The following is a 56775-nucleotide window of genomic DNA, read 5'->3' as shown; positions in this document are numbered from 1 at the left end:
GGCCAACTGCTTCGCCTGACCGGCCGACAGCATGCCCAGCGTCATGCAGGTTTCCATGCCCATCTGGCGAACGCCCTTCACCATCTCGATCAGCTTGGGCATGTCCCGTTCCTTGGGATTGCGCCACGCCGCGCCCATGCAGAACCGGCCCGAACCATGGTCCTTCGCCTGCGCCGCCGCCTGGAGCACGGCCTGCACGTCCATCAGCTTGGTCGCCTTCAGGCCGCTTTCCGCCTCGGTCGACTGGCTGCAATAGCCGCAATCCTCCGGACAACCGCCGGTCTTGATCGACAGCAGGGTCGACAACTGCACTTCATTGCGCGGGAAATTCGCGCGATGGATCGACTGCGCCTCGAACATCAGGTCGTTGAAGGGCAGGTCGAACAGCGCGGCGATCTCTTCGCGAGTCCAGTCGGTGCGCGGCTGCACGGGATTCATATCGCACCTCCGTTCGCTTCGAGCGAAGTCGAGAAGCGGAAAACGAACGGCTGTCTGGCAATGGGGCTAGTCAAGCGGCTTCCTCCAGCCCCGCTGGGGGCATGTTGTGGCCGAGGAGGCGCAGCACATCGGCGGCGCATTCCACGACGTTGGAACCCGGTCCATAAATCCCCTGAACGCCCGCGTCACGGAGGAAGTCGTAATCCTGCGGCGGAATGACCCCGCCTGCGATCACCTTGACGTCGTTCCGCCCCTTCTCCCGAAGCTGCCTGATGAGTTCGGGGATCAGCGTCTTGTGCCCCGCGGCCAGCGACGAAGCGCCCACCACGTCGACGCCGCTGTCCAGCGCCAGCACCACCGTTTCCTCCGGCGTCTGGAACAGCGGCCCCGACACGATGTCGAAACCCATGTCCCCGAACGCCGAAGCGATCACGTTGGCGCCCCGGTCATGGCCGTCCTGCCCCATCTTGGCGATGAGGATCTTCGGCTTGCGACCGAGGCGCCGCTCGACGGCCTGCACCCCGTCAAGTACCTGTTTCCAGCGAGCATCCTGCGCATAAGGCTGGGCATAGACCCCCTTCACCGGCGTCGGCACCGTGCCGTAGCGGTTGAAGCTGTCCTCCATGGCGGAGGAGATTTCGCCCAGCGTGGCTCGCGCCCGCGCCGCCTCGACCGCATGGGCGAGGAGGTTGTTTTCGATGGATTGCCGACCGGCGGCGGCTGCACGCAGCGATTCCAGCGCGGCCTGACAAGCTGCCTCGTCACGCTCCGCCTTCACCTTGTTGATGCGGGCGATCTGCGCTTCCCGGACCTTCGTGTTGTCGACTTCCAGCGTTTCCAGCAGGTCTTCGTTCGCCAGACGATATTTGTTGACGCCGACGATGACGTCCTCGCCCCGATCCACGCGAGCCTGACGGGCGGCGGCGGCGGTCTCGATCATGGCCTTGGGCCAGCCTGCGCCCACGGCCTTCGCCATGCCGCCCTCGGCCTCGACGCGGTCGATGATCTCCTGCGCTGCGTCGACGAGCTGCTGCGTCAAAGCCTCGACATAATAGCTGCCGCCCAGCGGATCGACGACATTGCACATGCCGGTCTCTTCCTGGATGACGATCTGCGTGTTGCGGGCGATGCGGGCCGAAAAATCGGTCGGCAGCGCGATCGCCTCGTCCAGCGCGTTGGTGTGCAGCGACTGCGTGCCGCCCAGCATCGCCGCCATCGCCTCGATGGTGGTGCGCATGACATTGTTATAGGGGTCTTGTTCGGTCAGCGACACGCCCGACGTCTGGCAATGGGTGCGCAGCATCTTGCTGCGCTCGTCCTGCGCGCCCAGCTTCGTCATGGCGCGATGCCACAGCACGCGGGCGGCGCGCAGCTTCGCGATCTCCATGAAGAAATTCATGCCGATCGCGAAGAAGAAGCTCAAACGACCCGCGAACTTGTCGATGTCCAGGCCCGACGCCACGCCATATTTCACATATTCGATGCCGTCCGCGATGGTGAAGGCCAGTTCCTGCACCTGCGTCGCCCCGGCCTCCTGCATATGATAGCCGGAGATGGAGATGCTGTTGAACTTCGGCATCTCCCGGCTGGTATAGCCGAAAATGTCGGAGATGATCCGCATCGAGGGTTCGGGCGGGTAGATATAGGTATTGCGGACCATGAACTCCTTGAGGATGTCGTTCTGGATGGTCCCGTCCAGCAGCTTGCGCTCGACCCCCTGCTCCTCGCCCGCGACGATGAAGAAGGCCAGGATCGGGATGACCGCGCCGTTCATCGTCATGGAAACGGACATCTTGTCGAGCGGAATGCCGTCGAACAGGATCTTCATGTCCTCTATGGTGTCGATGGCGACGCCCGCCTTGCCGACGTCGCCGACGACGCGGGGATGGTCGCTGTCATAGCCGCGATGGGTCGCCAGGTCGAAGGCGACGGAAAGCCCCTTCTGCCCCGCCGCCAGGTTGCGGCGATAGAAGGCGTTGGATTCCTCGGCGGTCGAAAAGCCCGCATATTGCCGGATGGTCCAGGGACGCCCCGCATACATGGAAGCGCGCACGCCCCGCGTGAAAGGCGCGAAACCGGGAAGGCCCGGATCGCCAACTTTATCTGGGGTCACGTCCTCCGCCGTATAGAGCGGCTTGACGGTGATCCCTTCCGGGGTTTCCCAGTTCAGATCCTTGCCCTTCACCTCCTTCGCGGCGGCGGCGGCCCACTGATCCAGCGTCGGCTTCTCGGTCATTGTCTGTAACCTACCTTCAAACCCAAATCCGTTCGCCCTGAGTAGAGGCTGAGCGTGTCGAAGCCTCTTATCGAAGGGCCTTGCGCAACCCATCCTTCGATCTCCCGCTTCGACAGGCTCAGCGGCTACTCAGGACGAACGGCGCTATTCAATGCGCCTCCCTGGGCGTCTCCATGATCTCCGTCAGCACCCCGTTCATATCCTTGGGGTGGACGAAGAAGATCAGCGTCCCATGCGCCCCGATGCGGGGTTCGCCCAGCACCTTCTTGCCCAGACCTTCGAACCAGGCCTTCGCCTCATGAATATCAGGCACTTCATAGCACATATGATGCTGCCCGCCCGCCGGGTTCTTGGCGATGAAGCCATGGATCGGGCTGTTCTCGCCCAAAGGCTCGATCAGTTCGATCTGCGTCCCCGCCGTGCCATTCTCGCCCGGCGTATCGACGAAGCACACCTTCACCCCCTGCGCGGGCAGGTCGAAAGGCTCATGCGCGATCGTCGCGCCCATGACGTCGCGATAATAAGCGATGCTGGCTTCCAGCGAAGGCGTCGCGACGCCGATATGGTTCAAGCGACCGAGTTTCATAGTCCCATTCCCAACTTCGTCACCCCAGCGAAAGCTGGGGTCTCGTGCCTTTACGTTCCACATGGCCGCCTGAGATCCCAGCCTGCGCTGGGATGACGGCCGTTGGGGCATCAAAGCGGAATATTGTCGTGCTTCTTCCAGGGGTTCTCCAGCGCCTTGTTCCGCAGCTTGCGCAAGCCCAGCGCGATCCGCTTGCGCGTCGAGTGCGGCTGGATCACCTCGTCGATGAAGCCCTTGCTCGCCGCCACGAACGGATTGGCGAAGCGGTCCTCATATTCCTTCGTCTTCTGCGCGATCTCTTCGGGCGTCTTGCCGCGGAAGATGATCTCCACCGCGCCCTTCGCGCCCATCACCGCGATCTCCGCCGTCGGCCAGGCATAGTTCAGGTCGCCGCGCAGATGCTTCGACGCCATCACGTCATAGGCGCCGCCATAGGCCTTGCGCGTGATGACGGTGATCTTCGGCACGGTCGCCTCCGCATAGGCGAACAGCAGCTTCGCGCCATGCTTGATGATGCCCGAATGCTCCTGCGCCGTCCCCGGCAGGAAGCCCGGCACGTCCACGAAGGTCACGATGGGAATCTCGAAGGCGTCGCAGAAACGCACGAACCGCCCGGCCTTCTTGGAGGAGTTGATGTCCAGAACCCCCGCCAGCACCATCGGCTGGTTGGCGATGATCCCGACGGTCTTGCCCTCGACCCGCCCGAAACCGCAGATGATGTTCCCCGCATGGGCGGGCTGCACCTCGAAGAAGTCGCCCTCGTCCACCACCTTGCGGATCAGCTCGTGCATGTCATAGGGCTGGTTCGCATTGGCGGGGATCAGCGTGTCCAGGCTCTCCTCGATCCGGTCCCATGGATCGGCGCTCGGCCGCTCCGGCACCGGCTCCTTGTTGGAGGCAGGCAGGAAGTCCACGAAATCGCGCACCGCCAGCAGCGCCTCGATGTCATTCTCGAACGCCACGTCCGCCACGCCCGACTTGGTCGTGTGCGTCACCGCGCCGCCCAGTTCCTCCTGCGTGACCACCTCGTTGGTGACGGTCTTCACCACGTCCGGCCCGGTCACGAACATGAAGCTGCTATCCTTCACCATAAAGATGAAGTCGGTCATGGCGGGCGAGTAAACCGCGCCGCCCGCGCAAGGCCCCATGATCACGCTGATCTGCGGCACCACGCCCGAAGCCAGCACATTGCGCTGGAAAATCTCCGCATAGCCGCCCAGCGACGCCACGCCTTCCTGGATGCGCGCCCCGCCGGAATCGTTGAGGCCGATCACCGGCGCGCCGACCTTCATGGCGATGTCCATGATCTTGCAAATCTTCATCGCATGCCGTTCGGACACAGCGCCGCCATAAACGGTGAAGTCCTGCGAAAACACATAGACCAGACGGCCGTTGATCGTGCCCGATCCGGTGACGACGCCGTCGCCGGGGATATGCTGCTCGTCCATGCCGAAGTCGATGCAATTATGCTCGACATACATGTCCAGCTCCTCGAAGCTGTCCTCGTCCAGCAGCACTTCCAGCCGTTCACGGGCCGTCAACTTGCCCTTGGCATGCTGGGCGTCGATGCGGCGCTGTCCGCCGCCCAGGCGGGCTGCGTCGCGCTTGGCTTCGAGCTGTTCGATGATGGCGAGCTTCGACATATCAGGCATTTCTCCGGCTTGTCGCGGACATCTTTGCCCGCCCTTCCCAATCTTTCCGCATTTTCGCAAATGCGATTTTGCCAATTTGCAAATTGCGACTTTGCAAATTATGGACGAATCATGGCCCGTGGCAATCGAATCTTCGCAGGTCCGCGCCTGCGCCAACTCCGCCTGGATCACCGTATGGACCAGGCGACCATGGCCCATGCGCTGGGCATATCGGTATCCTATCTCAGCCAGCTGGAGAATGACGACCGTCCCCTGACGGCCAAGGTCAAGGCGGCTGTCGCCAGCGCCTTTCCCACCGACTGGGCCAGTTTCGACAGTCGGGAGGAGGAGCAGCTTCTGGGCGCCTTCACCTTCGCCCTCGCCCATCCCGAACTGCCCGGCACGCCGATGGAGCCGGAGCGGATCGAAAAGCTGCACCTGCATTTCCCCGAATTCGCGGCGCGCTATGTCGACCTCTACAACGCCCATATGCGCGCCAACGAACGCATCAACATGATCGAGGAGGCGATCGCCAACGATCATGCGGTGCAGGCCCGCCTGCCCTGGGAAGCGGCGCGGGACTGGTTCCACGAAGCGGGCAATTACGTCCATGTCCTCGACTGCCTGGCGGAGGACATGGCCGCCAGCTTCACCGCCGGCCAGACGCTGGACGAAGGCATGCTGGTGGAGGCGCTGGCCCGCCGCCACGGCATCGAAACGCTGATCGCCGAGACGCCGGATTCCGCGCTCCGCTCCTACACCAGCAGCGAAAAGCGCCTGTTCGTGAACGCGGCGCTGCCGACCGAAAGCCGCAAATTCATGCTCGCCCACCAGTTGATGATGCTGGAGGGGCAGGCCGTGATCGCGGACGTGGTCAACAAGGCGGCGTTGCCCGTGCCCGGCGCGGACCGGCTGCTCGCCATCGGCCTCGCCAATTATGCGGCGGGCGCGCTGCTGATGCCCTATGCCCCGTTCCGCGAAGCCGCTCGCGAAGTGCGCCATGACATAGACCGTCTCGCCCGCCGCTTCGGCGTCAGCTTCGAACAGGCCTGCCACCGCCTCTCGACGCTGCAAAGACCCGGCCTGCGCGGCATCCCCTTCTTCTTCTGCCGCGTCGACATGGCGGGCAACATCACCAAGCGGCACAGCGCCACCCGTCTGCAATTCGCCCGCTTCGGCGGCGCCTGCCCGCTCTGGAATGTCCATGAAGCGGTCGCCGTCCCCGACCGGATCAACGTGCAGCTGGGGGAAACGCCCGACGGCGTCCGCTATGTCTCCATGGCGAAGGGGCTGGTGAAACCCTCCGGCAGCTACAGCCGCACTCCCCGCCGCTTCGCCGTCGTGCTGGGCTGCGAGACCGCCCATGCGGCCAATTTCGTCTATGCCGACGGCCTGCAACTGGAGGTGGAGGGGGCGGCGACCCCCATCGGCATCACCTGTCGCCTCTGCCCCCGCCAAAGCTGCGACCAGCGCGCCTTCCCCCCCGCCGACCGCCCGATCCGCGTCGATCCCGACAACCGGCAGATCGTGCCCTACTGGATCGGCTGACAAGCAAAAGGGGCTTTTCCGCCAATCCTGCTTGCGGGAACTGGCCCTGTCGCTCGTCCGCCCTTCCGGATAAGGATTGATGGATGAGTGACGCGGATATTCTGACGAACAACTCCCTCCGGCAGGAACTGGTGGATGACGGCTATGCCCGCCTGCCGGGTTCCGGCCTGTTCGACCTGCTCGCGATCCGGAGCGCCGACTGGGCCGCGCTCGCCCGAAGCTGGGACGATCTCGGCCCCGACCTCTATATGGCCGACGGCGGCCGGTATCGCCGCCGCCGCCACGCGACCTTCGCCTGCGATCAGGACGGCTTCACGCGCATGCCGCACCAGCCCCATTTCCAGAGCCGCGACTATAATCCGCTGAACGGCGACGTGCAGCGCTGGTTCGACCCCATCGAACAAAGCACCATCGACAATGCCGCGATGCAGTCGATCCTGGCCTTCTGCGTCCGCAGCTTCCCCCTGTCAGGACGGCAGCATGTCGAACTCCACCAGTTCCGCATAGAGGCGCGCAGCGGCGAACGGGGCCGCCCCACGCCCGAAGGCATGCACCGCGACGGCGTCGACTGGGTGTTCGTGATGCTGGTCGAGCGCCGCAACGTGCGCGAAGGCGTCACCCGCATCGGCACGCCGCAGGGCAGGGAACTGGGCGAATTCACCCTCGCCCGCCCCGGCGACGCGGTATTGATCGACGACCAACGCATCATGCACGGCGTCACCGAAATCCATGCCGTCGACCCGGCCCGACCCGCCTGGCGCGACGCCCTGGTCGTCACCTTCGCGGCCACCACCTGATCCCTATTTCAGCAGCACCAGTTCCTCGGCCATGCTGGGATGCAGGGCCACGGTGTCGTCAAAGGCCTGCTTGGTGAGACCGGCCTTCACCGCGATGGCCGCCGCCTGCAATATTTCCGGCGCGTCCGGGCCGATCATGTGCAGCCCGACCACCCGGTCGGTCGTCGCATCCACCACCATCTTGTAGAGCGCCCGCTCGTCCCGTCCGGCCAGCACATTCTTCATCGGCCGGAAATCGGACGTATAGATTTTCACCGTGCCCAGCTTGTTCCTTGCCTCCGCCTCGGTCATCCCGACCCCGGCGAGCGGCGGATGGCTGAACACGGCGGACGGCACGCAGGCATAGTCGACCGTGCGCGGATTGTCCCCGAACAGCGTATCGGCAAAGGCATGCCCCTCCCGGATCGCCATCGGCGTCAACTGCATCCTGTCGGTGACGTCGCCCACCGCATAGATGCTCTCGCAACTGGTGCGGCTATAGTCATCGACCTTGATCGCGCCCTTGTCGCTGAGTTCGACTCCGGCATTTTCCAGCCCCAGCCCCTCGACATGCGGCCTGCGTCCGGTCGCAAAGAGGAGCAGGTCGCAGGCGATGGGATCGCCGCTCTTGAACCGGACGGTCAGCGTGCCGTCCTCCTTCTTCTCGATCTTCTCCATCTCCGCATTGAAGCGGAAATTGATCCCCTTCATCGTCGAAATCTGGAGCAACCGATCGCGGATCTGCTCGTCATAGCCGCGCAGCAGCGTGCCCGAACGGTTCACGATGGTCACATGGCTGCCGAACTGGTGGAAGATGCCCGCAAATTCATTGGCGATATAGCCGCCGCCCACGATCACGATCCGCTTCGGGCACTCCTCCAGATGGAAAAGCTCGTTGGAGGTGACGCCATGTTCCGCGCCCTCGATGTCGGGAACGATGGGCCATGCCCCGGTCGAAACCAGGATATATTTCGCGCTCACCTCCCGCCCGCTCGCCAGCCTGACGCCATGCGGCCCGGTGATCGTCGCCCGCTCCTGGATCAGTTCGACTTCATGGTTGTCCAGCGTGTTCCTGTAGAGGCCCTCCAGCCGGTCCACATCGGCCAGCACATTGTCGCGCAGCGTCTTCCATTCGAAATCGCAATCCGGCACGTTCCAGCCGAAACGCCGCGCATCCTTCAGATCCTCGGCGAAATGCGCGCCGTAGATCAGCAGCTTCTTGGGCACGCAACCGCGAATGACGCAGGTGCCGCCGACGCGATATTCCTCCGCCACCGCGACCTTCGCGCCATGGGCCGCCGCCACGCGGGAAGCCCGCACGCCGCCCGATCCCGCGCCGATGACGAAAAGGTCGAAGTCGTAGTCGCTCATATAAGCCTCCGCTGCATTGCGCCCGCATATGGAGCGTCCCCGGCGGAGTTACAAATCGGAATCTGGCTAAGCTCGTCCCGCAAGCGGGATGGACCTGCTCGTCAAAGCCCGCCCAAGGCCAGGTCGATCAACGCCATGGTCGACGGATCGAAGCCCTTCGGCCCCTCCGCCTCGATGGACCTGGCGATCTCCTTGCCCAGTTCGACCCCGAACTGGTCGAACGGATTGATCCCCATCAGCACCGCATTGGCGAAGGTCCGATGCTCGTAGAAGGCGATCAGCGCCCCCAGCACTTCGGGCGTCACATCGTCCAGCAGGATGGTGGTCGAAGGCCGGTTGCCGGGATAGGCCCGCGCCGGATCGGCGTCATTCTCCTTCCCCCGCATCAAAGCCGCCCCCTGCGCGAAGCAGTTGACCAGCAAAGCCCGATGATGCGCCGGATCGAGCGCATGGCCCGGCTCGATGGAGGCGATGAACTCCACCGGCGTCAGGATCGTCCCCTGATGCAGCAACTGGAACACCGCATGCTGCGCGTCCGTGCCGACCCCGCCCCAGGTGATCGCCGCCGTCGGCCCGTCGACCGGCGCGCCGTCCCGCGTCACGCTCTTGCCGTTGCTCTCCATCTCCAGTTGCTGGAGATAGGATGGCAGCAGCCGCAGCCTTTCGTCATAGGCGAACAAGGCCCGCGTCTGGCACCCCAATATCCGCGCATAATATTGATCGACAAAGGCCGCGATCAGCGGCGCGTTCCGGCCGGGATCGCTCAGCCGGAAATGCCGGTCCATCGCCGCCGCGCCCTCCAGCAGGCTTTCGAACGCATCCCAGCCCAGCGCCAGCGCTGCCGGAAAGCCGATGGACGACCAGAGCGAATAGCGCCCGCCCACGGACTCCGCGAAGGGCAGCACCCGCGTCTCGTCCACGCCCCATTCGATGGCCTTGTCCGGCGAGGCGGTCAGCGCGATCACCCGGCCATAGGGATCGTCCACTCCCGCCTCGACCATCCAGTTGATCGCGCTCGCGGCGTTCAGCATGGTCTCGGTCGTGGTGAAGGTCTTGGAAGCGACCGCAATCAATGTCGCTTCCGGATCGAACCGCGAAATCGCCCGCTCCAGCGCCGTGCCGTCGACATTGGACACGATGGCGACGTCATAACGCGCCCCGTCCCCGCCCAGCGCATCGACGATCAGGTCCGGCCCCAGCGCCGACCCGCCGATGCCGATATGCAAAATATGCCGGACCGGCCCCAGCGCCTCGCCCTCTATCGCGTCGATCAGCGCCCGCATCCGCGCATGGAACATCTTGGCCCGCGCCACGCTGTCGGCATTGCCCTCGCCCCGCTCGGCGGGATGCTCGGCGGCGCGGCCCTCGCTATTGTTCACCGCCTCGCCCGCGAACAGCGCGTCCCGCTGCGCGGCAAAGCCCCTCTCCTCCGCCAGCTTCAGAAAGCCGGCGAACAGATCGTCGGTCAGATGAGTCTTCGACCAGTCGAAACGGATCGGCCCCTGGGTCAGCGTGAACTTGCTCAGCCGGTCGGGATCGGCGGTGAAGATGGACTTGAGATCGGCCTGGGGAAGAGCCGCGAGCGCTGCCAGTGCAGGGCTGGACATTGGGGAATATCCTCTTGTTTCGCCGTTGATCGATACCGACGCTGCACCTGTCGATTCTTGCCCATCCTAGCCAAGTCGTTCCGCTATTGCACCGTTCGGACAGAAAATTCAGGCTGCAGGGCAGCATAGGGTGATGACCCGTTCACCTCTAGCCTCCTTGACGGCGGCTTTACGAACCCGCAAAAGCCGCGACGGCCTGTTTTCAAGGCGGATCGAAGGAAAAGACGACCAAAGCATGAGCGCAAAATCCGAAACGCGGGATTTCCTCTGGTTTCTCGCAAAGCTGGCGGTGTTCGTCTTCGTCCTGCGCAGCTTCATCGTGTCGCCCTTCAACATCCCGTCGGAATCCATGCAGCCGCGCCTGCTGATCGGCGATTATCTGCTGGTGGCGAAATGGCCCTATGGCTATTCGCGCTATTCGCTGCCCTTCGGCATTCCGCTGATCCCCGGCCGCATCCTCGCCTCCACGCCGCAGCGGGGTGACGTCGTAGTGTTCAAGGCGCCGCCGAACCAGAAGAACGACTATATCAAGCGCGTCATCGGCCTGCCCGGCGACATGATCTCCGTGCGCGGCGGCACCGTCTACCTGAACGGCCAGGCAATCCCGAAGCAGAAGGTGGCCGACCTCGTCATCCCCGTCACCCCCAATATGGAGGATGCGGCGGCCAGGGAGGGCAGCCCCTCCCCCTGCTACCGCCCCAAGTTCGAGGAACCGCTTGCCGGAGGCGGCCGCCAGTGCCGCTACCCGCAGTTCCGCGAAACCCTGCCCGGCGGCAAGAGCTATAACGTCCTCGACCTGGTGCCGGACGGCGCGGCGGACGACCGCGACACGGTGGTGGTGCCCGAAGGCCATCTCTTCATGATGGGCGACAATCGCGACCGCAGCGCCGACAGCCGCTTCCCGGCGGTCGACGGCGGCGGCATCGGCCTGGTGCCGGAGGAAAATCTGGTGGGCAAGGCGATGATCTCCGTCTTCTCCACGGACGGCAGCGCCAACTGGCTGCTCCCCTGGACATGGGTGTCCGCGGCGCGCTGGAGCCGCATCGGGGAAGGCTTTTGACGAAAGCGGACACCGAAGGCTGGCTGAAGGCCCTGATCGGCCACGCGCCGAAGGATCGGACCGCCTTCCATCAAGCGCTGACCCATGGCAGCGCCCATGCGGTGAACTATGAACGGCTGGAGTTCCTGGGCGACCGCATCCTCGGCCTGCTGATCGCCGAATGGGTCTATGACCGCTTTTCGGGCGAACCGGAAGGCAAGCTCTCCCGCCGCTTCAATGCGCTGGTGTCGGGCGAGACCTGCGCCGAAGTCGCCCGCAGCGCCGGGGTTCCGGCGCATCTCATCCTCGGCAAGCAGGCCCGCGACGACGGCGCGGCCGACAGCGACAATGTGCTGGGCGACGTGATGGAGGCGCTGATCGGCGCGCTCTATCTGGAGGGCGGCCTGGAGGAAGCCCGCACCCTGGTCCGCCGCCTCTGGGCCGACCGCGTCGACACCCAGGCAAGCGCCCCCAAACATCCCAAGTCCGCCCTCCAGGAATGGGCCGCCGCCAACAAGCGCAAGCCCCCGGAATATGCGATGACCGACCGCTCCGGCCCCCACCACGCGCTGAAATTCACGGTAACGGTCAGCATCAAGGGCGCGGGCGAAGCAAGCGCGACCGGCGGCTCCAAACAGGAAGCGGAAACCGCAGCGGCAAAGGCATTGCTGGACCAACTCACCGCTTAACCGCCCCACGCCCGCAACTGGCACACAACCCCACCCCGTTCGCCCTGAGCCTGTCGAAGGGCTTTTCTTTCTTCTGGAACGACATTGCCCTTCTGGACCTACCTCCTCCACTGCGCTGACCGCAGCTTCTACACCGGCCACACCGACAACCTCGAAACCCGCATCGCGCAACATGAAACAGGCGCAATCCCCGGCCACACCCAAAACCGCCGCCCGATAAAACTGGTCTGGTCGCAGGAGTTCGGAACCCGTATGGAGGCGCTGGAAGCAGAGCGCCAAATCAAGGGCTGGAGCCGGGCCAAGAAACTCGCGCTCATCCGCGAGGACTGGAAACTCATCTCCACCTTGGCGCGCTCGAACCAGGAAAAGTAAAGCCCTTCGACAGGCTCAGGGCGAACGGAGTTAAATTTGGAAGGTTCAGAAGTTCAGCAACATTGCGGCGTCATCGCCATAGTCGGCGCGCCCAACGCGGGCAAATCCACGCTGGTGAACGCGCTGGTCGGCCAGAAGGTGGCGATCACCAGCCCCAAGGCGCAGACCACCCGCACCCGCGTCATGGGCGTCGCGATAGAGGGCGAGGCGCAGATGGTCCTCGTCGACACCCCCGGCATCTTTCAGCCCAGGCGACGCCTGGACCGCGCCATGGTGCAGGCCGCATGGGGCGGCGCGCAGGGCGCCGACCTGATCGCGCTGGTCGTCGACGGCAAGGCGGGCCTGGGCGCCAAGATGGAACCGATCGTCGGCGCCCTCGCCGCCCGCCCGGAAAAGAAATGGCTGATCCTCAACAAGGTCGACATCGCCATCAAGGAAAAGCTGCTGGTCCACACCCAGCGCCTCTACGAACAGCTCGACATAGCGGAGACCTTCTTCGTCAGCGCCGCGACCGGCGACGGCCTTCCCGAACTCAAGACCGCCTTCGCCAGGGCCATGCCCGAAGGCCCCTGGCACTTCCCGGAGGATCAGGTCTCCGACGCCACCGACCGCATGCTGGCGGCGGAAATCACCCGCGAGCAGCTATACCATCAACTCCACGCCGAACTCCCCTATGCCGCCGCCGTCGACACGGAAAAATATAGCGAGCGGGATGACGGATCGGTGGAAATCCACCAGCAGATACTGGTCGGCCGCGCCAGCCAGCGCGCCATCGTGCTGGGCAAGGGCGGCCAGCGCCTCAAGGAAATCGGCTCGAAGGCCCGCGCCGAACTGGCCAGCCTGCTGGGCGTCAAGGTCCATCTCTACCTCCACGTCAAGGTGAAGGAGGATTGGGAGGACGACCGCTTCATCTACCGCGACATCGGCCTGGACTGGGTGGAGTAAGCCGTTTCACCGTTCGCTTCGAGCGAAGTCGAGAAGCGGATAGAGTACGCTTCTCGTTTCTCGACTTCGCTCGAAACGAACGGAAGCCGAATTACTCCGCCGCCACCTTCTTCTTCGCAGGCGCCTTCTTCGCAGCGGGCTTCTTCGCCGCACCCTTTTTGGCCGCCGCCTTCTTCCCCTTTTTCGCAGGCGCCGCCGCAGCCCGCGCATCGATCAACTGCGCCGCTTCCTCCAGCGTCAGGGCGTCCTGCTCGATCGTCTTGGGCAGGGTCGCGTTGGTCGTGCCGTCAGTCACATAAGGTCCATAACGCCCCGCCATCAGCTTGATCTCGGCCTCTGTGCGCGGATGCTTGCCCAGCACCTTCAGCGGCTCCCGCGATGAAGCCCCGCGCCCGCCCCTGTTCGCCGCGTCCGCCAGCTTCGCGACGGCGCTGTTCATCCCCACCTCGAAAATCTCGGCGGTGGAGGAAAGCCGCCCATATTTGCCGTCATGCAGCAGATAAGGCCCGAACCGCCCGATATTCGCCACGATGGGCTTGCCCGTCTCCGGATGCGGTCCGATCTCGCGGGGCAGGCTCAGCAGCTTCACCGCCCAGTCCAGCGTCAATTCGCCATCGGGCAAATCCTTGGGAATGGACCCGCGCTTGGCCTCCTTGCCCTCTCCCATCTCGATATAGGGGCCGAACCGCCCGGATTTCCGGACGATATCCTGCCCGGTCTCAGGATGCTTGCCCAGCACTTCCGGCCCGCTATCCTCGGCCCCGTCCTTGCCGCCCGGCTGCCCGAACTTGCGCGTATATTTGCATTCGGGATAGTTGGAACAGGCGATGAACGCCCCGAACCGCCCGCCGCGCAGCGACAATTGCCCGTCACCGCACATCGGGCAGGCGCGGGGGTTGGACCCGTCCGCCTTGGGCGGAAACAGCATCGGCTCCAGAAACTTGTCCAGTTCCGCCGTGATGTCCGACGGCTTCTGCTCCATCACCTCGGCGGTCTTGGGCTTGAAATCGCGCCAGAAGGCTTCCAGCACCGCCTGCCACTGGGCACGCCCGCCGGAAATATCGTCCAGCTCCTCCTCCAGCCCCGCCGTGAAGTCGTAGGACACATAACGTTCGAAGAAACGCTCCAGGAAAGCCGTCACCAGCCGTCCGCTCTCCTCCGCGAAAAAGCGGTTCTTCTCGATCCGCACATAGTCGCGGTCCTTGAGCACCTGCAAGGTCGATGCATAGGTGGAGGGCCGCCCGATTCCCAATTCCTCCAGCTTCTTGACCAGCGACGCTTCGGAATAGCGCGGCGGCGGCTGGGTGAAATGCTGCTCCGCCGTCACCTTCCGCTTCGCCGGGGCATCGCCCGCCGCCATGCGCGGCAACAGCTTGCTGTCGTCGTCCTCGCCATCGGCGGAGGCATGTTTGCCGGAGCCGCGCTCAGGATCGTCCCGGCCTTCCTCATAAAGCGCCAGGAACCCCGGAAAGATCACCACCTGGCCCGTGGCGCGCAGCCCATGCTGCCCGGTCCCGTCCACCAGATCGACCGTCGTCCGTTCCAGCCGCGCCGACGCCATCTGGCTCGCCAGCGCCCGCTTGAAGATCAGGTCGTACAGCCGCCCATGGTCGCCCGATCCCACCTTGTCCCGGTAAAATTCGGTCGGGCGGATCGCTTCGTGCGCTTCCTGCGCATTCTTCGCCTTGGTCTGATATTGGCGCGGCTTTTCAGGCAGATAGCCCCCGTCATAACGCTCCGCTATCGCCTTGCGCGCTGCCGAGATGGCGCTGCCGTCCATCTGCACGCCATCGGTACGCATATAGGTGATCGCGCCATCCTCATAAAGCTGCTGCGCGATCCGCATCGTATGGCTGGCGGAAAAGCCCAGCTTGCGCGCCGCCTCCTGCTGAAGCGTCGAAGTCGTGAAGGGCGGCGGAGGATTGCGCGAAACCGGCTTGGTCTCGACCTTCTCGACGGTGAAGCGCCCCGCCTCCACGTCCGCCTTCGCGGCCATGGAGTCGCCTTCCCGGCCGATGGTCAGCCGCTCGATCTTCTCGCCGCGCCACTTGACCAGCCGGGCGGTGAAACCCTGCCCCGCCTGCTCCATTTCCGCCGCGACCGACCAATATTCCTGCGGCACGAAACTCTCGATCTCGCGCTCCCGCTCGACCACCAGCCGCAGCGCCACCGACTGCACCCGCCCCGCCGACTTGGCGCCCGGCAGCTTGCGCCACAACACCGGCGACAGCGTGAAGCCGACCAGATAATCCAGCGCCCGCCGCGCCCGGTAGGCGTCGATCAGATCCTCGTCCAGCGCGCGCGGCTGCGCCATCGCCTCCGTCACCGCCTGCTTGGTGATCGCGTTGAAGGTCACGCGGTCGACCTTCTGCGGCAAGGCCTTCTTGGCGCGCAGCACCTCCTGCACATGCCAGCTTATCGCCTCCCCCTCGCGATCGGGGTCGGTCGCCAGGATCAGCCGGGTCGCCTTCTTGGCTTCGTCGGCAATGGCCTTTAGCTGCTTGCCCTTGTCGCCATAATTTTCCCAACTCATGGCAAAGCCGTTGTCGGGGTCCACCGACCCGTCCTTGGGCGGCAGGTCGCGAATATGCCCATAGCTGGCCAGCACATGGAAATCGCCGCCCAGATATTTTTCGATGGTCTTCGCCTTGGCCGGCGATTCAACGATGACAAGCTGCATTCAAGCCCCGGTTCAAATTGTCTCTCACGTACACGCGCGAGTCTGAAAGCTGTTTCCGCCCCCCGTCAAGCCGCCGCGATGCAGGCGGCATTCCGCGCGGTCAGGACGCCCCGTCACGACAGGCTGACCTTCCCGCCCGCATGCCGTTCCAGCCGGGCGGCGAGTTCCAGTTCCAGCAGCACGGTCTGCACCACGGCGGGGCCAAGGCCCGACAGCCTTATCAGTTCATCCACCGGCACGGGCGCCGGCCCCAGCAGCGCGACGACCGACGCCCGCTCCCGCTCGGCCACGTCGCCCGACGGCGGCTCGCCCGCAAAGTCGCCTCCGGCTTGCCGAACCATGCGCGGATCGATGGCGCCGATCGCCTCGATCACGTCGGCGGCGTTCTGGATCAGCACCGCGCCCTCGCGGATCAACTGGTTGCACCCCTGGGCGCGGGGATCGAGCGGGGAGCCGGGCACCGCCATCACCTCCCGTCCCGCCTCCCCCGCCAGTCGCGCCGTGATCAGCGAGCCGGATTTGGGCGCGGCCTCGACCACTACGGTGCCCCTGGCCAGCCCGGCTATGATCCTGTTGCGCGCTGGAAACTGCCGGGCCAGGGGCTGCGTGCCCGGCGGATGCTCGGTGACGAGCAGTCCTTGCTCGGCCAGCCGCTCCTGCAACTCCGCATTTTCCGGCGGAAAGGCGATGTCGATGCCGCAGGCGATGACGGCGATGGTGCCGCTCTCCAGCGCGCCCTGATGCGCGGCCGTATCGATGCCCCGCGCCAGCCCGGACACCACCACCGCACCCCGCTGCCCCAGTTCCTGCGCCAGCATGCGGGCGAACCGGCACGCGGCGGCGGAGGCATTGCGCGCCCCCACCATCGCCACGCATTCCCGCGCCGCCAGCGACACGTCGCCGCGCACGATCAGAGCGGGCGGCGCGCCCTCCATCTGGTCGAGCAGGAAGGGGTAATCGGCATCGCCCATGATCAGGTAGCGGGCGCCGGCCGCCCGGCTGCGGGCGATTTCCTGCTCGATTATCTTCGCGTCGACGATGCTGGCCTTGCCGCCGCCCCGCGCCGCCATGTCCGGCAGCGCCCGCAAAGCCTCGCCCGCCGTGCCGAAGCGCGCCATCAACTGGCGGAAGGTGACAGGGCCGATGCGCGGCGAACGGATCAGGCGCAGGCGGTTGAACCGCTCCTGCTCGCTCATTCCCCGGTCGGAGCCTTTTTCGAAGCGCCCACCTTCGGCTCGGTGCCCCTTAGGAGGCGTGCGATATTCTCCCGGTGCCGCCACAGCACGATCAGCGCCAGCGCCAGCGCGACGGGAACCAGGTCGATCCGGCCGAAGCACCACATGGCGACAGGCGCGCTCACCGCCGCCGCCATGCCGCCCACGGACGACCATTTTGTCCCGAACAGCGCGCCCAGCCACACGACAGCGAAGACGATCCCGGCAGGCCAGTAAAGCGCCGTCACCACGCCCATCATGGTCGCCACGCCCTTGCCCCCGGCAAAGCGCAGCCAGACAGGATAGCAATGCCCGATAAAGGCCATGGCCCCCGCCATCGGCCCGCCGCCCTCGACCAGCGCCGCGCCGACCAGCACCGCCGCTCCGCCCTTCAGCAGGTCGAGCAGCAGCGTCGCCGCCGCCAGCCCCTTGCGCCCGGTGCGCAACACATTGGTCGCGCCGATATTCCCAGACCCGATCTTGCGCAGGTCGCCCGCCCCGGTGAAGCGCGTCAGCAACAGCCCGAAGGGTATGGAACCCAGCAGATAACCGACCAACAGGACGAATGCGGGAAGAAGCCAGGGAGGAGTCATGATCTCGCCGAAATAGTTGCGGCGCGACCATAGCGCCCCCAACGCGCCGGGCAATGGCGAAGGCGACATATATGGAAACATCCAATTCCTCCCCATCACAGATGGGGAGGGGGACCGTTCGCGAAGCGAATGGTGGAGGGGAAATCCACAGGTCGCGCCCCTTCCCCTCCACCAGCCTGCGGCTGGTCCCCCCTTCCCCACGCTTCGCGCAGGGAGGATTTCAACGCCCGCCATCCACGCCAAACCCCTCCCCCATGTTGACAGACCCGCCCCATCCCACGACATGTCGGACCATAATGACAGTCGCACCCCAGGCACCCCTGCTCTTCTTCGATTCCGGCGTCGGCGGCCTTTCCATCCTGGCCCCCGCCCAAGCCGCCCTGCCCCATGCCCCGGTCGTCTATGCGGCGGACAGCGCAGGCTTCCCCTACGGCACAAGGAGCGAGGCGGAGATCGCCGCCCGCGTGCCCGCATTGCTGGGCCGCCTGGTCGAACGCTACCGCCCGCGCCTGGCGGTCATCGCCTGCAACACCGCATCCACCATCGCCCTGTCGGCGGTGCGCGCTGCGCTGGACATCCCCGTCGTCGGCACCGTTCCCGCGATCAAGCCCGCCGCGCTGCTCTCGCAAAGCCGGGTCTTCGGCGTCCTCGGCACCGACGCCACGGTCCGCCAGCCCTATGTCGACCGCCTCGCCGCCGAACATGGCGCTGACTGCACCGTCCTGCGCCATGGCTCGGCTGCCCTCGTGCAACTGGCCGAAGCGAAATTGCGCGGCGAACCGCTGGACCCCGCCGTGGCGCGAGACGCTCTGGCCGGGCTGCTGGACCAGCCCGGCGGCGACCGGATGGACATAGTGGTCCTCGCCTGCACGCATTTCCCGCTGGTGGAGGCCGAACTGGCCGCCGCATCGCCCCGCCCGCTCCGTTTCGTGCACGGCGGTGAAGGAATTGCCCGCCGCATCGCCTATCTCACCCAGGGGCAGCCATGGCCGTCGGAACCGCTCCCCGGAACCGCCGTCTTCACCCGTCTGGACGAAAGCGTCGAACGGCTCCGCCCCGCTCTTGAAAGCTATGGCCTGCCAAGGATAGAGGGGCTTTGAAGGGGTGGACCTTTGGTCCAATCGCAAGCCTTTCTATCAGTGTGATAGGTAATTCTCCCTAAGGCTGCGAGCGGTTATCACTGGTAATAGGCCGAAACAGCGGATAAATGCCCCTCTAAAGAGGGGATGCGGGAACAGGGACTGGGCGTTCAAGTGAACTACAAGCATATCTTCACGCAGGCGATCGACCGGCTCCATAGCGAAGGTCGCTATCGGGTGTTCATCGACATCCTGCGCAACAAGGGCGCCTTCCCCAACGCCCGTTGCTTCCACGGCCATAACGGGCCGAAGCCGATCACCGTCTGGTGCTCCAACGACTATCTCGCCATGGGCCAGCATCCCAAGGTCGTCGCCGCGATGGAAGAGGCGCTGCACGATGTCGGCGCAGGCTCCGGCGGCACCCGCAACATCGGCGGCAACACCCATTATCATGTCGACTTGGAAGCGGAACTCGCCGACCTGCACGGCAAGGAAGGCGCGCTGCTGTTCACCTCCGGCTATGTCTCGAACGAGGCGACGCTGTCCACCCTGGCGAAGATCCTGCCCGGCTGCATCATCTTCTCCGACGAGCTGAACCATGCCTCGATGATCGCGGGCATCCGCAATTCGGGCTGCGAAAAGCGGGTGTTCCGCCACAATGACGTCGACCATCTGCGCGAATTGCTGGCCGCCGAAGACCCCGACGCGCCCAAGCTGATCGCCTTCGAAAGCGTCTATTCGATGGACGGCGACATCGCCCCCATCGCGGCGATCTGCGATCTGGCGGACGAATATAACGCCCTCACCTATCTGGACGAGGTCCATGCGGTCGGCATGTACGGCGCGCGCGGCGGCGGCATTTCCGAACGGGATGAGGTCGCCCATCGCCTGACCATCATCGAAGGCACGCTGGGCAAGGCGTTCGGCGTCATGGGCGGCTATATCGCCGCCGACCAGATGATCGTCGACGTGATCCGCAGCTATGCGCCCGGCTTCATCTTCACCACATCCCTGTCGCCGGTGCTGGTCGCTGGCGTGCTGGCCAGCGTCCGCCACCTCAAGCAGTCGAGCGAGGAACGGGAGGGCCAGCAGGCGTCCGCCGCGACCCTCAAGCGGATGATGGCCGAAGCGGGCCTGCCGGTCATGCCCTCGGTCACGCACATCGTCCCGCTGATGGTGGGCGATCCGGTGAAGGCCAAGCGGATCAGCGACATATTGCTCGCCGAATATGGCGCCTATGTGCAGCCGATCAACTACCCCACCGTCCCCCGCGGCACGGAACGCCTGCGCTTCACCCCCGGCCCGGCGCACAGCGAAGCGATGATGCGCGAACTGGTCGACGCCCTGGTGGAAATCTGGGACCGCCTGGAACTGGAATTCAAGAAAGCAGCCTAAGAAACACACATCCCCCCTCCCGCAAGCGGGAGGGGGTTAGGGGGTGGGCTGGCGCGACACCCGAGGCGATCTTCAACGCCCAAGTTGAAATCCCTCTTCCATCCTTCGAGCAATTCACCCCGCCCGCCGCGCCTCCTAACGGCGCGAAGCGCAACGCCACGCCGCCACGCGCGCTCCCACCCCGCGGCCATGCAAAGCCCCTTGCGGAACCAACCCGCCTCCCTCACCATTTTCAGACAGCCATGCCCCACTGGATCGAACCCCACCCGACCGGCATCTATGTCCGCCCGGCCGATGCCTGGATCGATCCATCCGTCCCTCAGGAGCGCGCCCTCGTCACCCACGGCCATGCCGATCATGCGCGGGGCGGCCATGGCCATGTCTGGGCGACGCGGGAGACGCTGGCCATCATGGCCCTCCGCTACGGCACCGCATCCGGCACGGCGCTTCCCTATGGCGAAGAAATCCGCATGAACGGCGTCACGATCAGCTACATTCCCGCCGGTCACGTCCTCGGTTCAGCCCAGATCGTCCTCGACCATGCGGGCGAGCGCGTCGTCGTCACCGGCGACTATAAACGCCGCCCCGACCCCACCTGCCAGCCCTTCCAGCCCGTCCCCTGCGACATTTTTGTCACCGAAGCCACCTTCGGCCTCCCCGTCTTCCGCCATCCCGACACCGGCAGCGAAGTCGACCGCCTGCTCGCCGCCCTCCACGCCAATCCCGACCGCTGCGTGCTGGTCGGCGCCTATGCCCTTGGCAAGGCGCAACGCCTCATCAGCGAACTGCGCGCAAGAGGACATCACGACCCCATCCACATCCACGGCGCGCTGGACCGCATGTGCGCCCTCTACGCGCAATTCGGCGTCGATCTGGGCGAGCTGCGCCCCGCCACCGATCAACCCGCCAAAGAGCTGCGCGGCCGCATCGTCGTGGCGCCCCCTTCGGCCCTCAACGACCGCTGGAGCCGCCGCCTGCCCGATCCTATCACCGCCATGGCGTCGGGCTGGATGCGCGTCCGCCAGCGCGCCCGCCAGCGCAATGTCGAACTGCCCCTCATCATCTCCGACCATGCCGACTGGGACGAACTGACCGACACCATCCGCGAAGTCGCCCCGTCGGAAACCTGGATCACCCACGGCCGGGAGGAAGCCCTGCTCCACTGGTGCATGACCCACCAGATGCGAGCCCGCGCGCTGGCCCTGATCGGCCGCGAAGACGAGGATGAGGGCTGATGGTCCCCACCGCACCACATCCGTTCGTTTCGAGCGCAGTCGAGAAACGGATAGCACGCACATACCATTTGGCGTCGCTGAACTCGGTCCTGCCTCGTTTCTCGACTGCGCTCGAAACGAACGGGGGTCGGGATTGAAATGCGCGCCTTCTCCCAACTCCTCGACGGCCTGGTCTACACCCGCTCCCGCAACGGCAAGCTGGACCTCATTGCCGCCTATATGCGCAGCGCCCCCGACCCCGACCGGGGCTGGGCGCTCGCCGCCCTCACCGGCAATCTGGACCTGAAGGCGGTCAAGGCTTCCACCATCGCCGAAATGACCCGCGCCCGCGTCGACCCCGTCCTGTTCGAAATGAGCCGCGACTATGTCGGCGACCTGGCCGAAACCGTCGCCCTGCTCTGGCCCAAGGCCGAAGACCAGCCGCCGGAGGTCGACGACGGCTCCCTCACCCTCTCCGCCATCATAGACCGGCTCCACGCCACCAGCCGCGCCGCCGCCCCCGCGATCCTCGCCCGGATGATGGATCATCTCGATGCCTCCGGCCGCTTCGCCCTGCTCAAGCTGGCGACCGGCGGCCTGCGCGTCGGCATCTCCGCCCGCCTCGCCAAGACCGGCTTCGCGCAGGCCTTCAACCTCGACGTCGACGATGTGGAGGAATGCTGGCACGCCCTCGCCCCGCCCTATGCCGCCCTCTTCCAATGGGCAGAGGGGAAGGCGGAGCGTCCCGACCCGGCGGGCACGCCCTTCTTCCGCCCCTTCATGCTCGCCCACCCGCTGGAGGCGGAAAGCGTCGACCTCACCGACTATGCCGCCGAATGGAAATGGGACGGCATCCGCGTCCAGATCGTCGGCACGCCCGGCGAAACCCGCCTCTACAGCCGCGCCGGGGACGACATCACCGGCAGCTTCCCCGACATAGCGCAGGCGCTGCGCCATCATGCCGTCCTTGACGGCGAACTGCTGGTGAAGGGCGAATTCCAGGGAGGCGAAGCGGCCAGCTTCAACGCCCTCCAGCAACGGCTGGGCCGCAAGGCGGTGACGGCGAAGATGATGGACGACTATCCCGCCTTCGTCCGCCTCTACGACATATTGCTGGACGCCGACGAAGACCTCCGCCCGCTGCCGTGGGAACAACGCCGCGCCCGGCTGGAAAGCATCGTCCCGCAACTCGACCCGCACCGCTTCGATCTGTCCGCCCTGATCGAAGCGCCCGATTTCCACGCACTCGCCGACATCCGCGCAGGCGCCCGCGACGCCGCCATAGAGGGCGTGATGCTCAAACGCCGCGACAGCCCCTATGTCGCGGGGCGAAAGGCCGCGCTCTGGTATAAATGGAAACGCGACCCGCTGACCGCCGACTGCGTGATGATGTACGCGCAGCGCGGCCACGGCAAACGCTCATCCTTCTATTCCGACTACACCTTCGGCTGCTGGACGGAGGAGGGCGAACTGCTGCCCGTGGGAAAGGCGTATAGCGGCTTCACCGACGAGGAACTGAAATGGCTCGACCGCTTCGTGCGGACCAACACGGTCAACCGTTTCGGCCCGGTGCGGGAGGTGGAAAAGTCGCTGGTGCTGGAGGTCGCCTTCGACAGCATCCACGAAAGCAGGCGGCACAAGTCCGGCCTCGCCATGCGCTTTCCCCGCATATCCCGCATCCGCCGCGACAAGCCGGCGCATGAAGCGGACAGCATCGCCGGCCTCAGGCGGTTCCTGATCTGACCGCTCGCCCCGCCGTCAGGAACCGAAAGCCGGAGGAAGGAAGGCGTGGATGGGCCGCGCGCTTCCGGGCGTCCCTTCCAGCAAGGCGTGGGTGATGCCGATCCCGAAACCGCTATAGGCGATGAGATCGGCGACGAGTTGCGTCAGGACGATCGCTCCCACGCCCCAGAACCAGGCCGCATGGACATGGCCATGCCGCCGCTTGTCGGCGATCATGCCGATCACCGGGAAGATCAGCGTCGCCAATATCCCGATCCGCCAGGCATGGGGAATGAACAGCGGCATGGGCAGCAACCGCCCCAGTCCCGGTCCGGTCAGGATGGCCATGGCCGTCATCATCAACCGGCGGTGCCAGCCCATGTGGCGGCGGCGGCGCAATGCGGTCATCGCCATCGCGCCGAAAAGCAGCAGCAGCAGCGAATTGCTGAACAGAAACTCGCTCTGGTCGAAGAAGAAGGGCCCGCCCGTCCGGCGCAGTGACGTCAACATGATGGCGAAGCCCAGCACCACCATCACCGGAACCCAGCCATAGGCCAGCAGGCCCAGCTTCCGGTGCAGCGCGACATGATTGCCCGCGATCAGCCAGTTCTGCGCGACATAGAGCGCCACCCAGCCGAAAAAGACCAAGGCATGGACATGATAGACGACCGGCACGGCGAAGGTCGATCGCCCCATCGCCAGGTTGAGCGCGAAGCCAGCGACGATGACCGTCGCCATCACGACCGCCATGACGCGGAAAAAATTGCGCTCGGCATCCGGAAAGCCCCGCTGCCGCAAGGCCTCATCGCTGATTGTCGCCATCTCCATTCCCCCCTGTGATCAAGGCCGGAAAAGCAATGTCCTCTCCATCGCCCCCCATGCCCACGCCGCGATGCTTCCCTTGATATACCGTCCCCATGCCGATGAGAAGATGAGCCGTGGTCAGGAGCATCCTCAAATCGGCTACCGTCACAAAAAGCCCCACCGTCACAAAACCCACCCCCATTCGGGCTGAGCTTGTCGAAGCCCTTCACTTCTTCCTTTCAGAACAAAAACCCCCTCAAAGGCAGCCGCTCAGGAAGCACCGACAGGCTCAGCGCGAACGGTAGAAGGGTCGATCACCCCTCCCCCCCAACCTCCGACTTTGCGCTGTCACGCACAGTCCCTATATGGGCGCTTTCGCGCCTGAGGCGCGGCACAGCGATGGAGCAGTTGAATTGAGCAAGGTTCTGGTCATTGGCGCGGGCGGCGTGGGTTCTGTCGCGGTTCACAAGATGGCCCAAAACCCCGATATTTTCAGCCATATCACCCTCGCCAGCCGCCGCATCGTCTCCTGCGAGAAAGTGGCCGAATCGGTGAAGGCCCGCACCGGCGTCACCATCGACGTGGCGCAGGTGGACGCGGACAATGTCGCCGAAACCGTCGCCCTCATCGAACGGGTCCAGCCGAAGCTGGTCGTGAACCTCGCTTTGCCCTATCAGGATCTGGCGATCATGGACGCCTGCCTGGCGACCAAAACAGATTATCTCGACACCGCCAATTACGAACCCCGCGACACGGCGAAGTTCGAATATAGCTGGCAATGGGCCTATCAGGACCGCTTCAAGGAAGCCGGGATCATGGCGCTGCTGGGTTCAGGCTTCGACCCCGGCGTCACCAGCGTCTTCGCCAGCTATATCAAAAAGCATCTGCTCGACCGGATCGACACGCTCGACATTCTCGACTGCAATGGCGGCGACCATGGCCAGCATTTCGCCACCAACTTCAACCCGGAAATCAACATCCGCGAAGTCACCGCCCCCTCGCGCCACTGGGAAGGCGGCAAATGGGTCGAAGGCCCGGCGCTCAAGCACAAGCAGCCGTTCGACTTCGACCAGGTGGGCGAAAAGAACATGTACCTCATGTATCATGAGGAACTGGAATCGCTCGCGAAATTCTACCCGGAAATCAAGCGTATCCGCTTCTGGATGACCTTCGGCGACGCCTATCTGAAGCATCTGGAGGTGCTCCAGAATGTCGGCATGACCCGCATCGATCCGGTCATCTACAACGGCCAGGAAATCATCCCGCTCCAGTTCCTGAAGGCCGTGCTGCCCGAACCGTCCAGCCTGGGTCCGACCACTAGGGGCAAGACCAATATCGGCGACATCGCCACCGGCCAGAAGGACGGCCAGCAGAAGACCGTCTATGTCTATAATGTCTGCGACCATGAGGACGCCTATGCCGAAACCGGCAACCAGGCTGTCAGCTACACCACCGGCGTCCCGGCGATGATCGGCGCCGCGCTGATGCTGACGGGCGCGTGGAAGGGGGAGGGCGTGTTCAACATCGAACAGTTCGATCCCGACCCCTTCATGGACATGCTGAACAAGCACGGCCTGCCCTGGCAGGTAAAGGAACTCGAAGCGCCGCTGGACTTTTAAAAGCCACGTGCTCCTGCGAAGGCAGGAGCCCAGTCCCGCCGTCTGAACTGGGTTCCTGCCTACGCAGGAACACGGCATCGAATGGAATGCCCATGGAAACCAAAGCCGGCGACCCCGCCGCCTTCGCCCGCTTCGACCTCAACCGCGTCCCCTCGCCCGCCTTCGTGGTGGACGAGGCTGCGGTGCGCCGCAACCTGTCGCTCCTGCGCGACATAGGCGACCGCGCGGGCATCAAGGTGCTGGGCGCGCTCAAGGCCTTTTCCATGTGGTCCCTCGGCCCCGTCATCGCGGAATATCTCGACGGCGTCTGCGCCTCCGGCATCTACGAAGCCCGCCTCGCCCATGAGGAATATCGGGGCGAGATCGCCACCTATTGCGCCGCCTACAAGGCAGAGGATCTGGCCGAAATCCTGAAGATTTCCGACCATGTGATCTTCAACAGCCCCGGCCAGATCGCCCGCCTGCGCCCGGTCATCGAAAATGCTCGCAACAACGGTGTGAACTTCGACATCGGCCTGCGCATAAACCCCCTCCACGCGGAGGGCGAAGTCCCCAAATACGACCCCTCCCAGCCCCACAGCCGCCTGGGCTTCCCCATCGACCAGTTGCGCCCCGAACATCTGGCGGGCGTCGACGGCCTGCACGTCCATAATCTGTGCGAACAGGATTTCCTGCCGCTGGAACGCACCTGGGCCGCCATCGAATCCCGCGTCATGCCGCATGTCGGCGGTCTCAAATGGCTGAACTTCGGCGGCGGCCACCATGTCACCCGCGCCGATTACCAGACCGACCTGCTGATCGCCTTCCTCCAGCGGATCAAAGCGCAGACGGGCCTGGAACTCTATATCGAACCGGGCGAAGCCATGGCTCTGGACGCCGGCATATTGATCGGCGAAATCCTGGACGTCATCGACAACGGCATGCCCGTCGCGATCACCGACATCTCCGCCACCTGCCACATGCCCGACGTCATAGAGGCCCCCTACCGCCCCGCCATGCTGCATGAGGAAATGGAAGGCCAGCTCACCCGACTCGGTGGCCCGTCCTGCCTGGCAGGGGACATCATCGGCGACTATCGAGTCCCCGGCGGCGCGACTCCGGGACGGCGGATCGCCTTCCTCGACCAGGCCCATTATTCGATGGTAAAGACCAATACATTCAACGGCGTGCCCCTGCCGTCCATCTGGCTGTGGAACCCGGAAACCGACGAACTCCAGCAAATCCGCCAGTTTTCCTACGAGGATTTCAAGTCCCGCCTCTCCTGACGCACATTTCATAGCGGCAAGCGCAACAAAATTTACGGACGCGCTTTACAGGGGGACCCCCGCCGCATATATCGCCCTTCCGCTGCCCCATGGGACTTCCACCGCAAGGCAGCTTCTTTGCCAACGACTACCCTGGAGGTCCCTTGAGTTGCACAAGCATCATAGCGCGCTGGGGGTAGCGACCACCCTCAAACCGGCAGCTCCGGTAACGCTTGTTCGACCCCAGGCTGCGGCCCGGGCCGCCCGCTTCTTTTCCGAGAAGTTTCCGGGGCGCTCGCTCTATGCGGTCAAAGCGAATCCGTCTCCCGATCTGATCCGCACCCTGTTCGCTTGCGGAGTCACGCATTTCGACGTGGCGTCCATCGCGGAAGTGCGCCTTGTCGCGGAGACGCTGGGGAATGAGGCGAAGCTCTGCTTCATGCACCCGGTCAAGGCCGAGGAAGCCGTCGCGGAAGCCTATCATGTCCACGGCGTGCGTACCTTCTCGCTCGATTCGATGGACGAGCTGGCCAAGATCATGCGCGCCACCAACGACGCGACGGACCTGGAACTGTGCGTCCGCCTGCGCGTGTCGTCCGAACATTCGGAACTCAGCCTCGCCTCCAAATTCGGCGCGGAACTGGGCGAAACCCGCGAACTGCTGATGGCGACCCGCCAGGCTGCCGACGCGCTGGGCATCTGCTTCCATGTCGGCAGCCAGGCCATGTCGCCCCAGGCCTATAGCGACGCCATAGAGCGCGTCCGCGCAGCCATCGTCGATGCGGCCGTCACGGTCGACATCATCGATGTCGGCGGCGGCTTTCCGTCCATCTATCCAGGCATGGAGCCGGTCGCGCTCGAAAATTATTTCGACGCGATCCACCGCGGTTTCGAAAGCCTGCCGATCAGCTATTCGGCTGAACTGTGGTGCGAGCCTGGCCGTGCCCTTTCCGCCGAATATAGCTCGGTCGTCGTGCGCGTCGAACGCCGTCGCGGCACCGAACTCTACATCAACGACGGCGCCTATGGCGCGCTGTTCGACGCGGCGCATATCGGCTGGCGTTTCCCCGTGGCCCTGCTGCGGGAGGAAGAGAGCGAGGCGGAACTGACCGGCTTCTCCTTCTATGGCCCCACCTGCGACGACATGGACCATATGGTCGGCCCCTTCATGCTGCCGGACGACGTGCAGGCGGGCGACTATATAGAGATCGGCATGCTGGGCGCCTATGGCGCTGCGATGCGCACCGGCTTCAACGGCTTCACGTCCGAAGCTGTCGTCGAAGTGGAGGATGAGCCGATGGCCAGCCTCTATGTCGACGCCGTCCCGGTCCGCCGTCGCGCCACTGTCATCAAGCTAGGGTAGAGGCTCAGGCCTCCCCTTGGGGAGAGGATGCAAGGCCCCTCGCCGCACTCCCCCGCGGCGAGGGGCTAATGCGCTCAGCGCCGGAAGATGCCGACCAGTTCCACATGGGTGGACCAGCGGAACTGCCCCACCGGCCGAACCCGCTCCAGCCTGTAGCCGCCAGCGACCAGATGCGCCGCGTCCCGGGCAAAACTGGCAGGGTTGCAGGAGATATAGGCGATGACCGGCACGCGCGATGCGGCAAGCCGCACCACCTGTTCCCGCGCTCCGGCACGCGGCGGATCGATGACGATTCCCGCGAAACGATCGATCTCCGCGGGCGTCAGCGGCCGCCGGAACAGATCGCGATGATCCGCCGCCATGCGGCGCTGCGCGCGATTGGCAGCCGATTTGAGGGACAGGACCAGATCGCGTGCCGCTTCCGCCGCATAGACCGGCCGCCCTTGCCCCAAGGCCAGCGCGAATGTGCCGAGGCCGCAGAAAAGGTCGGCAATGGCGCCCTGTGCCGGCATGGCCGCGCCTGCTTCCCGCACCAGCGCGGCTTCGCCGTCGGGCGTCGCCTGAAGGAAGGCGAAGGGCGGAAAGGCGACCGGCACGCCGCCGAAGCTGACCGTGACCGGCTCCGGCTCCCAGCGGGTCTGCGGACCTTCGCCTTCGTCGATGGTCAGCCGAGCCAGCCCATGGTGCTGCGCGAAGGCCAGGAGCGCCTCATCGGCGGCAAGTCCTTCGATCCGCACGCCCTCCAGCAAAAGGTCCACGCCCTGGTCGGTCAGCGACATGCGAACATGCGCGGAGCGCTTTTCCGGCAGGACGAGGGCGCACAGGCTCCTCAGCGGCGCCACCAGCGCGAACAGCCGGGGATCGAGGATTTCGCACATCGTCAGGTCGACCAGCACATGGCTGCCCGACTCCGCAAAGCCGATGACGACCTTCCGGCCCTGCCGGATCGCCCGCAGCGATGCGCGTCGGCGGACCTTGGGCGGGGAGATATGGGGCGGCAGGAGCATGCCCGGCTCCACCCCCTGCCCCGCCAGGGCACCCGCGACGCGCGCCGTCACGAACTCCGCGTAGCTCGCATCGTCGACATGCTGCAACTCGCATCCGCCGCAGGTCGGGAAGTGCGCGCATGGCGGGTCGGCATGATGCGGTCCCGGCAGGATGCCGCCGTCCGCAGCGATCCGGTCGCCGGGCGCGGCGAGCGGAACATGGCGGCCATTGGCGGTCATGCCATCGCCCTTGGCGGCGATGCGGACGATGATGTCGGTGTCGAGTTCGGTCACAGGCGGGAGGCGATAGCCGCTGGCAGCTCCACAAGCAAATCGTCGGCGATGAAAGCCGCGCCCGCCCGCCGGGCGGCCTCCCCGTGCAGCCACAGCGCCTCGCACGCCGCCCGAAATCCGTCGCCCGTGACGGCAAGCCGAGCAGCGACCAGTCCCGCGAGCACATCGCCCGTTCCCGCCGTCGAAAGCCAGGAAGAACCGGGAGGCGACAGGACGGCGCGTCCATCCGGCGCGGCGACGATGCTGTCGCTGCCCTTGTAGATCAGCGTCGAGCGGGACCGTCTTGCCGCCTCCAGCGCCCGCTCCACCTTGCTGCCCGGCAGATTTCCGAACAGGCGGACGAATTCGCCTTCATGGGGGGTGAGGACAGCGCCCGGCGGAACGGCATTCAGCCCCTCCTCCGCCAGCAGGACCAGCGCATCGGCGTCCAGAACGAGCGGGTGCCCGGCCGCAAGCACCGCCTTCAACCGATCCGAAGCGCCCTTCCCGCGTCCCAGCCCCGGGCCGACCAGAACCGCCCTGAACCGGCCATCATTCAGCCTATGCGCCACATCCTGCGCTGCATCGGTCCGCTCCGCGATAATGGCGCCCGGCCCTTCCTGGACCTGGCCCTGAACCAGGTGCCGGACCATGCCCGACCCTCCATGCGCGGCCGCCTGGCTTGCGAGCAGCCCGGCGCCGGCCATCTCGCCGCCGACCACGGCGACCAGTCCACGGCTATATTTATGCGCGGCCGGGCCTGGGCGATGCAGTTGCGGGGGAGCGAGCCGGTGCATTTTCGCATGGGACGTCTCGATGCCGATGTCGGCGCAGACCAGCCGCTGCCAGCATGTTGCGGCAGGCTGCAACATATGCGCCGGCTTGAGAGCGCCCAAGGCAATGCAGACGCCCATGCCAGGCACATCGGACAGCAGTTCGCCCGTGTCCGTCTGCACGCCGCTCGGCAGGTCCAGAGCATAGCTGAAGCTCGCCTGTTCGGCGAGGGCGCGCAGCTTCGTCGCGACCTCCGCGTCCAGTCCACGCGACAGGCCGGTGCCGAACAGAGCGTCCACGATCTGCGTCGCCGGCGCGGCGTCGAGGAAATTCTCGACCGGGCCGCCCCACGCCTCCCGCGCCTTCATGCTGGAGTCCGTCCGGCTTTTGTCCAGCGCCGCGACGCGCACGGCCACACCCCGCGCCCGGAGCAGCCGCGCGATCACGAACCCGTCGCCGCCATTGTTGCCGGGGCCGCAAAGGACCAGCAGGTCGCGCTTCCCGCCTGCCCGCCAGACGATCTCCGCAGCGGCGGCTCCCGCCCGCTCCATCAGCATATATTCGGGAATGCCGGCGGCCATGACGGCCAGTTCCGCCTCCCGCATCTCGGCGCCGGTCAGGATCGCATGGCCGCGCATCATCTCTTCCCTTCGGACAAGCGGGCGGGAAAGCGATAGCGGTCCTGTCCGACGCTCAACTCGATTGCGCCTTTGCCGGCGACCAGAATGCTTGCCTCCTCCGCTCCGTCCGCCGGCACGATCCCGCGCCCGTCATGGACTATCCGGAAGCGCCGAAAGCCACCGTCGGCATGGCGCACCGTCAACAGTTCTCCATCCCGTTCGACGGGGCAGTCCTCGCTCCATTCGGCGCCCGGGCCGATCGCGCAGGAGATCAGTTCCCTTCCCTTGCCAGCCAGCTCTCCAGCCCCCGATGAACCGCCGCATCCGGCCAGCGCCAGGCATGTGAGCAGGCTCATCAGGGCGCGCCGCCTCATCATTCCATCCCGCCCGTCATGCGAGCCGGCCGCGGCATTCGAGCACCACCGGAGTCAATATGTCGGCAAATCGCCTTTGCCCGTCCGCGTCACCGACCAGGTCCTGCCGCATCTCTATGCCCAGATAGGGAATGCCGTTCCCCTCCGCATGGCGGTTCATCGTGGCGTTCAGCACCTTGCCCGAATAGGGCAGTTGATCCCCCACCTTCAGCCCCGCCGCCTCCAGCATGGGAATGGCTATCCGCGCCGCCCTGTCGTCCCGGTTGTAGAGGACGCCGATGTCCCAGGGGCGCTTCTGGCCGGGATCGCTTGCCAGGCGGGGCGTGAAGCTGTGGACCGACAGGATGAACGGCGACGCCATGCGCTCCAGCAGCCGCGCGACATGATGATGATAGGGATGGTGGAACCGCATCATCCGGTCGGCCAGGTCGGCATGGCGGTTGCCCGGAACGGCATGGCCGTCGCTCATCACGGGCAGCAGGCCGGGCGCATCCTCTTCCCGGTTGAGGTCGATGACGAGGCGCGAAACGCCGCCCAGCACGGCCGTGCAGCCCAATTGCCGAGCCAGCAGCGCGCTGACCTGCGCCACGCCGATGTCGACTGCGATATGATCGCCCAGCAACGCTGCGTCGATCCCAAGGTCGATGTCCGCCGGAACATGCGCCGAGGCATGATCGGCAATGATCAGGATATTGAGATCGCCGCCATCGATCTGGGTAAAGGCCTCGCTCATGCCGCCCTGATCCTCGTTTCCGCGACCCACCATCCGTTCCGAGCCGCACGCAAGGCTGCCGCCGCCTCCGCCATCTGCCGATCCGTATCGAACAGGGCGAAGCAGGTCGCGCCCGATCCCGACATGCGGGCAAGGCGCAATCCGCCGCAGGTCTTCAACGCCGCCAGCACATCGGCGATCACCGGGGCTGCGGCCATGGCGGGAGGTTCCAGATCGTTGCGCCCGTCGCTGATCAGCTGCTCCAGCCCCTCGGCCGCAAGCGGCCCCCGGTCGCGTCGATCCCACCCGCCGAAGACCTGCGCGGTCGACAGCGCCACGCCCGGATTGACGAGCAGGATCGGCATGGCGGACAGGCCCTCCATGACCTGCGGCTGCAATATCTCGCCGCGTCCGCGCACCATTTGCGGAATGCTGCCGAGGCAGGCGGGAACGTCCGACCCCAATGACAAGGCGATGCGTTCCAGAAGCTGGGGCGCCACGGGCGCGTTCCAGAGTCGCATCAGCAACCGCAACGCCGCCGCGGCATCGGCGGAACCGCCGCCAATGCCCGAGGCGACGGGCAGGATCTTGGTCAGCCTCAGGTCGGCGCCGGGACTGTCCCCCAGATGGTCCTGCAATGCGCGGGCCGCCCTGATCACCAGATTGTCCGGCCCGCCATCCAGCAGAGGCCCGAACGGCCCGTCCATCTCCAGCCGGATTTCCCCATCCGCGCGGATGCGGCCCGTCAGCCTGTCGCCCAATTCGGTGAAGACGAACAGGCTTTCCAGCGCATGATAGCCGTCCGCCCGCCTTTCCCGGACATGGAGCGCCAGATTGATCTTGGCGAAGGCGGTTTCGACCAGTTCGCCCGCTTCCACCGGGCGGGCGGCGACATGCTCCGCTTCAACGTGCGGCATATTCGGGCTTCATCCCCTCTCTCGCCTTGGCGGCCAGTCGTTGCGCCGTTTCTCCCTCGGCGAAGACGGCCGCGGCGCGCCAGGCATAGCGCGCCTCATATCGCCGCCCGGCAGCCCAGAGCGCATCGCCCAGATGTTCATTGATCGTCGCGTCGGAGGGCGCGCCGGCAGCTGCCCGCTCCAGCATCGGCACGGCGGCATCAATGTCCCCGGTCAAGAACTGCGCCCAACCGAGGGAATCGGTGATCGATGCGTCCTGCGGCTTCAGCGCGCTCGCCTTTTTCAGCAACTCCAGCGCCGCGTCCATATTCTGCCGCCGCTCGATCTGCGCATAGCCCAGATAATTGAGTATGGCGGGTTCGTCCGGGGCCAATCTCGCCGCCCGTTCCAGCACGGCGCGCGCCTCGTCCCATCGCGCGCCCTGTTCCAGCGCGCTGCCCTCGAACAACAGCAGCGCCCAGGGGACTGCATCGCCCGAATAGCTGGCCTGAGCCGTGCGGAAGGCGGATGCGGCAGCCCGGTAATCCTTCTCCTGCATCAGCAACTGGCCCAGGCGGACATGGCGCTCCGGCTCTGCATTGGGCACGGCGGCCAGGGTACGGGCAAGGACGATCGCCTCCTGCCGCTGTCCCGCCGCCGCCAACGCCTCGACCAATTCGGCCTGCGCCAGCGCGCCATGCCAACCGGTGCCGGGAACCTTGCGGACCTCCTCGACAGCATAGGCCGCATAGCCGCCCCGGCCCAGCAAATCGGCGGCGACGATGCGGGGCGTGGCCCCGGCAGGATCGGCAAAGGCGGCGATGCGCGCCAGCCTGATCCCCAGCGACCCCGTGCTGCCGTCCGATGATATGTCGGTGGCCAGCCGGGTAAGCAGCCGGGCGAAACCCTGTCCCGCCGTCAGCGCTCGGCCATGGAGCGAAAGCGCCTTGCCCCGCGCGATGTCCTCGCGGGCCAGCGCGAAATTGGCGTGGGTCTCGGGCAGAAGCGCCAGCGCCTCCGCCCTGGCGCCCTGCGCCGCCAACTGTCCCGCGAAGATCAGCCGCAGTTCGTCCGCCTCCGCCGTCCGCAATGCAAGGGCGCGGTTGATCGCTGGCCGGGCGGCCTGAAGATCGCCGCCGCGAAGCGCCTGCAGCGCCAGATGCTCGTCAAGATAGCGCTTTGCGAGCGACGCGAAGCGGTCGGCGGGATCGATGACGGGCGCCGCATAGCGCCCCTCCCCCACCGAAATCCAACTGCGCATGATCGGCGCCAGAAAGGCGAAATTGCCCTCCGCCACCAGGCGGTCGACGATCAGGCGGGCGCCTGCCCAATCCTTGCGGTTCAGCGCGTCCGCGATCTGGAGCAGCGTGCCGTCGCGTGGCAGCATGCCCTCCCCCTCCAGCACGGCGGCGGAGCGCAGCGCCAGCGCCATGTCGCCGCTGATCACCGCCTGGAAATAGGAGCGCCGGGCGACATCCAGGCTGCCGGGATCGCCCGCCAGCGCCTGCCGATAGCTGGTCAGCGCAAGGCCGGGAGCGCCGTCGTCATCGGCCAGGCGCCCCCGCATATAGGCATGCAATGCGCCGCCCGGGTCCACCGATGCGCCCGCCACGGCGGGCAGCGCCAGCATGATCGCAGCAAATGCCTGTTGAGGTAGGCGCCTACATGTTCGGATAGTTCGGCCCTCCACCGCCTTCGGGCACGACCCAGTTGATGTTCTGGGTCGGATCCTTGATGTCGCACGTCTTGCAGTGGACGCAATTCTGCGCGTTGATCTGGAAGCGGGGATTGCCCTCGTCCAGCCCGACCACTTCATAGACGCCCGCCGGACAATAGCGTTGCGCCGGCTCGTCATAAAGGGGGAGGTTGTAGGAAATCGGGATTTCCGGATTTTTGAGCTGGAGATGGACCGGCTGATCCTCCTCATGGTTGGTGTTGCTGAGGAACACCGACGACAGCCGGTCGAAGCTGATCACGCCGTCGGGCTTGGGATAGTCGATCTTCCTCGACACGTCCTTGCGCCACAGCTTCTCCGCGTCGGGCTTGTGCTTCATCGTGAAGGGCAGGCCGATCTTCAGCGTGCGCATCCACATGTCGATGCCCGCCAGCACCGTGCCGATGCTGTTGCCGAACTTCGACAGCAGCGGCTCGGCATTCTTGACCAGTTGCAGCTCGGTCGCGATCCAGCTCGACCGCAGGTTCGCCTCATAATCGTCCAGCACGTCGCTTGACCGTTCAGCCTGGATCGCCGCGAAGGCGGATTCCGCCGCCAGCATGCCCGACTTCATCGCCGTATGCGTGCCCTTGATGCGGGGCACGTTGACGAAGCCCGCCGAACAGCCGATCAGCGCGCCGCCGGGGAAGGCCAGGGTCGGGATCGACTGCCAGCCGCCCTCGTTGATCGCCCGCGCGCCATAGGAAACGCGGCGGCCGCCCTCCAGATATTTGCGGATTTCCGGATGCTGCTTCCAGCGCTGGAACTCCTCGAACGGGTAGAGATAGGGGTTGCGATAGCCCAGCCCGACGACGAAGCCCAGCGCCACCTGCCCATTGGCCTGATGGTAGAGGAAGCCGCCGCCATAAGCGTCCGTCAGCGGCCACCCCTGGGTATGAATGACGAGGCCCGGCTTGTGCTTGGCGGGATCGATGTCCCACAATTCCTTCATGCCCAGGCCATAGACCTGCGGCTCGCTGTCGGCGTCGAGCGCGAACTGGCGCTTCAATATCTTGGTCAGATGGCCGCGCGCCCCCTCCGCAAAGAAGGTGTAGCGGGCATGCAGTTCCAGCCCCGGCTGATAGTCGGGCTTGCGATTGCCCTCCCGGTCGACGCCCATGTCGCCGGTCGCGACGCCCTTCACCGACCCGTCCTCATGGTAGAGGATTTCCGCCGCCGCGAAGCCGGGGAAGATTTCCACGCCCAACCCCTCGGCCTGTTCGGCCAGCCAGCGGCAGAGATTGCCAAGCGACCCAGTGTAGGTGCCCTTGTTGTGCATCCAGCCCGGCGTCATGATGTGCGGCATGCTGATCTTGCCGCCCTTGCTGAGGAACCAGTGCTGGTTGTCCGTCACCGGCACTTCCGCCATAGGGCAGCCCATGTCGCGCCATTGGGGGAGGAGCTCGTCCAGCGCCTTGGGGTCCACCACCGCGCCCGACAGGATATGGGCGCCGATTTCCGATCCCTTCTCCAGCACGCAAACCGACAATTCCCGCCCGGCCTCGTTCGCGAGCTGCTTCAGCCGGATGGCCGAAGACAGCCCCGCCGGCCCTCCGCCGACGATGACGATGTCATAGGGCATCGAATCCCGTTCGCTCATAATCCCTCCATTCCGTCGACGCCGTGGGTTTCCCTCCCGATCCGGTCGCCGCGCTACCCAAACGTTTTACCACTGAGGGCGATGAAGAAACTTGACCACGGCGTCAACCTCTGGCCCAAGACAATCAATGCGGGGATTAATGCGGGAAAATCTGGCGGACGCCGCCAATGCCTATATGGCGTGGTGGAGCCTGGCCGGCGTGGATTGCGCCATGGGGGAGGAGCCGACCAATTGGCTGCGTCCCCTTCAACAGTCGGCGCGGATACGCGCTGCCGTTCCCGAAGACGGTCCCGCCCAGCCGAGGCCCCATTCGCTCGAATCCTTCCTGACCTGGCTTGCGCAGGATGCCGCGCAGCCGGAACGGCGCTGGCCGGGCGCCGCGATCATGCCCGCCGGACCCGTCGACGCGCCGCTCATGGTCATCACCGACATGCCCGATCCGGTGGACATCGGCGCCGGAACGCTGCTCAGCGATCGCGCGGGACAGTTGTTCGACGCCATGTTGCGGGCCATCGGGCTCCAACGGCAGGACGTCCACCTCGCGTCCCTCTTCCTGTCCCGCCCGCCGGGCGCGATGGTGGAGGCGTCGGACCTGGCGGCGGCCGCGGCGCGCATGCGCACATATGTGATGCTTGCCGCCCCGCGAAGATTGCTGTTGTTGGGCGACCGGACGATCCGCGCCCTGTTGCCCGCCGCGGATTCAGGTTCACGGGTTTTTAACCATGACGGCGGCACCTTACCCGTCTTCGCCACATTTCACCCGCGTTTGCTGCTTGGCCAGCCCGCGGCAAAGGCGGAATGTTGGCATGTGCTGCAAGGTCTGATCGAGGAAATGGCTAAGTGATTCGCGCAACCACCCTTTCGTCCTGCGCGGCGGCGATGGCTTTCGCCGCGATCGCCGCTTCTCCGGCGAACGCCGACACGGCGGTTCCGGTTTCCGCGATTTCCAGTGACCTGTCCTCATCGCCTCTCCGGTTGAATGACGCCGACAAGGGGCGGTACGGCGCCATATACGCGGCTTTGCGCGATCAGAAATGGATGGACGCGAAGGCGATGATCGGCGCGCTGGACGCGCAGGACGCTTTCCGCCCGGTCGCCCTGGCCGAACTTTACCTCGCCAGGAATTCGCCCCGGGTAGAGCTGTTCGATCTGCTCGACCTCATCGACAAGGCGCCGTGGCTGGACAAGGCGGATCAGCTTTCCCGGCTGGCGCAGAAGCGCGGCGCCACGATCCTGCCGGTCCTGCCGCAGGTGCAGAAGATGGTCTGGCTGGGCGGCGCGCCCCGCCGCGAATATGTCGCGGCGGTGAAGACCGATGCGCTGGCCCAGGCGCTGGTCGGCCAAATCCAGCCGTTCATCAAGAATGACGATCCGGCCGGCGCCGAAGCCTTGCTCGCCACGGGCGAGGCCGGGCTGACGCCGGAAGGCCTCACCGAAGTGCGGCAACGCGTCGCCTGGGCCTATTATATCGAGAGCGACGACGCCAATGCCCGGCGCATGGCGGCTAAGGCGCTTGAAGGCCGGAGCGGCGGCGATTGGGCGGTGCAGGCCTATTGGACGACCGGCCTTGCGGCCTGGCGCCAGAATGACTGCCGCGCCGCCGCCCCCGCTTTCGCCAATGTCGCGGCGCTGGCGGGCAACAGCGACATGCGGGCCGCCGGCGCCTATTGGTCGGCGCGCGCCTATATGGTGTGCGGAGAGCCGGAACGGGTCGAAAATCTGCTGAAGACCGCCGCTCGCTCGGAAGAGAGCTTCTATGGCCTGCTGGCGCGCGAAACGCTGGCCGTGCCGCTGGGCGGCGCGCCCTCCGCGCCGCGCTTCGGCGCCGCGGAATGGCAGCAGCTCAAGGACAGTCCGAATGTGCGGGCGGCGATAGCCCTGTCCGCCATCGGCGAAACGGCGCGGGCCGACCAGATTCTCCGCTATCAGGCGAAGATCGGCGGGACCGGGCAATATGATGCGCTGATCCGGCTGGCGGGTGCGCTCAGCCTGCCGGAAACGCAGCTCTGGCTCGCCCATAATGGTCCCGTGGGCAAGCAGCCGGGCAGTTTCGCTCGCTTCCCCGCTCCCGATTGGCGGCCGGACGGCGGATGGCGGGTCGACCCCGCGTTGATCTATGCCCATGCGCTCCAGGAATCGGGTTTCCGCCGGGATGTCGTGAGCAGCGCGGGCGCCAGGGGGTTGATGCAGGTGCTGCCCAGTACGGGCAACCTGATGGGACTTTCGGCCTCCGACCAATTGTTCGTGCCGTCCACCAATATGGAATATGGCCAGCGCTATCTGGAAAATCTGCGCGACATGGGCGCGACTGGAGGGCTGCTGCCCAAGGTGATGGCCGCCTATAATGCCGGGCCGATGCCGGTCGAGCGCTGGAACAGCGAAGTGAAGGACAATGGCGATCCGCTGCTGTTCATCGAATCCCTGCCCTATTACGAGACGCGCGCCTATGTGAACATCGTGATGCGCAATTATTGGATGTACCAGATCCAGGCAAAGGGCAGCGCGGAATCGCTGGCTGGAATGGCGCAGGGACTCTGGCCGACCTTCCCCGGAGCGAAGGGCACGCGCCTGGTGCGCCTGACGCCCAGGAAACCGATCGCCAGCGCCAGCATCGCCGCCAGCATCGCGGGCGGTTCCGACTGATGCCGATCGACGAAAGCCGGCCCTTCCTGCCGGTCCGGATCGCATTGCTGACGGTGTCGGACAGCCGCACGGCCGCCGACGACCGTTCGGGCGACATTCTGGCGGATCGCATTGCCGCCGCCGGCCATGTTCTGGCCGACCGGCATATCGAGCGGGACGAACGATCGGCCATCGTTGCGCGCCTGCATGCCTGGATCGACGATCCGCAGGTCGATTGCATCATCACCACGGGCGGAACGGGCGTCACGGGGCGCGACGTCACGCCCGAAGCGCTGGCGCAGGTGCAGGACAAGGAGATTCCGGGCTTCGGGGAACTGTTCCGCTGGCTCAGCTATCAAGGCATCGGCACGTCCACCATCCAGTCGCGGGCGACCGCCTGCGTGGCGCGGGGCACCTATATCTTCGCGCTGCCCGGATCGACCGGCGCGGTGAAGGACGCTTGGGACGGCATCCTTGTCAGCCAACTCGACAATCGCTTCCGGCCCTGCAATTTCGTGGAACTCATGCCGCGCCTGACCGAGCGCTGAAACATCGCCACGCCTTGCGGCCTTATTTGGCCGGCGCGGGATTTTCCTTGAAGAATTTGCTCGCCTCACCCAGCATGACCGTCCACCAGTCGATCACATCCGCAAAATTCTTCTGGTTGAGCCCGCCCACCGTCGTCACGTCATAGGCGACCGCCAGCGATCCGTCGTCCCAGACGGACATCTGCGCGAACCTCTTGTCCTTGTTCCATTTATTGGCCAGTTCAGGCGTATTGCCGCCGTCATCCTCGAAGCTCACCTGAAATTGCAGCGAGCCGCAATGGAGCGTCTGTTCGCATTCGTAGAAGAAGATCGAATAATCATAGCCGCTCGCGGCGCTTTCGATCTTCGGATTGCCGGTTTGCTTGCTCTTGCTCAACAGCGCCTTGTATCCGGCGGCCTGGAGCGCCTTCACCACCGTCTGCGGATCGCTCGCGCATACCAACCCGGCGCCGCAGGCCTCCCTATCGGCGGCCAGGCCAGGCGTGGCCAGCGCCGCCATCCACAAGCTCGCCGCGACGATGATCTTCCGCATGATACCCCCTTTTTCGACAGGTTTCAGATGAACCGGCGGATAGGGTCTTGTCAATATGTTCTCTCTATGTTCTAGTCGTGGGATGACGGCGGAGAAAGGCAGAGGCGCTACGGTCAACGGCGACAGCCGACGCTTCAACCTGCCTGAGCGGACGGCCGACGGCGATTGGCTGGATAATTTGGCCAACATAGACGGAGCACCGCCGAGACGGCGCACGGAGGTGACCGTCGAACGCCCCCGCACCATCATCAGCCGCAACAATTCCCCCGACATCGCCTTCAGCCAGTCGATCAATGCCTATCGGGGATGCGAACATGGCTGCATCTATTGCTTCGCGCGTCCCACCCACGCCTATCACGACCTGTCGCCGGGTCTCGATTTCGAAACCCGGCTGTTCGCCAAACCCGATGCGGCAGCGCTGCTCCGCAAGGAGCTTTCCAGAAAAGCCCATCCGGTAAGTCCGATCGCGATGGGCACCAACACCGATCCCTATCAACCGATCGAACGGGATTGGAAAATCACGCGGCAATGCCTTGAAATATTATGGGAATGCCGGCATCCGGTCTATATCACGACCAAGTCCCATCGCATAATGCGGGACATTGATCTGCTGACCCTGATGGCGGGGGAAAGGCTGGTCGCGGTGATGATTTCGGTGACGTCGCTGAATCCCGCCACGGCCCGGACGCTGGAACCGCGAGCGCCGCATCCGCTCCGCCGCGTGGAGGCGATCCGGGCATTGGCGCAGGCGGGCATACCCGTGGTCGCCAGCATATCGCCGATCATCCCCGCCATCACCGATCACGAAATAGAGGATATTGTCGCCTGCGTCGCGTCGGCCGGCGCGCTGGACGCCAGCTATATTCCCGTCCGCCTGCCGCATGAAGTCGCTCCGCTGTTCCGCGCCTGGCTGGAGGAACATTATCCCGACCGCGCGACCAAGGTGATGGCGATCATTCGCGACATAAGGGGCGGTCGCGACAACGACCCCGACTTCGGCAGCCGGATGCGGGGACAGGGAGTGTGGGCCGACCTGATCCGCACCCGCTTCCAGAAGGCACGGAAACGGGCTGGATTCACCGGCGGACGAGTGACGTTGCGCACCGATCTGTTCCGAAGGCCGGAGGGTGACCAGATGAGCTTGTTCTAGGCACATCCTGTTGCTTCAAATCCTGCGGTGGAACTGGGTTCCTGCCTTCGCAGGAACAAGGGGGATGGCATGGCAGGCTCCCCGACCGGAGGAGCGCTTAGCCCGCCACCAGCCGCAAGCCGGAACGCCGGTTGCGGGCGCGATAGCCGTCCGCTTTGGCTTCCATCCGCTCGAACGACCCGATGCGCAGGCCCGTTATCGTCGCGATGCTGTCGACCTGATCCGCGCCGATCAGATAATCGTCGCCCAGGAACAAGCGCGCGGCTTTGCCGCCGCCCACGGGCGCCCGCAGGAAGACTTCGCTCCGCCCTCCCCTGGCGCTCGCCAGAATCTGCGCCAGCGCTCCGATTGCGGCTGCATCGCTCACATCGACCACCAGTTCCATGCGGGAATTGTTGGCGAGTTGGCGGAAAGGCTCGATCCCCCGAATCGTCACCCGCGGCGTTTCCTCGCCCGGCAGCCGGTCCAGTTCCACCATCAGCAGCGCGCAATCGCCCTCCCGCGCCATATCCTCGATAGCCTTGCAGGCATCCTCATCGAAGCAGCTCGCCTGAAACTGACCGCTGCTGTCGGAGAATGTGGCGGCGGCATAGCGCGCCCCCCGCCTGGTTTCGCGCCAGCGCACATCCTCGACCATGGCGGCCATCACGCCATTGGCCCGGCCGCCTTCCGCCACGGGTTCCGCGCATATCGCGCCATAGCTCTTTGCGCCCCGCGCCTCCGCCAGATGCCGGTAGCGGTCCACCGGATGGGCGGAGAAATAGAAGCCGAAAGCCTCCTTTTCCTGCGCCATGCGGTCCGCCGTCGACCAGGTCTGGTGTGGTGGGACGCGCACATCGGCATGCGGCGTTTCGACATCGCCGAACAGGCCGCCCTGCCCGCTTTCCCGCGCCTCCGCGGCGCTGGAAGCTACGCTGAGGATCGTTTCCGCGGCTGCATGGACTCCGGCCCGGTCGGGATGCACGCCGTCAAAGGCGCCTGCCGCCGCCAGGCTTTCCAACTGCCGCCGGTTGAGCAGGCGCGGTTCGATCCGGTCGGCGAAATCGTCCAGCGACTTGAACGACCCGCCAGCCTCCCGCTCGGCCACAAGCTGTTCCATCGCCTTCTCGCCCACGCCTTTCAGCCCGCCCAGCGCATAGCGCACGGCAAAGCCCAGGCGCGGATCGTCGCCTTCGCAATCGACCGCTTCGACCGAGAAGTCCGCGAGGCTGCGGTTGATGTCCGGCGCCAGGCAGGTCAGCCCCATGCGCCGCATATCGTCCACGAACACCGTCAGCTTGTCGGTCAGGTGGATGTCGAAAGCCATGGACGCGGCGTAGAATTCCGCCGGATAATGCGCCTTCAGCCAGGCGGTCTGATAGGCGAGCAGCGCATAGGCGGCGGCGTGCGACTTGTTGAAGCCATAGCCGGCGAACTTGTCGATCAAGTCGAACAGTTCGTTCGCCTTGGCCGCCGCGATGTCGCTTCTCGCGCACCCTTCGACGAAGCGGGCGCGCTGCGCGTCCATCTCCGCCTTGATCTTCTTGCCCATGGCGCGCCGCAGAAGGTCGGCGTCGCCCAGCGAATAGCCCGCCAATATCTGGGCCGCCTGCATCACCTGTTCCTGATAGACGAAGATGCCGTAGGTTTCTTCCAGGATCGGTTTCAGCAATATGTGAGGATATTCAATCTCTTCCTGCCCGTTCTTGCGACGACCGAACATCGGGATATTGTCCATCGGACCCGGCCGGTAGAGCGATACCAGCGCGATGATGTCCCCGAAATTGGTCGGGCGCACGGCGGCCAGCGTCTTGCGCATGCCTTCCGATTCCAACTGGAACACGCCGACCGTGTCGCCGCGCTGGAGCAGTTCGTAGACCGCCGGATCGTCCCAGCCGAGCGAATTGAGGTCGATCTCCACGCCCCGTCCGGCCAGCAGTTGCACCGCCTTCTGCAACACCGACAATGTCTTGAGGCCAAGAAAGTCGAACTTCACCAGTCCCGCGCCCTCGACATATTTCATGTCGAACTGAGTCACCGGCATGTCCGAACGGGGATCGCGATAGAGCGGCACCAGTTGCGACAGCGGCCTGTCCCCGATCACCACGCCCGCCGCATGGGTGGAACTGTGGCGCGGAAAGCCCTCCAGCTTCATCGCATAGTCGATCAGCCGCTTGACCTGCGCGTCATTGTCATATTCCGCCCTGAACTCCGCGACGCCGTTCAGCGAGCGTTCCAGCGTCCATGGATCGGTCGGATGGTTGGGCACCAGCTTGGCCAAGCGGTCGACCTGGCCATAGCTCATCTGCAGCACCCGGCCCGTGTCCTTCAGCACGGCCCGCGCCTTCAGCTTTCCGAAGGTGATGATCTGCGCCACATGGTCCGCGCCATATTTCTGCTGGACGTAGCGGATCACCTCCCCCCGCCGCGTTTCGCAGAAGTCGATGTCGAAATCCGGCATGGAGACGCGTTCCGGGTTTAGGAAGCGTTCGAACAGCAGCCCCAGTTGCAGCGGATCGAGATCGGTGATGGTCAGCGCCCAGGCGACGACTGATCCCGCGCCCGAGCCGCGACCCGGCCCCACCGGAATGTCATGATCCTTAGCCCACTTGATGAAGTCGGCAACGATCAGGAAGTAACCGGGGAATCCCATCTGGATGATGATGTCGGTTTCAAATTTCAGCCGCTCGAAATAGGGCTTGCGCGCTTCCTCGTCGACGATGCCGGCCTTGGCCAGCCGCGCCTCCAGCCCTGCCGTCGCCTGCTCGCGCAGCATCTTCGCCTCGCCCTCTATGTCGCCGGCCAGGCTGGGCAGGATGGGCTTGCGCTTGGGGGCGGCGACGGCGCAGCGCTGCGCGACCACCAGCGTGTTGGCGAGCGCTTCGGGCAGATCGTCGAACAGCCGCTTCATTTCCGCCGCCGGCTTCATCCAGGCGTCGGGCGAACTGGTCCGCCGGTCGGGCGTCTCGACATAGGCGCTGTCGGCGATGCACAGCATCACGTCATGCGCCTCGTGGAAATGCGGCTCGGCAAAACAGGTCGGGTTGGTCGCCACCAGCGGCAGGTCGCGGGCATAGGCCAGGTCGAGAAGTTCCGGTTCCGCCTTCCCCTCAATCGGGTCGAAGCGGCGGCAGATTTCGATATAGAGCCGGCCGGGGAACAACGCTTCCAGCCGCTTGGCATAGGCAAGCGCCGCTGCCGGCTGATCCTCGGCAAAGAGCCGCGCCAGAGCGCCCTCTCCCCCGGCGGTCAGGGCGATCAGGCCGTCGGTCCGTCCCTCCAGCATGTCGAGGCTGATATGCGGCACTTCTTCGACCGGGCGGTCGAGATGCGCCATCGACACCAGCGCGCAGAGATTGTCGTAGCCGGCGGCATCCTGCGCATAGAGGGCGATCCAGTCATGCACGGGCGCCGCATTGGCCGGCCGGTCCGGCCGCGAAACGCCGACCATCGCGCCGATGATCGGCTGCACCCCCTCCCCCTTGCAGGCGTCGGAAAAGGCCATGGAGCCGTACAGGCCGTTGCGGTCGGTGATGGCCGCGGCGGGAAAGCCCAGAGCCTTGGCCTGCTTCGCGATCTTCTTGGGGTCTATCGCCCCTTCCAGCATGGTGAAGGATGAAAAGACGCGAAGGGGGACGAAACCGGCATGAGGCATGTCCTCATCTAGGCATTGCCGCCGATTCGACGCCAGCCCCCGCTTGCAGAAAGTCGTGGGTAAAATCGCGCCGGCACGGGCCGATGGTTAACATATCGCCAATAATTGGGCGCTAGGCTGGGGCGATCATGCGACTGTCCACCATTACCAACTACGCCTATGGCGCCACCGTAGCCCTCACTCTGGCTTCAGGGGCGGTCATGCTGATGGCCTCCGGCGCCGAGGAGAAGGAGCGGGCCGCCGTCGAGCAGCGCGCCGTGTTCGACCAGATGACCGCCGCCCTGGTGGAAGACGCATATCGGCTGACCGAACAGGCGCGCGCCTATGTGATCACGGGCGATCCGTCGCATATCATCGCCTATCGCCGGGAGAAGGCGGCGCTCCGCTCGGTAGAGCAGCGCATCACCCACCTCCGCGACCAGGGGGCCAGCATCAGCGAACTCGCGGCGTTGCAGCAGGGGCTGCATTGGGCCGACGCGCTGACCGACGAACAGGAAGCCGCCATCGACGCCGCCGAAAAGGGGGATCGGGAAACGGCGCGCGCCATAGTCTTCGGCGACGAATATGGCCGGGAACTCGATCGCGTTTCGGCCCAGATCGGCAAGTTCCAGTATATGCTGGACCAGCGGACGGAAAACACCGTTCGCCAGGCAACCGAAGCGGCCCGGCAGTGGCGGTTGATGTCGGAAATCATGATGGGCGCGACCGCCCTGCTGTTCCTGTGCGTGCTCTACTTCATCCTGAAGCAGCGCATATTGCGCCCGGTGGTGCGGCTGAGCGATGTCGTGACGCGCCTGGCCGCGCAGGATTATGCCGTGGTGCCGCCGGATTTCCCGCAGGTGGACGAGATCGGCGACATGGCGCAGGCCATCCGCATCTTCCGGGAAAACGGCCTGGAAAGGCAGAGGCTGGAGCAGGAACGCGATGCGGACCGGATCACGCGAGACCAGCTTTCCCGCATGACCCAGCGCTTGCAGGGATGCGACAGCACCGGCGGCCTGGTCGAGGTCGTCCGGCGCTTCGCGCCTGAGATCGCCCCGGGCTTTGCCGGGCGGCTCTACATCCACGACACGCGCCGCAACATGATGGTGCAGGCCTGCGACTGGCTGTCGCCCCGGCAATCGGGCGAGGAATTTCCGCCGACCGCCTGCTGGGCGTTGCGGCGCGGACAGATTCACAAGCCGGCCGGGGATCTGGTCGACATACCCTGCGAGCATCTGGCCGAAGGCGCGGAGGTCCGCACCATCTGCATACCGCTGACGGCGCAGGGGGAGAGCATCGGCCTGCTCTATGTCGAACAGCCTGAGGACCGGACCGCCGACCAGATCGGCCGCACCGAGAAATATCTGGAGATGCTGGCGGAAAATATCGGCCTTGCGCTCGCCAATCTGCGGCTGCGCGATGCGTTGCAGCAGATGGCGATGGCCGATCCGCTGACCGGCCTGGCCAACCGGCGCCGCTTCGACGCGGTGTTCAAGGAACTGGTGGTCCGTGCCGAAAGCGCCCTGACGCCGCTGGCCTGCCTAATGGTGGACATCGACCATTTCAAGCGGTTCAACGACACCCATGGCCATGATGCGGGCGACGCCGTGTTGCGCGCTGTTGGTGGCGTGCTGGACGACGCGTTGCGGGAAAAGGATTGCGCCTTCCGCCTGGGCGGGGAGGAGTTCGTGCTGCTGATGCCCGGCTTCGCGCAGGATCAGGCCATCGACCGCGCCATCCAGGTGCAGCAGAAATTGCAGGAACTGCGCGTCGAGCATCGCGGCGAGGAACTGGGGCCGATCACCGCCTCTTTCGGCCTGGCCGTCTTCCCCGATCATGGCAAGGCGGAAACCCTGGTCCGCACGGCGGATGCCGCGCTGCTTCGGGCGAAGAATCAGGGGCGCAACCAGATCGTCATCGCGACGGTCCGGGATGCGGCGTCACATCCCGCCTGAACTTTCCTCCAGCAGTCCCTCGTGAAGGCGGACGACCCTGTCCATCTTCTCAGCCAGTCTTTCATTGTGCGTCGCGACCAGCGCAGCGGAGCCTTCCTCCCGCACCAGCCGCAGGAATTCGGCCAGAACCACATCGGCGGTCCGCTCGTCCAGATTGCCGGTGGGCTCGTCCGCCAGGACGAGGGCGGGCCGATTGGCCAGCGCCCGCGCCACGGCAACGCGCTGCTGTTCGCCGCCGGAAAGCTGGCTTGGCCGATGTTCCAGCCGATGGCCAAGCCCCAATGACCCCAGCAGGGATTCGGCGCGGGCACGGGCCGTCGGCATCTCCGCATCGCGGATCACCTGCGGCAGGACGACATTCTCCACCGCGTTGAAGTCCGGCAGCAGATGATGGAACTGATAGACGAAGCCCAGCGCATCCCTGCGCAGCCGCGTCCGCCCGTCATTGTCGAGCTTCGCCGCTTCCTCGCCCGCGATGCGGATCGATCCGTCGAATCCGCCCTCTAAAAGGCCAACCGCCTGGAGCAGCGTCGATTTTCCCGATCCCGACGGGCCGAGCAGCGCCACGATCTCCCCCTGAGCCACCGACAGGTCGACGCCGCGCAACACCTCTATGGTGACGCCGCCCTGGGTGAAGCTGCGCCTGAGGCCCGCGACCTTCAATATCTCATTCATAGCGCAGCACCTGCACGGGATCGGTATTGGCGGCCTTGAACGCGGGATAGAGCGTCGCCAGGAAGCTGAAGACCAGCGCCATCAGGCAGATGATGGCGATCTCCACCGGATCGGGCTTGGCCGGCAATTCGGTGAGGAAGCGGATAGAGGGATCCCAGAGATTCTGGCCGGTCAGGAACTGGATCGCGTTCACCACGCTCTGGCGGAAGAACAGGAAGGTGAAACCCAGCACCATGCCCGCCGCCATGCCCAGCGATCCTATCGTAACGCCCACGGTCATGAAGATCTTGACCAGCCCGGCGCGGCTCGCCCCCATGGTCCGCAGGATCGCGATGTCGCGCGTCTTGGCGCGCACCAGCATGATGAGCGAGGAGAGGATGTTGAACACCGCCACCAGCACGATGATCGACAGCACCACGAACATGGCCACCCGTTCCACCGCCAGCGCTTCGAACAGCGACGCATTCATCTGCCGCCAGTCGGTGACGATCGCGCGTCCCGCGACCTTGCCGGCCAGTGGTTCCAATATGGCGGAGACCTGGTCGGCGTTGACGGTCTCCACCTCTATCATGCTGACGACGTCGCCCAGCAGCAGCAGGGTCTGGGCGTCCTCCACCGGCATGACGACGAAGGCCTTGTCATAATCGTAGATGCCGACCTCGAAAATGGCCGCCACCTGATAGGAAACCTGTCGCGGCACCGTGCCGAAGGGGGTCGAACGGCCCGCCGGATTGATGATGGTAAGGCTGTCGCCCAACTGGATGCCCAGATTTTCCGCCAGGCGCGACCCGATCGCCACCTTGCCGCCATTGGGCGTCAGCGCGCCCAGGTTGCCCGCCACGACCTTCGCCTTCAGCGTCGCATTGTTGCGGATGTCGTTCACGGTCATGCCGCGCACCAGCACCGCTTCCACCCGGCCCTGAAAGCTGCCGAGCAAGGGCTGCTCGATCAGCGGCGTGGCGCTGGTCACGCCGGGGGTCGCCTTCGCCTCCCTCAACACCGCCTTCCAGTCGGGCAGGCGGCCGCCATAGCCCTGGACGACGGCATGACCGTTCAGGCCCACGATCTTGTCGAACAGTTCGGCGCGAAAGCCGTTCATGACGCTCATCACGATGATCAGCGCCGCCACGCCCAGCATCACGGCGACCAGGCTGATGCCGGCGACGAGGAAGATGAATCCCTCCCCCTTGCCGGGCAGCAGGTAACGCCTGGCGATCATGCGTTCGTATCGGGACAGAATCATGACGGCGCGAATGGCCTCTCGATGGGAACAGGCAGCCCGTCTAGCATGCTATCGACCGACGGCAAGCATTGCCGGATTGTTGCAGCGGAGCCACAGCCTCGCGGGGAAAATCACATGTCCCGGAAATAGCCCGTGACAGCGGCCTGCTCTATACATAGCACAAGCGACGAAGCACAGGTAAATGGCCGTGGTTCAGGGATACTGCATCCCGCTTTGAGCTTAGGGGGCTGAGAAGCGGTCGAGGCAGGCCAAGGGGGAGACGAGCAATCGTCCATTAGTACCCGGGTCGTGGAAGCACGGCCCGGGTACTTTTCTTTTCAGGGTCTGTCGGCCATCCGTCGGGACGTTCCAAAGCGGATGAACGCGGCTCCGCATTGGCCTTCCCCGCACATCGAAAATCCCGTCGGCAGACCACTTGAAACCCTCCTCCATCGAACCATATCAAACCCGTCCAGCCGCCAGATGGGGTTGGACATGGTACCGCCGGATGCCTTGTTTCGGGTCCGGCATGTTCATTTTGCTCTTTGGGAGATTATGACAATGCGTGGTTTTGACCTTACCCCCTATCGCCGTTCGACCGTGGGTTTCGACCGTCTGTTCGACCTGATCGAAAACAATGCGCGGTTGCAGCAAGGCGACAATTACCCTCCGTTCAACATCGAACGGATTTCCGAAGATCGCTATCGCGTTACCCTGGCCGTCGCGGGCTTCCGCACGGACGAGATCGACATCACGGCCCAGCAGAACCTGCTCCAGGTCACCGGGCGCAAGGAAGAATCGCAGGGCGGCGACCGCTCTCGCTTCCTGCATGTCGGCATCGCCAACCGCAGCTTCGAGCGCCGTTTCGAACTCGCCGATTTCGTGCGGGTCGAAAAGGCCGACCTGGCTGACGGCCTGCTGACGATCGAACTGGTGCGCGAGGTTCCGGAGGCGATGAAGCCGAAGAAGATCGCGATCAACGGCGGTCAGCTCGTCGAGATCAATGCCGATCGCGACGCGGCCTGATCCGCTTGCATCGAAAATGGGGCGCGGCAGTTCTGCCGCGCCTTTTTTCGTGGGTCAGATCTCGACCTGGCTGCCCAGTTCGACCACGCGGTTGGTGGGCAGCCGGAAGAATTCCATCGCGCTTTCCGCGTTGCGCAGCATCCAGGCAAAAATCTTCTCGCGCCACAGCGGCATCCCCGGCTTGGCCGACGGCAGCAGCGTCTGCCGGGCAAGGAAGAAGCTGGTGTCCATCATCCTGAACGCCTGACCGCAGCCGGTGACGTTCTTGAGCGCGGCGGGAACGTCCGGCTCCTGCATGAAGCCATATTGCAGGACGAGCCGGAAGAATCCGCGGCCCAGATCCTCCAGCTTGCAACGCCCGTCATCTTCCACCACGGGAACGTCCTTGATCTTGACGGTCAACAGGATGACGCGCTCATGCAGCACCTTGTTGTGCTTGAGATTATGCAGCAGCGCATGGGGAACGCCATCGGGAGTGGAGGTCATGAAGACCGCCGTGCCGGGCACGCGGACTGCGCTGTTCGCGGCAGAGGCGACGAAGACGGGAATCGGCATGGCCGCTTCGCGCAGCCGGTCCTGAACCAGCCGGCGCCCGCGCGACCAGGTGGTGAGGAGCGTGAAGATCACGAAACCGATCAGCAGCGGGAACCAGCCGCCGTCGGGCACCTTCGTGAAATTGGCGGCCAGATAGGCGCCGTCCACCAGGAACAGCACCGACAATAGCGGCGCCGAATAATACCAGCGCCATTTCCACAGCCGGTAGAGCAGCACCGTCAGCAGCACATTGTCGATGAACATCGCGCCGGTGACGGCGATGCCATAGGCGGCGGTGAGGTTCGAGGATGTCTGGAACACCAGCACCAGCAGGATCACCATGACCATCAGCCCCCAGTTGATGAGGGGGATGTAGATCTGGCCGGCCGTCGACGCGCTGGTATGCGCGATCCGCAGGCGGGGCATGAAACCGAGCTGGATCGCCTGTTGCGTGACGGAAAAAGCGCCGGAGATCACCGCCTGGCTGGCGATGATCGCGGCCAGCGTCGCCAGGCCCACCAGCGGCAATTGTGCCCATTGCGGCGCCAGATAGTAAAAGGGGCTGTGAAGGGCGGCGGCGCCCTCCCGAAACAGTAGAGCGCCCTGCCCCATATAGTTCATCATCAACGCGGGCAGGACGAAGGCCAGCCAGGACACGCGGATCGGACTGCGCCCGAAATGCCCCATATCGGCATAGAGCGCTTCCGCGCCCGTCACCGCCAGCACCACCGCGCCCAGGGCGAGGAAGGCGGGCAGCGGGTCGGTGACGAAGAACATGACCGCCCAATAGGGGTTGAAGGCGTGCAGGATGCCCGGCGTCTTGACGATGCTGATGATGCCCAGAACCGCGATGGTCAGGAAATAGAACAGCATGATCGGGCCGAACAGCGACGCGACCCGGTTCGTCCCCAATCCCTGTATCCAGAACAGGCCGAGCAGGATGAGGACCGCCGCCGGCAGGATCAGGGGTGCAAGGCTGCTGTTGTAGACGGCTAGCCCCTCGACCGCCGACAGCACCGAAACGGCGGGCGTGATCATCGAGTCGCCGTAGAAAAGGGACGTCGCGAACACGCCGAGCAGGACGATGCCGCGCGACCATCGCTGCGTCTTGGTCTGGCCGTTGATCAGGGCGAGCAGGGCCAGGCTACCCCCCTCCCCCTTGTTGTCGGCGCGCATGATGACCGTGACATATTTCAGCGTCACCACCAGCATCATCGACCAGAACATCAGGCTGATGACGCCCAATATATGGTCGGGGTCGAGTTCCAGATGATGGTGCCCGGCGAAGGTTTCGCGGAACGCGTAGAGCGGGCTGGTGCCGATGTCGCCGAAGACGATGCCGATCGCGCCGACGACCAGCTTCACCGTCGCCTTCTGTCCGGCATGGCCGTGATCATGGACGCCTTCGTCATCGGCGCGCGCGGCGCCGCCGGTGATCTCGTCAGCCATGAAGAAAATGCCGAATTGTCATGATCTTTGGACACCCGAACGGGGAAGCGGCCCGTCTTGTCATTCCATAAGCCCCCGCAAACCGCCGCGCCCTATCACGGCTCCAGGGTGGTGGCAATGATGGTGCTGCGGCTTCGACGGCCTATCGGCCTTCAGCCCCGAGCATGGCGTCGATACGCGCAATATTGGCTTCGAGTTCCTTCTTGACCTCGCTTCCTTCGGGGGCGCTGGCCGCCAGCGGCGCCCAGAGGGCGCGGGCCTCCTTGAGCTGCCCCGCGCGGGCGAGCGCCAGCCCATAGAAATAGCGCGGCGCCGGACCTTCGGGATCGATGGCCATCGACCGGCGATAGGCGAAATCGGCGGCGGGAGACAGCACGCCGCCCGCATGCGCGACCAGCGCATTGCCGAAGCCGAGCCACAGATTGGGATCGTCGGGCGTCTCGCGAAGGCCTGAAAGCAGGACGTTCGCCGCCTCCTTCGTCTTCCCCTGTCGGCCCAGGCCGTCCGATAGCATCAGCCACTGGCCCGCCTGGCCATAGCGTTCGGCAAGACCTCGGCGCTGTTCGGCCAGTTTCTCGTCGAACGCCGCGCCGCCCTTGTCCGCAGCCTGCCGGGGCGAGCCGGCCAGTCCGGGCCGCCCCTGCCAGGCATAACCGGCCAGGCCCAGCAACAGCGCGGCGGCGGTGATTTCCCAGGCCGACCTCGGCACCCGGCCGACAAGGACAAGCGCCATGCTCACCAGGACCAGCAAGCCGCCGGCGATGATCCAGCCGGTCATGCCCGCCTCCTCCGCTTGATCCGTCCGCGCAGCAGCAGCAGGCCCAACCCCAGCAGGATCAGCGGCGCGGCCCAGAGCGGCCAGAGGATCGGTTCGGCGGTCGGTTCATAGCTGACCCAATCGCCATAGCGCTCGATCAGCCAGGCGCGGATATGCTCAGGCTCCTCCCCGGCCATGATGCGCTCGCGAATCTGGGATCGCATGTCGCCGGCCATGCTGGCATTGCTGTCGGCGATCGACTGGCTCTGGCAGGTGAGGCAGCGGATCGTTTCCATCAGCGCGCGCGCCTTCTTCTCCAGCGCCGGGTCCGCTATCTGGCGGTCGGCATAGGGCGCAGGCGGCAAAGCGGATTGCGCGAGGACGGGCGCGCTCAGCGCCAGCGCCAGCAGCGCGACCAACATCCTCATTGCGCTTTCCTCAGCCGGTCGAGGATCATCGGCACGTCATCCTCGCGAATGTCGCCCACATGCTGATAGGCGATGCGGCCCTTTCCATCGATGATGAAGCTTTCAGGCACGCCCGAAGAACCCATGGCGATCTGCACCTCGCTCCGCGCATCCAGGCCGATGCGGGAATAGGGATTGCCGTATCGCTGGAGGAAGGCGTCGACGTCGGGCCGGGCATCGCGGATGGCGATGGCGTCGATCTCCACCCCCGCCTGCTTGAGCGCCAGCAATTGCGGCGCCTCCGCCGCGCAGGGCACGCACCAGCTTGCGAAGATGTTGAGCAGGCGCGGCTTGCCCGTCGCCAGTTGCGAGCTTGCCAGCGGCGGCCGGTCGCTCGCGGCGGCGGGCAGGGCGAAGGCGGGCAGCGGCTTGCCGACCAGCTTCGAACTGATGATCCGGTCGTCCGGGCGCAGCAGCCCGCTCGCGAACAGCCCGAAAAAGCCGAGGAACAGGGCCAAAGGCAGCCAGATCAGCATCTTCCTCATGCAGCGGCCTCCAAGGCCCTGCGCGCCCGCCATTTGAGCAGCCATCCGCGCCGTTCGCGCCCGACCAGCGCCAGCGCGCCGCCCAGGGCGATCAGGAAACCGCCCAGCCAGATCAACGTCACAAAGGGCTTCCACCAGATGCGGAGCTGCCATCGGCCTTCATCCGCTTCCTGCCCCAGCACCACGTAAAGCTGGCCGTTCCAGCGCGTCAGCAGGGCGGCCTCCGTCGTCGTGGTCGGCGGAGAAGCAAAGAAGCGCGACTGCGGATGGATCAGGACCGGCTCGCCGCCATCCCGGCTGGCTTCCATGTCGGCCTGGAGCGCGGTCCAGTTATCGCCCGCCATCGGCAGGATCTGCTTGAACCGAAGCGTCCAGCCCGCCGTCTCCACCGTGTCGCCGGGGCGGGCGGCCACCAGCTTCTCCACCGTGAAGGCCGAATCGCAGGCCATGCCCGCCAGGCTGACCGCGCAGCCCAGATGGGCGATCACCATGCCCCAGGTGAAGAGAGGCGTCCGGCGCAGGTTGCGCCTCCAGAGGGGCGCCACGCTCCCTACCGCGACCGCCAGGGCGATCACCAGCCCAAGGAAGGGCAATATGCCGATCCGTCCCCAGGCCAATGCCGCCAGGGCAAGAAAGACCAATCCCGCCACGACCGCCGGGACAGCCACGCGCCGAGCCACCTCCCGCATCCGGTCGCGCCGCCAGCGGGTGAGCGGCCCCAGGACCATGACGATCATCAATGCCAGCGCAATGGGTCCGGCGATGCGGTCGAAATAAGGGGCGCCTACCGACACCTTGTGCCCGAACGCTTCGGTCAACAGCGGATAGAGCGTGCCGATCAGCACCAGGCCCAATATCACGGACAGCAGCAGGTTGTTGACGACCAGCATGGTTTCCCGGCTGACCAGTTCGAACGGCGCGCCTTCGCGGACCGCGCCCACCCGCCAGCCGAACAGCGCCAGCGCCCCGCCGATATAGATGCCGAGCAGCGCCAGGATGAAGGTTCCTCGCTCCGGATCGACGGCAAAAGCGTGGACGCTGGTCAGGATGCCCGACCGGACCAGAAAAGTGCCGACCATCGACATGGAGAAGGCGACCACCGCCAGCATCACCGTCCAGGCGCGCAGGGCGTCGCGGGTCGCCAGCACCGTCACGCTGTGCAGCAGCGCCGTCGCCGCCAGCCAAGGCATGAGCGAGGCGTTTTCCACCGGATCCCAGAACCACCAGCCGCCCCAGCCCAGTTCATAATAGGCCCAATAGCTGCCCGCCGTGATGCCGAGCGTCAGCAATATCCACGCCCCCAATACCCAGGGCCGCATGGCGCGGGCAAAGGCCGCGTCGACCTGCCGGGTCAGCAGCGCGCCCACGGCAAAGGAAAAGGCGACGGACAGGCCGACATAGCCGAGGTAAAGCGTCGGCGGATGGAAGGCGAGACCGGGATCCTGCAACAGCGGGTTAAGCCCCTGCCCGTCCGCTGCCGGAGGATCGATCCGCGCAAAGGGGTTGGAGGCGAAAAGCAGGAAGGCATAGAAGCCGAGGCTGATCGCCGCCTGCCCCCCAAGGGTCGCCATATGCGTCTCGCGCCGCAAGGCCCTTTCGAACAGGGCGACGGCGGCCCCCGCCACGCCCATGACGGTGACCCAAAGCAACATCGACCCCTCATGATTGCCCCAGGTTCCGGCGAATTTGTAGAGCCAGGGCTTCATGGAGTGGCTGTTGGCGGCGACCAGCAGGACCGACATGTCGGATCGCAGGAACAGCGCGATCAGCAGCGCGAAGGCCAGCGCCGTCAGCACCCCTTGCGCCACCGCGACAGGCCGCACGGCGCCGAGCAGTTCGCTCTTTCCTCCCGCCAGCCCAATCGCCGCCAAGGCCAATTGAAGCAACGCCAGCGACGCGGCGAGCCATAATGCGGCCAAGCCCGCTTCAGCGATCATGCACGCCCCGCTTCACCGATCGGCCTTCATCTTGTGGCTTTTCTCGTCATATTGCATGCCCTCCAACTCACGCGGCATGTAGCGCTCGTCATGCTTGGCCAGCAAATTGGTCGCCTGGAAGGTGCCCGCGGCGTCGAAGGCCCCCTCCGCGACGACGCCGGAGCCTTCGCGGAACAGGTCCGGCGTGATGCCCTTGAAGTTCGCCGGAACGGTCGCCTTGCCGTCGGTGACGTCGAAATGGACCGTGACGCCGTCGCCGGCGCGCTTCAGGCTGCCCTTGACCACCATGCCGCCCAGCCGGATCGCCTTGCCCGGCTCGACGCCCTTGGTCTTCACGTCATTGGGCGCGTAGAAATAAGCCGCCTCGTCCTTAAGCGCGGACGCGGCCAGCAATCCCGCGCCGATCAGCGCGGCCAGAGCCGCCACGGCCAGGATCAGCCTTTGATGCTTCGCCTTCATGCCCGATCCGCCGATATCGCGTCCGCCGATGCCCTGTTTTCAGCGCTGCGCATCGCGCGCCAACTGAACAGGCTGATGAGGCCGGTGCCCAGGAAGGTCAGCGCATAGGCGCCGATGACGAAAGCCCACTGGTTCATGTCCTCACCCCCGCGCCAGCCTTTGCATGCGCGCTTCGATCCTGTTCCGCGCCAATATGGCGCGCATGCGCATCAGCACGATCGCGGCGAAAAGCAAGGTAAATCCGACCAGCGTGAAACCCAGCGGCCAAAGCAGCGCCGCATCGATGCTCGACCCGCGCAGCGTGATGCTGGGCCCCTGATGCAGGCTGTTCCACCACAGGACGGAGCGGTTGATGATCGGGATGTTGATCGCGCCGACCAGCCCGAAAATGGCGGTCACGGGGCTGACCCCGCCATTACCCTGCCGCGCGCTGGCATTGGCGAGCGCGATGTAGCCCAGATAGAGGAAGAACAGGACCAGCATGGATGTCATGCGCCCGTCCCATTCCCACCAGGTTCCCCAGGTCGGCCGTCCCCAGATCGATCCGGTGATGAGGCAGATCGCCGTGAAGAAAGCGCCCGGCATGGCGACGGCCCGTCCCGCGACGGCGGCCAGCGGATGGCGCCAGACAAGCTGCATGAGGGCAGCCACGGCGATGCCGGTCCATCCCCCCATGCCCAGCCAGGCGGCGGGCACGTGGATGTAGAGGATGCGCACCGTATCGCCCTGAAGATAATCCGCCGGCGTCACGAACAGGCCGCAGCCCGCGCCGGCGAGCAGCAGGATCAACCCCGGCCAGAACAACCAGGCGGTCAACGGCCGGGCAAATTTGAGGAAGCGTGCGGGATTGGCGAAACGATGCATGAGAAGAGGCTATTAGCCTTCCCAATGGCTCAAGGCCAGTAGGCCTTTTTCCCAATTTGGTCGCCGGAAAACAGCGGCTGGTCAGCGCCATGTCCCTTTTTTGTGACGGGCAGGCGACAAATCTTCCCCGAGGCACTATATGCGCGCGAAAGCCGCCCCGTTGGGTGCGGACAGGATCGGCAGTGGACCATCAAAAACCCATGTTTACGACCAACCCGTTCGACGACGACAAACTGCGTGAGGAATGCGGCATTTTCGGCGTCTTCAACGCTGAAACCGCCTCCGCCATGGTGGCCCTTGGCCTTCACGCGCTCCAGCATCGCGGCCAGGAAGCCGCGGGCATCACCAGTTGGGACGGCCATG

At 65.3% G+C, this 56775-nt stretch carries 49 protein-coding genes (2 of these 49 running past the window's edge); 20 read left to right on the top strand and 29 right to left on the bottom strand.

From position 1 onward, the window contains the following. The 4 genes from bioB to SIDU_RS05945 form a co-directional block, all read right to left on the bottom strand. Window positions 1–438: the beginning of a biotin synthase BioB gene (gene bioB / locus SIDU_RS05960; RefSeq protein WP_007685844.1), read on the bottom strand. The gene continues 570 nt to the left of window position 1, outside the view; the window shows 438 of its 1008 coding nt (coding positions 1–438); the start codon lies at window positions 436–438; the stop codon falls past the left edge of the window. A 70-nt stretch (window positions 439–508) separates the two neighbouring features. Continuing rightward, entirely contained in the window at window positions 509–2674 is a 2166-nt protein-coding gene (scpA, locus tag SIDU_RS05955) for a methylmalonyl-CoA mutase (RefSeq protein ID WP_007685839.1), read from the bottom strand. Between the two features lie 148 nt (window positions 2675–2822). After that, window positions 2823–3260, bottom strand: a complete 438-nt coding sequence (gene mce, locus SIDU_RS05950; RefSeq protein WP_007685838.1) for a methylmalonyl-CoA epimerase — start codon at window positions 3258–3260, stop codon at window positions 2823–2825. A gap of 110 nt (window positions 3261–3370) precedes the next feature. Continuing rightward, window positions 3371–4903: an acyl-CoA carboxylase subunit beta gene (locus tag SIDU_RS05945; RefSeq protein ID WP_007685833.1), complete on the bottom strand. Its 1533-nt coding sequence runs from the start codon at window positions 4901–4903 to the stop codon at window positions 3371–3373. A 120-nt stretch (window positions 4904–5023) separates the two neighbouring features. On the opposite strand from SIDU_RS05945, the gene SIDU_RS05940 reads away from it, so the two are divergent. Continuing rightward, entirely contained in the window at window positions 5024–6439 is a 1416-nt protein-coding gene (locus SIDU_RS05940; RefSeq protein ID WP_013040031.1) for a helix-turn-helix domain-containing protein, read from the top strand. A gap of 83 nt (window positions 6440–6522) precedes the next feature. Beyond that, on the top strand, window positions 6523–7236 hold the full coding sequence (locus SIDU_RS05935) for a 2OG-Fe dioxygenase family protein (protein WP_007685829.1): 714 nt from the start codon (window positions 6523–6525) through the stop codon (window positions 7234–7236). Window positions 7237–7239: 3 nt separating this feature from the next. Here the strand turns inward: SIDU_RS05935 and gor are convergent, their stop codons facing one another. Continuing rightward, window positions 7240–8586: a glutathione-disulfide reductase gene (gor, locus tag SIDU_RS05930; RefSeq protein WP_007685827.1), complete on the bottom strand. Its 1347-nt coding sequence runs from the start codon at window positions 8584–8586 to the stop codon at window positions 7240–7242. 101 nt (window positions 8587–8687) lie between these two features. Next, a complete protein-coding gene (gene pgi / locus SIDU_RS05925; protein WP_007685825.1) occupies window positions 8688–10193 on the bottom strand; it encodes a glucose-6-phosphate isomerase in 1506 nt (501 codons plus the stop codon). 235 nt (window positions 10194–10428) lie between these two features. Between pgi and lepB the strand changes: the two genes are divergently transcribed. From lepB to era, 4 genes are all read left to right on the top strand, one after another. After that, window positions 10429–11253 (top strand): signal peptidase I, encoded by an 825-nt coding sequence (gene lepB, locus SIDU_RS05920; RefSeq protein ID WP_007685824.1) that lies wholly within the window; start codon window positions 10429–10431, stop codon window positions 11251–11253. Further along, the gene (gene rnc / locus SIDU_RS05915) at window positions 11208–11921 is read left to right on the top strand and encodes a ribonuclease III (protein WP_007685822.1); all 714 of its coding nucleotides are present in this window, start codon (window positions 11208–11210) and stop codon (window positions 11919–11921) included. Before lepB ends, rnc begins: the two co-directional genes overlap by 46 nt. A gap of 84 nt (window positions 11922–12005) precedes the next feature. Beyond that, entirely contained in the window at window positions 12006–12293 is a 288-nt protein-coding gene (locus SIDU_RS05910; RefSeq protein ID WP_007685820.1) for a GIY-YIG nuclease family protein, read from the top strand. A 36-nt stretch (window positions 12294–12329) separates the two neighbouring features. Then, window positions 12330–13238, top strand: coding sequence for a GTPase Era (gene era, locus SIDU_RS05905; RefSeq protein ID WP_007685818.1), 909 nt, complete (start codon window positions 12330–12332; stop codon window positions 13236–13238). A gap of 91 nt (window positions 13239–13329) precedes the next feature. Here era and topA read toward each other — a convergent pair whose 3' ends face one another. The 3 genes from topA to plsY all read right to left on the bottom strand — a co-directional run bounded on the left by topA (window position 13330) and on the right by plsY (window position 17725). After that, window positions 13330–15918 carry a type I DNA topoisomerase gene (topA, locus tag SIDU_RS05900; protein WP_007685816.1) on the bottom strand — a complete coding sequence of 863 codons (2589 nt, stop codon included), beginning with the start codon at window positions 15916–15918 and terminating at the stop codon, window positions 13330–13332. 113 nt (window positions 15919–16031) lie between these two features. Further along, window positions 16032–17114 carry a DNA-processing protein DprA gene (gene dprA, locus SIDU_RS05895; RefSeq protein WP_007685814.1) on the bottom strand — a complete coding sequence of 361 codons (1083 nt, stop codon included), beginning with the start codon at window positions 17112–17114 and terminating at the stop codon, window positions 16032–16034. Then, window positions 17111–17725, bottom strand: a complete 615-nt coding sequence (gene plsY, locus SIDU_RS05890) for a glycerol-3-phosphate 1-O-acyltransferase PlsY (RefSeq protein ID WP_025772017.1) — start codon at window positions 17723–17725, stop codon at window positions 17111–17113. Before plsY ends, dprA begins: the two co-directional genes overlap by 4 nt. Window positions 17726–18021: 296 nt before the next feature. Between plsY and murI the strand changes: the two genes are divergently transcribed. The 4 genes from murI (at window position 18022) to SIDU_RS05870 (ending at window position 23156) form a co-directional block, all read left to right on the top strand. Continuing rightward, on the top strand, window positions 18022–18825 hold the full coding sequence (murI, locus tag SIDU_RS05885; protein ID WP_007685811.1) for a glutamate racemase: 804 nt from the start codon (window positions 18022–18024) through the stop codon (window positions 18823–18825). A gap of 153 nt (window positions 18826–18978) precedes the next feature. Beyond that, window positions 18979–20199 (top strand): 5-aminolevulinate synthase, encoded by a 1221-nt coding sequence (gene hemA, locus SIDU_RS05880; RefSeq protein WP_007685809.1) that lies wholly within the window; start codon window positions 18979–18981, stop codon window positions 20197–20199. Between the two features lie 242 nt (window positions 20200–20441). Then, window positions 20442–21434, top strand: a complete 993-nt coding sequence (locus SIDU_RS05875) for a ligase-associated DNA damage response exonuclease (RefSeq protein WP_007685808.1) — start codon at window positions 20442–20444, stop codon at window positions 21432–21434. A 138-nt stretch (window positions 21435–21572) separates the two neighbouring features. Beyond that, window positions 21573–23156: a cisplatin damage response ATP-dependent DNA ligase gene (locus SIDU_RS05870; protein ID WP_007685806.1), complete on the top strand. Its 1584-nt coding sequence runs from the start codon at window positions 21573–21575 to the stop codon at window positions 23154–23156. 15 nt (window positions 23157–23171) lie between these two features. On the opposite strand, the gene SIDU_RS05865 is transcribed toward SIDU_RS05870, so the two are convergent. After that, window positions 23172–23957 (bottom strand): hypothetical protein, encoded by a 786-nt coding sequence (locus SIDU_RS05865; protein ID WP_007685805.1) that lies wholly within the window; start codon window positions 23955–23957, stop codon window positions 23172–23174. Window positions 23958–24352: 395 nt separating this feature from the next. On the opposite strand from SIDU_RS05865, the gene SIDU_RS05855 reads away from it, so the two are divergent. From SIDU_RS05855 to SIDU_RS05845, 3 genes are all read left to right on the top strand, one after another. Continuing rightward, window positions 24353–25558 carry a saccharopine dehydrogenase family protein gene (locus SIDU_RS05855; protein WP_007685801.1) on the top strand — a complete coding sequence of 402 codons (1206 nt, stop codon included), beginning with the start codon at window positions 24353–24355 and terminating at the stop codon, window positions 25556–25558. Between the two features lie 92 nt (window positions 25559–25650). Further along, entirely contained in the window at window positions 25651–26823 is a 1173-nt protein-coding gene (locus SIDU_RS05850) for a carboxynorspermidine decarboxylase (RefSeq protein WP_007685799.1), read from the top strand. A 148-nt stretch (window positions 26824–26971) separates the two neighbouring features. Continuing rightward, entirely contained in the window at window positions 26972–28165 is a 1194-nt protein-coding gene (locus SIDU_RS05845; RefSeq protein WP_007685797.1) for a type III PLP-dependent enzyme, read from the top strand. A 74-nt stretch (window positions 28166–28239) separates the two neighbouring features. Here SIDU_RS05845 and SIDU_RS05840 read toward each other — a convergent pair whose 3' ends face one another. From SIDU_RS05840 to SIDU_RS05810, 7 genes are read right to left on the bottom strand one after another with little or no spacing between them, the layout of a single operon-like run. Further along, the gene (locus tag SIDU_RS05840) at window positions 28240–29445 is read right to left on the bottom strand and encodes a class I SAM-dependent RNA methyltransferase (RefSeq protein ID WP_007685795.1); all 1206 of its coding nucleotides are present in this window, start codon (window positions 29443–29445) and stop codon (window positions 28240–28242) included. Then, window positions 29442–30836: a bifunctional ADP-dependent NAD(P)H-hydrate dehydratase/NAD(P)H-hydrate epimerase gene (locus SIDU_RS05835; RefSeq protein WP_007685792.1), complete on the bottom strand. Its 1395-nt coding sequence runs from the start codon at window positions 30834–30836 to the stop codon at window positions 29442–29444. Before SIDU_RS05835 ends, SIDU_RS05840 begins: the two co-directional genes overlap by 4 nt. Next, on the bottom strand, window positions 30836–31192 hold the full coding sequence (locus tag SIDU_RS05830; RefSeq protein ID WP_007685790.1) for a hypothetical protein: 357 nt from the start codon (window positions 31190–31192) through the stop codon (window positions 30836–30838). The genes SIDU_RS05835 and SIDU_RS05830 overlap by 1 nt, the downstream gene beginning before the upstream one ends. A gap of 16 nt (window positions 31193–31208) precedes the next feature. Next, window positions 31209–31925 (bottom strand): N-formylglutamate amidohydrolase, encoded by a 717-nt coding sequence (locus SIDU_RS05825; RefSeq protein WP_007685789.1) that lies wholly within the window; start codon window positions 31923–31925, stop codon window positions 31209–31211. Continuing rightward, window positions 31922–32821, bottom strand: coding sequence for a 4-(cytidine 5'-diphospho)-2-C-methyl-D-erythritol kinase (locus SIDU_RS05820; protein WP_007685787.1), 900 nt, complete (start codon window positions 32819–32821; stop codon window positions 31922–31924). Before SIDU_RS05820 ends, SIDU_RS05825 begins: the two co-directional genes overlap by 4 nt. After that, window positions 32808–34430 (bottom strand): tetratricopeptide repeat protein, encoded by a 1623-nt coding sequence (locus SIDU_RS05815; protein ID WP_007685785.1) that lies wholly within the window; start codon window positions 34428–34430, stop codon window positions 32808–32810. The genes SIDU_RS05820 and SIDU_RS05815 overlap by 14 nt, the downstream gene beginning before the upstream one ends. A 31-nt stretch (window positions 34431–34461) precedes the next feature. Beyond that, entirely contained in the window at window positions 34462–36114 is a 1653-nt protein-coding gene (locus tag SIDU_RS05810; protein WP_007685783.1) for an electron transfer flavoprotein-ubiquinone oxidoreductase, read from the bottom strand. 139 nt (window positions 36115–36253) lie between these two features. On the opposite strand from SIDU_RS05810, the gene SIDU_RS05805 reads away from it, so the two are divergent. The 3 genes from SIDU_RS05805 to moaB are packed head-to-tail and all read left to right on the top strand — an operon-like array spanning window position 36254 to window position 39284. Then, a complete protein-coding gene (locus SIDU_RS05805; RefSeq protein WP_007685780.1) occupies window positions 36254–36958 on the top strand; it encodes a uracil-DNA glycosylase family protein in 705 nt (234 codons plus the stop codon). After that, window positions 36955–38757 carry a lytic transglycosylase domain-containing protein gene (locus tag SIDU_RS05800; protein WP_007685778.1) on the top strand — a complete coding sequence of 601 codons (1803 nt, stop codon included), beginning with the start codon at window positions 36955–36957 and terminating at the stop codon, window positions 38755–38757. Before SIDU_RS05805 ends, SIDU_RS05800 begins: the two co-directional genes overlap by 4 nt. Beyond that, window positions 38757–39284 (top strand): molybdenum cofactor biosynthesis protein B, encoded by a 528-nt coding sequence (gene moaB, locus SIDU_RS05795; protein ID WP_007685776.1) that lies wholly within the window; start codon window positions 38757–38759, stop codon window positions 39282–39284. The genes SIDU_RS05800 and moaB overlap by 1 nt, the downstream gene beginning before the upstream one ends. Window positions 39285–39306: 22 nt before the next feature. On the opposite strand, the gene SIDU_RS05790 is transcribed toward moaB, so the two are convergent. Further along, window positions 39307–39816, bottom strand: coding sequence for a YbjN domain-containing protein (locus SIDU_RS05790; protein ID WP_007685775.1), 510 nt, complete (start codon window positions 39814–39816; stop codon window positions 39307–39309). An 82-nt stretch (window positions 39817–39898) separates the two neighbouring features. Here SIDU_RS05790 and SIDU_RS05785 point away from each other — a divergent pair, with 82 nt between their 5' ends. Further along, complete coding sequence (locus SIDU_RS05785; protein ID WP_025772007.1) at window positions 39899–40966, top strand: PA0069 family radical SAM protein; 1068 nt, start codon at window positions 39899–39901, stop codon at window positions 40964–40966. Between the two features lie 97 nt (window positions 40967–41063). Here the strand turns inward: SIDU_RS05785 and dnaE are convergent, their stop codons facing one another. After that, window positions 41064–44600: a DNA polymerase III subunit alpha gene (gene dnaE, locus SIDU_RS05780; RefSeq protein ID WP_007685773.1), complete on the bottom strand. Its 3537-nt coding sequence runs from the start codon at window positions 44598–44600 to the stop codon at window positions 41064–41066. Between the two features lie 128 nt (window positions 44601–44728). Between dnaE and SIDU_RS05775 the strand changes: the two genes are divergently transcribed. After that, a complete protein-coding gene (locus SIDU_RS05775; RefSeq protein WP_025772005.1) occupies window positions 44729–46537 on the top strand; it encodes a diguanylate cyclase in 1809 nt (602 codons plus the stop codon). Here the strand turns inward: SIDU_RS05775 and SIDU_RS05770 are convergent. Next, window positions 46523–47212: an ABC transporter ATP-binding protein gene (locus SIDU_RS05770; RefSeq protein ID WP_007685771.1), complete on the bottom strand. Its 690-nt coding sequence runs from the start codon at window positions 47210–47212 to the stop codon at window positions 46523–46525. The two genes, SIDU_RS05775 and SIDU_RS05770, sit on opposite strands and share 15 nt — an antisense overlap. Continuing rightward, window positions 47205–48455 (bottom strand): lipoprotein-releasing ABC transporter permease subunit, encoded by a 1251-nt coding sequence (locus tag SIDU_RS05765; RefSeq protein ID WP_007685770.1) that lies wholly within the window; start codon window positions 48453–48455, stop codon window positions 47205–47207. The genes SIDU_RS05770 and SIDU_RS05765 overlap by 8 nt, the downstream gene beginning before the upstream one ends. Window positions 48456–48995: 540 nt before the next feature. Between SIDU_RS05765 and SIDU_RS05760 the strand changes: the two genes are divergently transcribed. Continuing rightward, window positions 48996–49460 (top strand): Hsp20 family protein, encoded by a 465-nt coding sequence (locus tag SIDU_RS05760; RefSeq protein ID WP_007685769.1) that lies wholly within the window; start codon window positions 48996–48998, stop codon window positions 49458–49460. Window positions 49461–49514: 54 nt separating this feature from the next. Here the strand turns inward: SIDU_RS05760 and SIDU_RS05755 are convergent, their stop codons facing one another. From SIDU_RS05755 to ccmC, 8 genes are all read right to left on the bottom strand, one after another. Continuing rightward, entirely contained in the window at window positions 49515–51443 is a 1929-nt protein-coding gene (locus SIDU_RS05755) for a potassium transporter Kup (protein WP_007685768.1), read from the bottom strand. 142 nt (window positions 51444–51585) lie between these two features. Further along, complete coding sequence (locus SIDU_RS05750; RefSeq protein WP_007685766.1) at window positions 51586–52221, bottom strand: tetratricopeptide repeat protein; 636 nt, start codon at window positions 52219–52221, stop codon at window positions 51586–51588. Next, complete coding sequence (locus tag SIDU_RS05745) at window positions 52218–52628, bottom strand: cytochrome c-type biogenesis protein (RefSeq protein ID WP_007685764.1); 411 nt, start codon at window positions 52626–52628, stop codon at window positions 52218–52220. The genes SIDU_RS05750 and SIDU_RS05745 overlap by 4 nt, the downstream gene beginning before the upstream one ends. Continuing rightward, window positions 52625–53152: a redoxin family protein gene (locus SIDU_RS05740; RefSeq protein ID WP_013040070.1), complete on the bottom strand. Its 528-nt coding sequence runs from the start codon at window positions 53150–53152 to the stop codon at window positions 52625–52627. Before SIDU_RS05740 ends, SIDU_RS05745 begins: the two co-directional genes overlap by 4 nt. Then, on the bottom strand, window positions 53149–55089 hold the full coding sequence (locus tag SIDU_RS05735; RefSeq protein WP_007685759.1) for a heme lyase CcmF/NrfE family subunit: 1941 nt from the start codon (window positions 55087–55089) through the stop codon (window positions 53149–53151). The genes SIDU_RS05740 and SIDU_RS05735 overlap by 4 nt, the downstream gene beginning before the upstream one ends. 12 nt (window positions 55090–55101) lie before the next feature. Continuing rightward, window positions 55102–55548, bottom strand: a complete 447-nt coding sequence (gene ccmE / locus SIDU_RS05730) for a cytochrome c maturation protein CcmE (protein ID WP_007685757.1) — start codon at window positions 55546–55548, stop codon at window positions 55102–55104. After that, window positions 55545–55685, bottom strand: coding sequence for a hypothetical protein (locus SIDU_RS19770; RefSeq protein ID WP_007685755.1), 141 nt, complete (start codon window positions 55683–55685; stop codon window positions 55545–55547). Before SIDU_RS19770 ends, ccmE begins: the two co-directional genes overlap by 4 nt. Window positions 55686–55689: 4 nt before the next feature. Further along, window positions 55690–56412 (bottom strand): heme ABC transporter permease CcmC, encoded by a 723-nt coding sequence (gene ccmC / locus SIDU_RS05725; protein WP_007685753.1) that lies wholly within the window; start codon window positions 56410–56412, stop codon window positions 55690–55692. A 200-nt stretch (window positions 56413–56612) separates the two neighbouring features. Here ccmC and purF point away from each other — a divergent pair, with 200 nt between their 5' ends. Next, window positions 56613–56775 carry the start of an amidophosphoribosyltransferase gene (purF, locus tag SIDU_RS05720; protein WP_007685751.1) on the top strand. 1298 nt of this gene lie beyond the right edge of the window, so only the first 163 of its 1461 coding nucleotides appear in the window; its start codon is at window positions 56613–56615; its stop codon lies beyond the right edge, outside the window.

This window comes from Sphingobium indicum B90A, assembly GCF_000264945.2.
Lineage (GTDB): Bacteria > Pseudomonadota > Alphaproteobacteria > Sphingomonadales > Sphingomonadaceae > Sphingobium > Sphingobium indicum.
The sequence above is the reverse complement of the archived record's forward strand: the minus strand, read 5'-3'. Positions and strand labels throughout refer to the sequence as shown.

What these genes read in the sequence shown, in the direction of transcription:
- SIDU_RS05740 (WP_013040070.1), bottom strand. Translation starts at nt 53,152, where the DNA reads ATGAGGAAGATGCTGATCTGGCTGCCTTTGGCCCTGTTCCTCGGCTTT.
- SIDU_RS05825 (WP_007685789.1), bottom strand. Translation starts at nt 31,925, where the DNA reads ATGAGCGAGGCCTTTACCCAGATCGATGGCGGCGATCTCAATATCCTG.
- SIDU_RS05815 (WP_007685785.1), bottom strand. Translation starts at nt 34,430, where the DNA reads ATGCTGGCGCTGCCCGCCGTGGCGGGCGCATCGGTGGACCCGGGCGGC.
- SIDU_RS05765 (WP_007685770.1), bottom strand. Translation starts at nt 48,455, where the DNA reads ATGATTCTGTCCCGATACGAACGCATGATCGCCAGGCGTTACCTGCTG.
- SIDU_RS05735 (WP_007685759.1), bottom strand. Translation starts at nt 55,089, where the DNA reads ATGATCGCTGAAGCGGGCTTGGCCGCATTATGGCTCGCCGCGTCGCTG.
- moaB (WP_007685776.1), top strand. Translation starts at nt 38,757, where the DNA reads ATGCCGATCGACGAAAGCCGGCCCTTCCTGCCGGTCCGGATCGCATTG.
- SIDU_RS05870 (WP_007685806.1), top strand. Translation starts at nt 21,573, where the DNA reads ATGCGCGCCTTCTCCCAACTCCTCGACGGCCTGGTCTACACCCGCTCC.
- SIDU_RS05760 (WP_007685769.1), top strand. Translation starts at nt 48,996, where the DNA reads ATGCGTGGTTTTGACCTTACCCCCTATCGCCGTTCGACCGTGGGTTTC.
- SIDU_RS05945 (WP_007685833.1), bottom strand. Translation starts at nt 4,903, where the DNA reads ATGTCGAAGCTCGCCATCATCGAACAGCTCGAAGCCAAGCGCGACGCA.
- mce (WP_007685838.1), bottom strand. Translation starts at nt 3,260, where the DNA reads ATGAAACTCGGTCGCTTGAACCATATCGGCGTCGCGACGCCTTCGCTG.
- SIDU_RS05830 (WP_007685790.1), bottom strand. Translation starts at nt 31,192, where the DNA reads ATGAGGCGGCGCGCCCTGATGAGCCTGCTCACATGCCTGGCGCTGGCC.
- SIDU_RS05865 (WP_007685805.1), bottom strand. Translation starts at nt 23,957, where the DNA reads ATGGCGACAATCAGCGATGAGGCCTTGCGGCAGCGGGGCTTTCCGGAT.
- SIDU_RS05785 (WP_025772007.1), top strand. Translation starts at nt 39,899, where the DNA reads ATGACGGCGGAGAAAGGCAGAGGCGCTACGGTCAACGGCGACAGCCGA.
- lepB (WP_007685824.1), top strand. Translation starts at nt 10,429, where the DNA reads ATGAGCGCAAAATCCGAAACGCGGGATTTCCTCTGGTTTCTCGCAAAG.
- plsY (WP_025772017.1), bottom strand. Translation starts at nt 17,725, where the DNA reads ATGACTCCTCCCTGGCTTCTTCCCGCATTCGTCCTGTTGGTCGGTTAT.
- SIDU_RS05875 (WP_007685808.1), top strand. Translation starts at nt 20,442, where the DNA reads ATGCCCCACTGGATCGAACCCCACCCGACCGGCATCTATGTCCGCCCG.
- SIDU_RS05775 (WP_025772005.1), top strand. Translation starts at nt 44,729, where the DNA reads ATGCGACTGTCCACCATTACCAACTACGCCTATGGCGCCACCGTAGCC.
- topA (WP_007685816.1), bottom strand. Translation starts at nt 15,918, where the DNA reads ATGCAGCTTGTCATCGTTGAATCGCCGGCCAAGGCGAAGACCATCGAA.
- SIDU_RS05745 (WP_007685764.1), bottom strand. Translation starts at nt 52,628, where the DNA reads ATGAGGATGTTGGTCGCGCTGCTGGCGCTGGCGCTGAGCGCGCCCGTC.
- murI (WP_007685811.1), top strand. Translation starts at nt 18,022, where the DNA reads ATGACAGTCGCACCCCAGGCACCCCTGCTCTTCTTCGATTCCGGCGTC.
- dnaE (WP_007685773.1), bottom strand. Translation starts at nt 44,600, where the DNA reads ATGCCTCATGCCGGTTTCGTCCCCCTTCGCGTCTTTTCATCCTTCACC.
- ccmC (WP_007685753.1), bottom strand. Translation starts at nt 56,412, where the DNA reads ATGCATCGTTTCGCCAATCCCGCACGCTTCCTCAAATTTGCCCGGCCG.
- SIDU_RS05770 (WP_007685771.1), bottom strand. Translation starts at nt 47,212, where the DNA reads ATGAATGAGATATTGAAGGTCGCGGGCCTCAGGCGCAGCTTCACCCAG.
- SIDU_RS05940 (WP_013040031.1), top strand. Translation starts at nt 5,024, where the DNA reads ATGGCCCGTGGCAATCGAATCTTCGCAGGTCCGCGCCTGCGCCAACTC.
- SIDU_RS05835 (WP_007685792.1), bottom strand. Translation starts at nt 30,836, where the DNA reads ATGCGCGGCCATGCGATCCTGACCGGCGCCGAGATGCGGGAGGCGGAA.
- ccmE (WP_007685757.1), bottom strand. Translation starts at nt 55,548, where the DNA reads ATGAAGGCGAAGCATCAAAGGCTGATCCTGGCCGTGGCGGCTCTGGCC.
- pgi (WP_007685825.1), bottom strand. Translation starts at nt 10,193, where the DNA reads ATGTCCAGCCCTGCACTGGCAGCGCTCGCGGCTCTTCCCCAGGCCGAT.
- SIDU_RS05850 (WP_007685799.1), top strand. Translation starts at nt 25,651, where the DNA reads ATGGAAACCAAAGCCGGCGACCCCGCCGCCTTCGCCCGCTTCGACCTC.
- gor (WP_007685827.1), bottom strand. Translation starts at nt 8,586, where the DNA reads ATGAGCGACTACGACTTCGACCTTTTCGTCATCGGCGCGGGATCGGGC.
- SIDU_RS05750 (WP_007685766.1), bottom strand. Translation starts at nt 52,221, where the DNA reads ATGACCGGCTGGATCATCGCCGGCGGCTTGCTGGTCCTGGTGAGCATG.
- SIDU_RS05790 (WP_007685775.1), bottom strand. Translation starts at nt 39,816, where the DNA reads ATGCGGAAGATCATCGTCGCGGCGAGCTTGTGGATGGCGGCGCTGGCC.
- SIDU_RS05805 (WP_007685780.1), top strand. Translation starts at nt 36,254, where the DNA reads ATGCGGGAAAATCTGGCGGACGCCGCCAATGCCTATATGGCGTGGTGG.
- SIDU_RS05935 (WP_007685829.1), top strand. Translation starts at nt 6,523, where the DNA reads ATGAGTGACGCGGATATTCTGACGAACAACTCCCTCCGGCAGGAACTG.
- SIDU_RS05810 (WP_007685783.1), bottom strand. Translation starts at nt 36,114, where the DNA reads ATGAGCGAACGGGATTCGATGCCCTATGACATCGTCATCGTCGGCGGA.
- scpA (WP_007685839.1), bottom strand. Translation starts at nt 2,674, where the DNA reads ATGACCGAGAAGCCGACGCTGGATCAGTGGGCCGCCGCCGCCGCGAAG.
- rnc (WP_007685822.1), top strand. Translation starts at nt 11,208, where the DNA reads ATGGGTGTCCGCGGCGCGCTGGAGCCGCATCGGGGAAGGCTTTTGACG.
- dprA (WP_007685814.1), bottom strand. Translation starts at nt 17,114, where the DNA reads ATGAGCGAGCAGGAGCGGTTCAACCGCCTGCGCCTGATCCGTTCGCCG.
- SIDU_RS05820 (WP_007685787.1), bottom strand. Translation starts at nt 32,821, where the DNA reads ATGCCGCACGTTGAAGCGGAGCATGTCGCCGCCCGCCCGGTGGAAGCG.
- SIDU_RS05755 (WP_007685768.1), bottom strand. Translation starts at nt 51,443, where the DNA reads ATGGCTGACGAGATCACCGGCGGCGCCGCGCGCGCCGATGACGAAGGC.
- SIDU_RS19770 (WP_007685755.1), bottom strand. Translation starts at nt 55,685, where the DNA reads ATGAACCAGTGGGCTTTCGTCATCGGCGCCTATGCGCTGACCTTCCTG.